This window comes from Paenibacillus polymyxa M1, from assembly GCF_000237325.1.
In the GTDB taxonomy this organism is placed as follows: Bacteria; Bacillota; Bacilli; order Paenibacillales; family Paenibacillaceae; genus Paenibacillus; species Paenibacillus polymyxa_C.
In genome coordinates, this window is record NC_017542.1 from 3,548,259 (window position 1) to 3,605,929 (window position 57,671).

Annotated in this window: 56 protein-coding genes and 4 pseudogenes (2 of these 60 cut by a window edge); 20 read left to right on the top strand and 40 right to left on the bottom strand. The window is 42.3% G+C overall.

Annotated features, from left to right (window positions below; all coding sequences use genetic code 11):
* The 5 genes from PPM_RS16005 to PPM_RS16025 all read right to left on the bottom strand — a co-directional run.
* Positions 1 to 608: the 5' portion of an alpha-N-arabinofuranosidase gene (locus tag PPM_RS16005; RefSeq protein WP_014599997.1), read on the bottom strand. The gene continues 877 nt to the left of window position 1, outside the view; the window shows 608 of its 1,485 coding nt (coding positions 1–608); it begins with the start codon at positions 606 to 608; its stop codon lies off the left edge, out of view.
* Positions 609 to 932: 324 nt separating this feature from the next.
* The gene (locus PPM_RS30525) at positions 933 to 1,211 is read right to left on the bottom strand and encodes a hypothetical protein (protein ID WP_013371818.1); all 279 of its coding nucleotides are present in this window, start codon (positions 1,209 to 1,211) and stop codon (positions 933 to 935) included.
* Between the two features lie 99 nt (positions 1,212 to 1,310).
* Complete coding sequence (locus PPM_RS16015; protein WP_013371819.1) at positions 1,311 to 1,631, bottom strand: hypothetical protein; 321 nt, start codon at positions 1,629 to 1,631, stop codon at positions 1,311 to 1,313.
* Between the two features lie 55 nt (positions 1,632 to 1,686).
* Positions 1,687 to 2,631: a Gfo/Idh/MocA family protein gene (locus tag PPM_RS16020; protein WP_013371820.1), complete on the bottom strand. Its 945-nt coding sequence runs from the start codon at positions 2,629 to 2,631 to the stop codon at positions 1,687 to 1,689.
* A 161-nt stretch (positions 2,632 to 2,792) separates the two neighbouring features.
* Positions 2,793 to 3,482 carry a TerC family protein gene (locus tag PPM_RS16025; protein ID WP_013371821.1) on the bottom strand — a complete coding sequence of 230 codons (690 nt, stop codon included), beginning with the start codon at positions 3,480 to 3,482 and terminating at the stop codon, positions 2,793 to 2,795.
* 351 nt (positions 3,483 to 3,833) lie between these two features.
* Here PPM_RS16025 and PPM_RS16030 point away from each other — a divergent pair, with 351 nt between their 5' ends.
* Both PPM_RS16030 and msrA read left to right on the top strand, forming a co-directional pair.
* Positions 3,834 to 4,451, top strand: coding sequence for a TVP38/TMEM64 family protein (locus PPM_RS16030; protein ID WP_013371822.1), 618 nt, complete (start codon positions 3,834 to 3,836; stop codon positions 4,449 to 4,451).
* A 181-nt stretch (positions 4,452 to 4,632) separates the two neighbouring features.
* Positions 4,633 to 5,604, top strand: a complete 972-nt coding sequence (gene msrA / locus PPM_RS16035) for a peptide-methionine (S)-S-oxide reductase MsrA (RefSeq protein WP_013371823.1) — start codon at positions 4,633 to 4,635, stop codon at positions 5,602 to 5,604.
* Between the two features lie 93 nt (positions 5,605 to 5,697).
* On the opposite strand, the gene PPM_RS16040 is transcribed toward msrA, so the two are convergent.
* Entirely contained in the window at positions 5,698 to 6,501 is an 804-nt protein-coding gene (locus PPM_RS16040; RefSeq protein ID WP_014599999.1) for a lipid II flippase Amj family protein, read from the bottom strand.
* A 152-nt stretch (positions 6,502 to 6,653) separates the two neighbouring features.
* Between PPM_RS16040 and PPM_RS16045 the strand changes: the two genes are divergently transcribed.
* Entirely contained in the window at positions 6,654 to 6,851 is a 198-nt protein-coding gene (locus PPM_RS16045) for a hypothetical protein (protein ID WP_013371825.1), read from the top strand.
* A gap of 210 nt (positions 6,852 to 7,061) precedes the next feature.
* Here the strand turns inward: PPM_RS16045 and PPM_RS16050 are convergent, their stop codons facing one another.
* Both PPM_RS16050 and PPM_RS16055 read right to left on the bottom strand, forming a co-directional pair.
* On the bottom strand, positions 7,062 to 7,766 hold the full coding sequence (locus PPM_RS16050; RefSeq protein WP_013371826.1) for a YitT family protein: 705 nt from the start codon (positions 7,764 to 7,766) through the stop codon (positions 7,062 to 7,064).
* Positions 7,767 to 8,187: 421 nt separating this feature from the next.
* Positions 8,188 to 9,114, bottom strand: a complete 927-nt coding sequence (locus PPM_RS16055) for a DMT family transporter (protein WP_013371827.1) — start codon at positions 9,112 to 9,114, stop codon at positions 8,188 to 8,190.
* A 304-nt stretch (positions 9,115 to 9,418) separates the two neighbouring features.
* On the opposite strand from PPM_RS16055, the gene PPM_RS16060 reads away from it, so the two are divergent.
* Entirely contained in the window at positions 9,419 to 9,832 is a 414-nt protein-coding gene (locus tag PPM_RS16060) for a hypothetical protein (protein WP_013371828.1), read from the top strand.
* 175 nt (positions 9,833 to 10,007) lie between these two features.
* Here PPM_RS16060 and PPM_RS16065 read toward each other — a convergent pair whose 3' ends face one another.
* A complete protein-coding gene (locus tag PPM_RS16065) occupies positions 10,008 to 12,533 on the bottom strand; it encodes a transglycosylase domain-containing protein (RefSeq protein ID WP_014600001.1) in 2,526 nt (841 codons plus the stop codon).
* 180 nt (positions 12,534 to 12,713) lie between these two features.
* On the opposite strand from PPM_RS16065, the pseudogene polYB (PPM_RS16070) reads away from it, so the two are divergent.
* Positions 12,714 to 13,220: pseudogene (gene polYB, locus PPM_RS16070) on the top strand (DNA polymerase IV); the annotation flags it as partial.
* A 272-nt stretch (positions 13,221 to 13,492) separates the two neighbouring features.
* On the opposite strand, the pseudogene PPM_RS16075 reads toward polYB (PPM_RS16070), so the two are convergent.
* Positions 13,493 to 14,305: pseudogene (locus PPM_RS16075) on the bottom strand (Tn3 family transposase); the annotation flags it as partial.
* Between the two features lie 224 nt (positions 14,306 to 14,529).
* Entirely contained in the window at positions 14,530 to 15,390 is an 861-nt protein-coding gene (locus tag PPM_RS16080) for a helix-turn-helix transcriptional regulator (protein ID WP_014600004.1), read from the bottom strand.
* A 106-nt stretch (positions 15,391 to 15,496) separates the two neighbouring features.
* Between PPM_RS16080 and PPM_RS16085 the strand changes: the two genes are divergently transcribed.
* From PPM_RS16085 to PPM_RS16095, 3 genes are read left to right on the top strand one after another with little or no spacing between them, the layout of a single operon-like run.
* A complete protein-coding gene (locus PPM_RS16085; protein WP_014600005.1) occupies positions 15,497 to 16,726 on the top strand; it encodes an MFS transporter in 1,230 nt (409 codons plus the stop codon).
* Entirely contained in the window at positions 16,726 to 17,127 is a 402-nt protein-coding gene (locus PPM_RS16090) for a carboxymuconolactone decarboxylase family protein (RefSeq protein WP_014600006.1), read from the top strand. The genes PPM_RS16085 and PPM_RS16090 overlap by 1 nt, the downstream gene beginning before the upstream one ends.
* A 17-nt stretch (positions 17,128 to 17,144) precedes the next feature.
* Complete coding sequence (locus PPM_RS16095; protein ID WP_014600007.1) at positions 17,145 to 17,930, top strand: amidohydrolase family protein; 786 nt, start codon at positions 17,145 to 17,147, stop codon at positions 17,928 to 17,930.
* Positions 17,931 to 18,897: 967 nt separating this feature from the next.
* Here PPM_RS16095 and PPM_RS16100 read toward each other — a convergent pair.
* From PPM_RS16100 to PPM_RS16120, 5 genes are all read right to left on the bottom strand, one after another.
* On the bottom strand, positions 18,898 to 20,166 hold the full coding sequence (locus PPM_RS16100) for a DNA polymerase IV (protein ID WP_014600008.1): 1,269 nt from the start codon (positions 20,164 to 20,166) through the stop codon (positions 18,898 to 18,900).
* A 242-nt stretch (positions 20,167 to 20,408) separates the two neighbouring features.
* A complete protein-coding gene (locus PPM_RS16105; RefSeq protein ID WP_014600009.1) occupies positions 20,409 to 20,846 on the bottom strand; it encodes a protein-tyrosine phosphatase family protein in 438 nt (145 codons plus the stop codon).
* A gap of 31 nt (positions 20,847 to 20,877) precedes the next feature.
* Positions 20,878 to 21,297, bottom strand: coding sequence for an arsenate reductase (thioredoxin) (gene arsC, locus PPM_RS16110; protein WP_014600010.1), 420 nt, complete (start codon positions 21,295 to 21,297; stop codon positions 20,878 to 20,880).
* Positions 21,298 to 21,322: 25 nt separating this feature from the next.
* Positions 21,323 to 22,612 carry an arsenical efflux pump membrane protein ArsB gene (locus tag PPM_RS16115; RefSeq protein WP_014600011.1) on the bottom strand — a complete coding sequence of 430 codons (1,290 nt, stop codon included), beginning with the start codon at positions 22,610 to 22,612 and terminating at the stop codon, positions 21,323 to 21,325.
* Positions 22,613 to 22,758: 146 nt separating this feature from the next.
* Positions 22,759 to 23,109, bottom strand: coding sequence for an ArsR/SmtB family transcription factor (locus PPM_RS16120; RefSeq protein WP_014600012.1), 351 nt, complete (start codon positions 23,107 to 23,109; stop codon positions 22,759 to 22,761).
* A 131-nt stretch (positions 23,110 to 23,240) separates the two neighbouring features.
* Between PPM_RS16120 and PPM_RS16125 the strand changes: the two genes are divergently transcribed.
* The 4 genes from PPM_RS16125 to PPM_RS16140 all read left to right on the top strand — a co-directional run bounded on the left by PPM_RS16125 (position 23,241) and on the right by PPM_RS16140 (position 25,303).
* The gene (locus PPM_RS16125) at positions 23,241 to 23,690 is read left to right on the top strand and encodes a MarR family winged helix-turn-helix transcriptional regulator (protein ID WP_014600013.1); all 450 of its coding nucleotides are present in this window, start codon (positions 23,241 to 23,243) and stop codon (positions 23,688 to 23,690) included.
* A gap of 61 nt (positions 23,691 to 23,751) precedes the next feature.
* Positions 23,752 to 23,931: a hypothetical protein gene (locus tag PPM_RS16130; protein WP_043921425.1), complete on the top strand. Its 180-nt coding sequence runs from the start codon at positions 23,752 to 23,754 to the stop codon at positions 23,929 to 23,931.
* Between the two features lie 61 nt (positions 23,932 to 23,992).
* Positions 23,993 to 24,784, top strand: coding sequence for an arsenite methyltransferase (locus PPM_RS16135; protein ID WP_014600014.1), 792 nt, complete (start codon positions 23,993 to 23,995; stop codon positions 24,782 to 24,784).
* Between the two features lie 24 nt (positions 24,785 to 24,808).
* Entirely contained in the window at positions 24,809 to 25,303 is a 495-nt protein-coding gene (locus tag PPM_RS16140) for an arsinothricin resistance N-acetyltransferase ArsN1 family A (protein ID WP_014600015.1), read from the top strand.
* 98 nt (positions 25,304 to 25,401) lie between these two features.
* Here PPM_RS16140 and PPM_RS16145 read toward each other — a convergent pair whose 3' ends face one another.
* Positions 25,402 to 26,400, bottom strand: a complete 999-nt coding sequence (locus PPM_RS16145) for a DGQHR domain-containing protein (protein WP_014600016.1) — start codon at positions 26,398 to 26,400, stop codon at positions 25,402 to 25,404.
* A 151-nt stretch (positions 26,401 to 26,551) separates the two neighbouring features.
* On the opposite strand from PPM_RS16145, the gene PPM_RS16150 reads away from it, so the two are divergent.
* Positions 26,552 to 26,923 carry a helix-turn-helix domain-containing protein gene (locus tag PPM_RS16150; protein WP_014600017.1) on the top strand — a complete coding sequence of 124 codons (372 nt, stop codon included), beginning with the start codon at positions 26,552 to 26,554 and terminating at the stop codon, positions 26,921 to 26,923.
* Positions 26,924 to 27,224: 301 nt separating this feature from the next.
* Here the strand turns inward: PPM_RS16150 and PPM_RS16155 are convergent, their stop codons facing one another.
* From PPM_RS16155 to PPM_RS16165, 3 genes are read right to left on the bottom strand one after another with little or no spacing between them, the layout of a single operon-like run.
* Positions 27,225 to 27,935 carry a metal-dependent hydrolase gene (locus PPM_RS16155; protein ID WP_014600018.1) on the bottom strand — a complete coding sequence of 237 codons (711 nt, stop codon included), beginning with the start codon at positions 27,933 to 27,935 and terminating at the stop codon, positions 27,225 to 27,227.
* A gap of 16 nt (positions 27,936 to 27,951) precedes the next feature.
* The gene (locus PPM_RS16160; protein WP_014600019.1) at positions 27,952 to 28,329 is read right to left on the bottom strand and encodes a carboxymuconolactone decarboxylase family protein; all 378 of its coding nucleotides are present in this window, start codon (positions 28,327 to 28,329) and stop codon (positions 27,952 to 27,954) included.
* Complete coding sequence (locus PPM_RS16165; RefSeq protein ID WP_014600020.1) at positions 28,310 to 28,741, bottom strand: MerR family transcriptional regulator; 432 nt, start codon at positions 28,739 to 28,741, stop codon at positions 28,310 to 28,312. Before PPM_RS16165 ends, PPM_RS16160 begins: the two co-directional genes overlap by 20 nt.
* 291 nt (positions 28,742 to 29,032) lie before the next feature.
* Between PPM_RS16165 and PPM_RS30660 the strand changes: the two genes are divergently transcribed.
* The 4 genes and pseudogenes from PPM_RS30660 (at position 29,033) to PPM_RS30180 (ending at position 30,617) form a co-directional block, all read left to right on the top strand.
* Complete coding sequence (locus tag PPM_RS30660; protein WP_148266405.1) at positions 29,033 to 29,236, top strand: DUF4158 domain-containing protein; 204 nt, start codon at positions 29,033 to 29,035, stop codon at positions 29,234 to 29,236.
* 41 nt (positions 29,237 to 29,277) lie between these two features.
* Positions 29,278 to 29,955: pseudogene (locus PPM_RS16175) on the top strand (Tn3 family transposase); the annotation flags it as partial.
* Positions 29,924 to 30,235 (top strand): tyrosine recombinase XerC, encoded by a 312-nt coding sequence (locus PPM_RS30175; RefSeq protein ID WP_014600023.1) that lies wholly within the window; start codon positions 29,924 to 29,926, stop codon positions 30,233 to 30,235. The pseudogene PPM_RS16175 and the gene PPM_RS30175, both read left to right, overlap by 32 nt.
* On the top strand, positions 30,219 to 30,617 hold the full coding sequence (locus PPM_RS30180) for a tyrosine-type recombinase/integrase (protein WP_014600024.1): 399 nt from the start codon (positions 30,219 to 30,221) through the stop codon (positions 30,615 to 30,617). Before PPM_RS30175 ends, PPM_RS30180 begins: the two co-directional genes overlap by 17 nt.
* 248 nt (positions 30,618 to 30,865) lie before the next feature.
* Here the strand turns inward: PPM_RS30180 and PPM_RS16185 are convergent, their stop codons facing one another.
* Genes PPM_RS16185 through PPM_RS16200 form a run of 4 tightly spaced genes read right to left on the bottom strand, consistent with a single transcriptional unit; the run spans position 30,866 to position 36,923 of the window.
* Positions 30,866 to 31,474: a hypothetical protein gene (locus tag PPM_RS16185; RefSeq protein WP_014600025.1), complete on the bottom strand. Its 609-nt coding sequence runs from the start codon at positions 31,472 to 31,474 to the stop codon at positions 30,866 to 30,868.
* Positions 31,461 to 33,149 carry a phage integrase gene (locus PPM_RS16190; RefSeq protein WP_014600026.1) on the bottom strand — a complete coding sequence of 563 codons (1,689 nt, stop codon included), beginning with the start codon at positions 33,147 to 33,149 and terminating at the stop codon, positions 31,461 to 31,463. The genes PPM_RS16185 and PPM_RS16190 overlap by 14 nt, the downstream gene beginning before the upstream one ends.
* Before the next feature lie 20 nt (positions 33,150 to 33,169).
* Positions 33,170 to 35,704 carry a hypothetical protein gene (locus tag PPM_RS16195; RefSeq protein ID WP_014600027.1) on the bottom strand — a complete coding sequence of 845 codons (2,535 nt, stop codon included), beginning with the start codon at positions 35,702 to 35,704 and terminating at the stop codon, positions 33,170 to 33,172.
* Between the two features lie 13 nt (positions 35,705 to 35,717).
* Positions 35,718 to 36,923: a site-specific integrase gene (locus PPM_RS16200; protein ID WP_014600028.1), complete on the bottom strand. Its 1,206-nt coding sequence runs from the start codon at positions 36,921 to 36,923 to the stop codon at positions 35,718 to 35,720.
* Between the two features lie 186 nt (positions 36,924 to 37,109).
* Between PPM_RS16200 and polYB (PPM_RS16205) the strand changes: the two are divergent.
* A pseudogene (gene polYB, locus PPM_RS16205) lies at positions 37,110 to 37,907 on the top strand (DNA polymerase IV); the annotation flags it as partial.
* A gap of 127 nt (positions 37,908 to 38,034) precedes the next feature.
* On the opposite strand, the gene PPM_RS16210 reads toward polYB (PPM_RS16205), so the two are convergent.
* Both PPM_RS16210 and PPM_RS16215 read right to left on the bottom strand, forming a co-directional pair.
* Positions 38,035 to 38,892, bottom strand: coding sequence for a GRP family sugar transporter (locus PPM_RS16210; RefSeq protein ID WP_013371831.1), 858 nt, complete (start codon positions 38,890 to 38,892; stop codon positions 38,035 to 38,037).
* 136 nt (positions 38,893 to 39,028) lie between these two features.
* A complete protein-coding gene (locus PPM_RS16215; protein ID WP_013371832.1) occupies positions 39,029 to 39,868 on the bottom strand; it encodes an AraC family transcriptional regulator in 840 nt (279 codons plus the stop codon).
* A 280-nt stretch (positions 39,869 to 40,148) separates the two neighbouring features.
* On the opposite strand from PPM_RS16215, the gene PPM_RS16220 reads away from it, so the two are divergent.
* A complete protein-coding gene (locus PPM_RS16220) occupies positions 40,149 to 41,513 on the top strand; it encodes a glycoside-pentoside-hexuronide (GPH):cation symporter (protein ID WP_013371833.1) in 1,365 nt (454 codons plus the stop codon).
* Between the two features lie 433 nt (positions 41,514 to 41,946).
* On the opposite strand, the gene PPM_RS16225 is transcribed toward PPM_RS16220, so the two are convergent.
* From PPM_RS16225 to PPM_RS16240, 4 genes are all read right to left on the bottom strand, one after another.
* Positions 41,947 to 42,234: a stage VI sporulation protein F gene (locus PPM_RS16225; protein ID WP_013371835.1), complete on the bottom strand. Its 288-nt coding sequence runs from the start codon at positions 42,232 to 42,234 to the stop codon at positions 41,947 to 41,949.
* A gap of 111 nt (positions 42,235 to 42,345) precedes the next feature.
* Positions 42,346 to 44,394, bottom strand: coding sequence for an ATP-dependent DNA helicase RecG (gene recG, locus PPM_RS16230; RefSeq protein WP_013371836.1), 2,049 nt, complete (start codon positions 44,392 to 44,394; stop codon positions 42,346 to 42,348).
* A gap of 1 nt (position 44,395) precedes the next feature.
* Positions 44,396 to 45,262, bottom strand: a complete 867-nt coding sequence (locus tag PPM_RS16235) for a DegV family protein (RefSeq protein ID WP_013371837.1) — start codon at positions 45,260 to 45,262, stop codon at positions 44,396 to 44,398.
* 48 nt (positions 45,263 to 45,310) lie between these two features.
* On the bottom strand, positions 45,311 to 47,095 hold the full coding sequence (locus PPM_RS16240; RefSeq protein ID WP_013371838.1) for a DAK2 domain-containing protein: 1,785 nt from the start codon (positions 47,093 to 47,095) through the stop codon (positions 45,311 to 45,313).
* Positions 47,096 to 47,593: 498 nt separating this feature from the next.
* Between PPM_RS16240 and rpmB the strand changes: the two genes are divergently transcribed.
* Positions 47,594 to 47,782, top strand: coding sequence for a 50S ribosomal protein L28 (gene rpmB, locus PPM_RS16245; RefSeq protein ID WP_013310881.1), 189 nt, complete (start codon positions 47,594 to 47,596; stop codon positions 47,780 to 47,782).
* Between the two features lie 223 nt (positions 47,783 to 48,005).
* Here rpmB and spoVM read toward each other — a convergent pair whose 3' ends face one another.
* From spoVM to priA, 10 genes are all read right to left on the bottom strand, one after another.
* A complete protein-coding gene (spoVM, locus tag PPM_RS16250; RefSeq protein WP_010345573.1) occupies positions 48,006 to 48,086 on the bottom strand; it encodes a stage V sporulation protein SpoVM in 81 nt (26 codons plus the stop codon).
* Positions 48,087 to 48,477: 391 nt separating this feature from the next.
* On the bottom strand, positions 48,478 to 49,146 hold the full coding sequence (gene rpe, locus PPM_RS16255) for a ribulose-phosphate 3-epimerase (protein WP_013371840.1): 669 nt from the start codon (positions 49,144 to 49,146) through the stop codon (positions 48,478 to 48,480).
* 4 nt (positions 49,147 to 49,150) lie between these two features.
* Entirely contained in the window at positions 49,151 to 50,068 is a 918-nt protein-coding gene (rsgA, locus tag PPM_RS16260; RefSeq protein WP_013371841.1) for a ribosome small subunit-dependent GTPase A, read from the bottom strand.
* Between the two features lie 73 nt (positions 50,069 to 50,141).
* The gene (gene pknB / locus PPM_RS16265) at positions 50,142 to 52,415 is read right to left on the bottom strand and encodes a Stk1 family PASTA domain-containing Ser/Thr kinase (protein WP_013371842.1); all 2,274 of its coding nucleotides are present in this window, start codon (positions 52,413 to 52,415) and stop codon (positions 50,142 to 50,144) included.
* Positions 52,412 to 53,188, bottom strand: coding sequence for a Stp1/IreP family PP2C-type Ser/Thr phosphatase (locus PPM_RS16270; protein ID WP_013371843.1), 777 nt, complete (start codon positions 53,186 to 53,188; stop codon positions 52,412 to 52,414). Before PPM_RS16270 ends, pknB begins: the two co-directional genes overlap by 4 nt.
* Positions 53,189 to 53,194: 6 nt before the next feature.
* Positions 53,195 to 54,235 (bottom strand): 23S rRNA (adenine(2503)-C(2))-methyltransferase RlmN, encoded by a 1,041-nt coding sequence (gene rlmN / locus PPM_RS16275; RefSeq protein WP_014600031.1) that lies wholly within the window; start codon positions 54,233 to 54,235, stop codon positions 53,195 to 53,197.
* A gap of 188 nt (positions 54,236 to 54,423) precedes the next feature.
* Positions 54,424 to 55,839 carry a 16S rRNA (cytosine(967)-C(5))-methyltransferase RsmB gene (rsmB, locus tag PPM_RS16280; RefSeq protein WP_013371845.1) on the bottom strand — a complete coding sequence of 472 codons (1,416 nt, stop codon included), beginning with the start codon at positions 55,837 to 55,839 and terminating at the stop codon, positions 54,424 to 54,426.
* On the bottom strand, positions 55,836 to 56,795 hold the full coding sequence (gene fmt / locus PPM_RS16285) for a methionyl-tRNA formyltransferase (protein WP_013371846.1): 960 nt from the start codon (positions 56,793 to 56,795) through the stop codon (positions 55,836 to 55,838). The genes rsmB and fmt overlap by 4 nt, the downstream gene beginning before the upstream one ends.
* Before the next feature lie 6 nt (positions 56,796 to 56,801).
* Positions 56,802 to 57,299 carry a peptide deformylase gene (gene def / locus PPM_RS16290; RefSeq protein WP_014600032.1) on the bottom strand — a complete coding sequence of 166 codons (498 nt, stop codon included), beginning with the start codon at positions 57,297 to 57,299 and terminating at the stop codon, positions 56,802 to 56,804.
* A gap of 132 nt (positions 57,300 to 57,431) precedes the next feature.
* Positions 57,432 to 57,671: the end of a primosomal protein N' gene (gene priA, locus PPM_RS16295; protein ID WP_013371848.1), read on the bottom strand. It continues 2,337 nt past the right edge of the window; 240 of the gene's 2,577 nt are visible here — the last part of the coding sequence; the start codon falls outside the window, past its right edge; its stop codon occupies positions 57,432 to 57,434.

Below are 57,671 nucleotides of genomic sequence, written 5' to 3' on the forward strand. Positions count from 1 at the left end.
TCTCCATAATTACGGACATATGTCTGATAGCGGCGATACAGGTCAGCATAATATTCCGGGCGCATGTTACCGCCACAACCCCAGTTTTCGTTACCAACTCCAAAATATTTGAGCTTCCATGGTTTCTCACGACCGTTTTCCTGACGCCATGCAGCCATAGGGGACTCCCCGTCAAAGGTCATGTACTCTACCCACTCCGACATTTCCTGCACTGTACCACTGCCTACATTCCCACAGATATACGGCTCTGCATTCAATAGCTCACACAATTGGAAAAACTCATGTGTACCAAAATGGTTATTTTCAACCACACCGCCCCAGTGCGTATTTACCATTCTTTTGCGGTTTTCTTTCGGTCCGATCCCATCTTTCCAATGATATTCATCGGCAAAACAGCCCCCTGGCCAACGCAGCACAGGAATGTTCAGCTGTTTGAGCGCTTCCACCACATCATTTCGAATTCCGTCAGTGTTAGGGATTGGAGAGTCCTGTCCCACCCATAAACCTTCATAAATGCATCGTCCAAGATGCTCGGCAAATTGCCCATAAATATTTTTATTAATAACGCCCTGTTCCCAATCGGTATTTACAATAATAGAACCCTTCACCACAAAACCTCCCAAACATTAAAATTGTTGAAGCATCACAAAAATGATTACGCTTTCATAATCGCATAAATTGCACTCACACTACCGTTCTCTTTTCGAACTCTAATATTACACATTGTCACACCTAACAATCCTTTTATTAATATAAATATTAATAATTAAACAAAAACATTTTACGTGTTTAATATATTTTATTGTCTACAATTTGTCAATTGCTAACAACAAAGTCCAAGCAAACCAAAAAGGTCTGCCATTAAGGCAGACCAGGGGATGACTACTTTAGCCTGTAATCTCAGATTTAATTGAGTCTGGGCTTTGCATTTTTCAAGCTGATCCTTGCCAACGTGAACCATGGTAGCTGGGACAATTTTGAGTTACTGCCAAGGCACGTATACGAACAATACTTCCACTAATGCCACATGTGTGACCGGACATTAACTCATCGCATTGTGCACAGGCCAACAGTCTGGCTTTGTATACTTCATCGTTTACACAATCCATTTTGGGTCTCATATTGTTAAGAATTCTGGTAATTTGCTCTTCCGATAAAGCGATATCTCTTTCACAGCCTTTACAAGTACTTGGCACAGGTATATCTTCCATCGTCAGCTTACCCTCCCCGATCAACAATATCCTCAGTAAAAACAGTTTATTTCCACGATGCCACGAATGACTTTGCCAGATGCTTTATTATAGGTGGACTTATTTCCGTTCCGACGGGAGCTGGGCGGCCGCCTCGGATACGACCATCGCCAAGTCCTCATTTCCGAACATGGACAGCACCCCTAATACCGTATCCAGCGGAATATCACCTGCTTCTTCGCGCGATACAGTCAGCTTGCGTATTCGCAGCAGACGCTCGTTGCTATCCTGCTGCGGATACGCTGCACGATATAATTCCTCTGGCTCCAAGTCGTTATTGATGCACCATTGAGCAAACACAAGGATCATCATATCTTCTTCTTGCTTATAATTTTCAATGATGGCTTCTTCTACCTGTTTACCGCGGTTGTTTTCTTCCATTGATACATTTCTCCTTCAACCTAATTCTTGATGTCTGGATCATCATGGTTCGATATTAATCACTCAAACCACTAATCAGTTCTTCCGCTAGCATATGGCTTTCCAACACTTTTCCAGCTTGTATAGCACACTCCTCCGGACGATGAATATGCTCCAGAAAATGATTCACCACCCCGGTGAATCCCCGTCTTTCCAATATTGTCTCCCAGCTTCCAAAAGTTTGCGTTCGTGATAAATTATTTTTTTGCATGAAAATAGCCTGTTCCATATTCGTGACTTCAACAGACCGTCCTGCCCCGTGAAGCTCCAGCTTCTCTATGTCAGCTCCTGCCTGTCTGCTCATACTGTATGTACCGGCAGCATTCCCCAAACGCAAAGTCCCGAACGCAGCGTCCATATACCCTTCACTTGTTGTATCCAGACTACTATGTAGTAGCTCATAATTATCGCCACCCAGCCACAGTAGCAAATCAAGCATATGAATTAAATCATCATAAACCGTCTGTGTCGCCGGTCTACGATCATATCCAGTTCGGTGTTTAATCGCCGCACATTGACTGAAACCGCCCACTTCCTCTAGCCAAGCTTTTGCAGCCACATAGTGCGGAGCAAAACGTCGATTAAAACCTACCGCCAGCAGTACAGCCTGTGCTTCCGCGAAAGCAGTCATTTCCAAATTCTGACGAACATCATAGGACAATGGTTTATCTACGTACACCGCTATCCCTTTTTCAATACACGCCATAACTAGGTCAAAATGAGCTTCGGTGGCCGCATGTATAAATACAGCTTCCGGCTCCCATGCCAGCATTTCCTTCACGTCCGTCGTTCCTCTTGGTAGTCTATACTGCTCCATAGTAGAACTGACCGGCTCCTGTGAACGGTTCATCACTCCTACAATGTCTACGCCTTGGTGTGCAGCCAGTAACGGCAGATACACTTTACGAGCGATTCCACCTAATCCTGCAATAGCTACTCTTGTCTTGATTTGCTTGTCCATATCGTTCCACCTCTAATCACTCATTTCATCTGTTGTCTAGTTTACATGGAAGTCCGCTGACAAGCAAAGAAAAGAGACTGCTCCTGATCCAGATGGATCTGAGGAACAGCCTCTAAGACTTGAGTATCCAGCTCAGCCAGATTACTTCAATATAAGTTAGCTTATGCGTGCAACGCTTCTTTTTTTGTTTTCTCACTTTTTACTTTTTTAACACGCATCCCGATGGCTACAACCAGAACTACAATCAAGGCTTCAAAACCGTATTTAACGACTCCATTTGCGAACCAGTGTGCAATTAATGGCTCGGCCACCACCATTTTAGCAGCGGTATACGCTAATACTGCGGCTCCAATCGTGATCACTACTGGGTAACGTTCTGTCAATTTCAGAATAATCGTGCTTCCCCACACCATGATCGGAACGGAGATTGCCAGACCTAGAATAACCAGTAGCATATTTCCATGAGCGGCTCCCGCAACAGCAAGCACATTATCGAGTCCCATCATTGTATCCGCAATAATAATGGTACGAATCGCTGCCCACATCTGATTTGTAGCTGAAATTTCATGTTTTTTCTCTTCGACCAACAACTTATAGGCGATATAGATAAGGGCCAGACCCCCAACCAAACGCAATCCATATATTTGCAGTAAGTATGTGACCAGCACTGTAGCAATCACACGAATGATGACTGCTCCGACCGTTCCCCAGATAATGACCTTCTTTTGATTGGCCTTATCAACATTCCGCGCCGCCAAGCCGATTACGATCGCATTGTCACCAGCTAGCACCAGATCAATAATAATAATGGACAATAATGCGGTTAAAAACTCAATTGACAAAAAATCCATACGTTTCTCCCACCTTCTTTGTTTATTTGTTATACTGTACATAGTTCAGCGCTTTATACTAAAAAAGCGCCATTTCGCGGAATCCGGAAACGGCGCTTGACCCAATTTTGGCATCAAAAAAAGACCATTTACCCGGATTCCTAAAATCCTGGCAAAGGTCTCGCTTACAACATTACGTTGCCAATAAAGCCGGGGATTAAGAATCCCGTAATGACGACTTTACTCGCTGAGCTACTCCCCTTTGGGAACTATTCTGTTAGTGGCAGTATAGCATACATTTTTGGGAATGTGAACCCTATTTTTTTCTGTATAAGCAATAAGCCGAACAGGGATATTGAAAGAGGTATATAAATGAAAAAATGGTTACTCCCCGCGGCTTATGTTTCGCTGCTCTGCATCGCGTTTATCTACAGATATGATTGGCTCGCCTGGGCAAACAAGCAAACCTCCTTTCCGGTTCTGCTATTGCTCGCATTTTTATTCGCGTTAATTCCGTTTATCCCTTACAAGCTGATTATCGCTTCCATTGCTTATGCAGCAGGAGCCTGGCAAGGTGCTTTGATTTGCTGGCTTGGCACTACTTTGGCTGCGTTGGTCGTTTACAGTGCTGTACGTACCCTGTTCCGTGACAAAGGACGTGCATATTTGGAGCGTGTTCCCGCACTGGAGCGCTTCAATCAGGTCATGGAGAAAGATCCTTTTACTGCTGTGCTACTGGCTCGCCTGATTCCAGTCATTCCTCAGGCAGCTGTAAATGTATATGCCGGAGTAGCAGGGTTTCCATTTTGGAGCTTTATGCTAGGTACAGCGATCGGCAAACTTCCCGCAATTGCAGTGTATGCTTATGCAGGCGGTACCTTTGCGGAACACCCAATCACGGGTTTGCTTATTTTGCTGCTATATACTGCACTGGTAGGTGGAGGGTTTGTACTTTACAGAAAAAGAGTTAGGCGCGTCAACAAAATATAACACTAATGAGTTTGTGCCGCTTCTGTAGAATGTTTCATTGCAGTTTTTGGGACACACTACAGCTACGCAACTGAGTACTTTCTGGTGTTTCGTTGGATTTTGCAAAAATCCCGTATATAATTTAATTGTAAGCTATTTAAATAACAACTAATTAAACATTCTCAGATTGGAGTGATAAAATATGAGCACCAACAATCCAAATACGGTAGAAAAAGCAACTTTTGCGGGTGGCTGCTTCTGGTGCATGGTCTCCCCTTTTGAGGAAATGCCCGGTATTTTGAAGGTTAGATCTGGATATACAGGGGGACATACCGAAAATCCTACCTATGAAGAGGTATGCTCTGAAACAACGGGACATGTGGAAGCCGTACAAATTACATTCGACCCTCAAGTGTTCCCATATGAAAAACTGTTGGAGCTATTTTGGCAACAGATTGATCCAACGGATGAAGGTGGACAGTTCCACGATAGAGGTTCATCCTACCAAACGGCTATTTTCTATCATAATGATGAACAACGGATCAAGGCAGAGGCTTCCAAAGAAGCTCTCGCTCAAAGTGGCCGTTTTGACAAGCCCATTGCTACATCTATCCTGCCTGCGGCAACTTTTTATGAAGCAGAAGAGTATCATCAGGACTATCATAAGAAGAACCCCGCTCACTACAAACGCTATCGCAAAGGCTCAGGACGTGAAGATTTTATTGAGCAAAATTGGTCTGCCAAGATTGATAAATCCGATCTTAAAGACCGGCTGACGCCTATTCAATACGAAGTAACACAAAAAAACGCAACCGAGCGCCCATTTCAAAATGAGTTTTGGGATCATGAAGCTGAAGGCATTTACGTGGATATCGTATCAGGAGAACCTTTGTTTAGTTCACTGGACAAATATGATGCGGGTTGCGGCTGGCCTAGCTTTACCCGTCCGTTGCGCAGTTACAATGTCAAAGAAAAGACCGATCTCAGCCATTTCATGATTCGTACCGAGGTCCGAAGTCGCGAAGCAGATTCCCATTTAGGGCACGTATTCGATGATGGTCCAGGTCCAGAGGGTTTGCGTTATTGCATCAATTCTGCCGCGCTCCGCTTTGTGCCTCAGGAAGACTTGGAGCGTGAAGGATATGGAGCCTATAAGTCATTATTTGAAAAGTAAGTAGCCGTAAAAATAACGAGGCTGACCCGGAATCTATCTGTATTCGATGATCACGGGTCAGCCTTTTTTTGATATGGTAGCGCATCTACTGATCTAGCTCATCACCCACCCAAGCCAAATGGCTAGCGGTACCAGCAATAGCTGAGCTAATAAAGTTCCTGCCAAACGCGAGATGATCATCCATCCGTACACGCTGTTCATTCGGATTAGGGGCAGCTCCCCTCGTAGGGTTTTTTCTGACAACACCGCCAATCTTGGATCAATTAACAAGGTCAACAATACCGTCGCGACACCATTGATTAAGCCTGACGACATTGACATTGCCGTACCTTGAGCGGGCCATAGGAATGACGCATACAAGGCAGATACCACTCCGGTTGTATAAATTGCGGTAACGGCAATATTTAAAATAATTAGACGCTTGGGGATCACTCCACTGATTAGGGAGGTAAACATGGACCAGCTAGGGCGCTTTATGTAGTAGCCTGCATGCTTCCAGCGATTTCGCCTCATTAAATGACGTATTAAAGCCGGGATAGATCCAGTATGCTCCAAATGTACAATCCATCTGGCTGACATGCGTACTACTGTTGGATACAGTAATATAGCAAGCATAGTCCCAACGGTGGCGGCCAGCAGTACCCCGTGCATATACAGTTCCAGTCTCATATCCGTTCCGCCCAATTGTGCTGCCTCTTTAGCCTGATCGACCATCCCTCCAAGTAAAGGTCCCTGTGCCATATTGGAGGTACGTGAAACCAACAGCAGCATTCCGGCCACGGTTAATGCCAATCCAATCCGACGTGCTCGCAAACCACCAAGCCGAAGAGCATAGGACAAGCTATCGGTAGTATGAATGATGATGGTTAGTAAAAAAACGAAACCCCAGGCAAGCAAATGTTTCACTCCTTTTTCTGGTATTCTGCTCACCATTATACGCTTTTTCTTAAGATAAATTTTACAATATATTCATTACTCTAATTTTTGTTAGTCTAAGCCGACAACGGGTAATACATAATACATCATCTGCTAAAAAGGAGTGTGCAACCATGCCTTGGAACAAACATGATTACCCGCCATCCATGAAAAATCTAGAACCCCGTGTACGAGAAAAAGCCGTTGATATCGCTAACGCTCTACTCCGCGAAGGCTATGAAGAAGGGCGTGCGATTGCGATTGCCACTGCACAAGCTGAGGAATGGAACGATAATCATCCAGCCGCACGAGAATCGCCGAGCAATCAATGAAGAGAGAGACGAACAGCCCATGTCAACCTTTAAATACAAAAATGAATCGGTGGACGAAGCTCAAAGATTTGTAGAATAGCAATAGATTTCTGCAAATATTCATGAACAAAACGGACGTATCCATTCTACTTTAAAGCCTTTCTGATGAAGCTAAATACAGCGAAAGGGTGTCACGTAAGAAGATTTCTCTCCTGACGTAACACCCTTTCCTTATTGACGAAGGCTGTGGACGACCGGCACTGTTTTGGCAACTACCTTTTTAGCGGGAATAGCCGCTGGCAGTACCTTTTTCACAGGTCGGTGCAATTGGAACGTGGTCGTCCATGTAATTATTTTTCCGGCAAGCCACACAGCCAGTATTGTAAACATTGTTTCCTTCACAGGCAGATACAACAGCGATAATCCCAGTACGATGATGTCACTGACGATAAACACATTGCCGATTTTCCATCCGCGCCACTCGCTGATTAGCAGAGACAAAATATCATCGCCCCCGGTTGCTCCACCGAATCGCAGTACGATTCCGGCTCCTAAACCTGTGAGCACCCCACAAAGTAGAGCTGCTATTAGCAGATTTCCATGCAGGTCTATAACCAGAGTCGAATATTTCTCAAATCCTGCATAAAACAGTGAAAAGGCGACGGCTCCGATTAATGCTAGCATCATAAATCTTTTGCCCTTCAGTACCCATGCTAGCAATATGACGGGAACATCAAGCATCAGCATACTCCATGCTGGAGATATGCCAAACGCATAATGACCCAGCAAAGCTAAGCCTGCAAATCCGCCCTCTGATAAATGATTCTGGGCATTAATGTGATAGTACGTAAAAGCTAAAATGCATGTTCCGAGCAACATGACAGCAATCTGTCTCAGTGCTCCATTGTTCACGATAGATTCGTAAGTTTTCCTCATACAGGCTCCCTCGGTTTCTCGTAAGTTTGATGTGGATGAACCCACTCTTACGGAAGCAACCTGGTAAGATGTGCCTGGAGGACTTGGTCCTTCGCATGTACAATCCCCTCTTCCGCAGAGTTGGCTTTCGCAACTTGACGTTACTCCGCGGAAAAGCTAAGTATAAGACAGATCAAATCGTTTCCAAATCGTCCTTTGGGGAAGTATCCTTCGGGGACACATGGTATCCTGATCCTTTCTTTTGTGGAATAAAACTCCGACATTTCTGTGGTGCATATAATTCTATAATTTATTATACCACACCTTGTCACCTGCTAAACAGCTTGCTTTTTTTGCTGCACCATATTTTATTTTATGTGCGAGCATGCTTTATTGTATGTGCGAGTTGACGCATTATACCAAAGGTTTGGCGAATACACACTTAATGACCTGAGTGTGTTTTATTTTCACTTGGAGCTATTACCCTTAGTTTGGCTGTTCTGCGCTGATTGGCCATAAATACGCCCCCGAGTATAAGAAGCAGCCCGGTCAGCACGTTCCAGCCGATATGCTCATTCAGAAGTAAAAAGCCCCATACGATGGCGCTCACGGGTACAAAATACGTTACCGAAGAAGCGAATTCCGCACTCCCGCGCAAAATCATATAGTTGAACAAGATATATGCTACCCCTGATCCCAAAACTCCTAGCCCTATGAGGGAACCCAATACTCCTGGAACAGAAACGATCGACAAATCCGGTCTCTCTACAATTGCCATCATAATACCACCCCCTGCTGCCGCACCAAACAGTGTCGCAAAGGTAGCCTGATACATGGAAAGATTGGAGAGAAAACGTTTGGAGAGCTGTGTTCCAAATCCGTAGCAGAGAGTCGCAAGCAGCATACATCCAAAACCTACAGGATCAACAGAAATAATAGAGGCAGGATTAATACCCAATAAAATAATAATTCCTATAAAAGCGAGCCCCATTCCTAACCACTGCAGGCGATGAAATATAGCTCCGAAGAAGACAAGGCCCACCAACATAGTCCATATTGGCGTGGTCGCATTCAATACAGAAGCCATGCTGCTAGCTATTCTGGTCTCACTAAAACCAATCAATGTCCATGGTAAAACCATGTTTACACATGCTACCAGAATAACCGATTTCCACGGAATGCTTTTGATTTTAAACGGCTTACGCATAAGAAGCATTAATAAGACGATAAAAATAAGACCAAAGCTGGAGCGCAGAAATACAATGGTCCACGGTCCTACTTGATGTAGCAATAACACCTTAATAAACATAAAGGAACCGCCCCAAATAAGGCTCAACAATAATAAAGCTACATATAACGAACGTGACAATATGTAAACCTTCTTTCTCTACTTTCTTAAGTTAAATAGTAAAAATGACCGCTAGCAGAACACTATCCCCTTCTATGTAAGGTTTTTTATCCATCAGCTTAACACAAACTCTGTTTGACTGTCATCGGTCATATACGAAAGAACCTTTAGGCAATGGCACATGGAAGTAGGGCTCCCTGCCCCTTTTCCAATAATTGATGATTGCTTTGGCAATAGAAAAATCTCTATGATGAGGTATATACAGAACGTGTGTTCTATATACTTATTATATATTGTAATTTTACTCCAAGTAAAGGAGATATTTATGACAAACAAAAAGGTACTTGATAACAAGCATAAAGCTCCTTTGCCTTCTGAAGAAGACGCAGGACTGATCAAGATGTGTGTACTTCTAACTCTTGTGCTAGATGTGTTGGAACGAGACATTCGTATTATGAATATCTCTCCTCTAAAAATGCCCGATTTGTATATTCGTAGCCTGACTGAAGTACAACAGCGCATAACTGTTCAATTAGCAGAAACAAAAGCGCGAATGAAAAGACAGGGAGTGAAAATATACAGCGAAATCCGAAATCATGAAGGCGTAGAGGTTTTGTATGTATGCCGCGGTTACCAAAGGCGATTTTTCATGCTTTCATCCTTTGCCCGCAGTGAGGTTCGGCGTAAACTCGGATACTACCTGGGAATTGATCTGACCCAAGACTATGCCCCCTTATAATCTCGCCTTGCCTACTTGCCTAAACAAAGAGAAGATTTTAAAGCCCATTGGTTACATAGCAAATAATTTGGCTCGTATTTTCAAAAAGGAGAAATCTAAAATATGAAAAAAAAGAGCAGAGCCGCATAAAATGCTGGCTCTACTCATAATTACAACAGACTGATCGCCGTGTTGCTTAGTTGTTGGATTGATCAACCGTTGGTTCAGGATAGATAACCTCGTCAGGCTGAGTTTTTGGAGCACCACTCTGGTTCTCTGATTCAGAAGGTGTCTCCGGTTCGTTTTCAATAGAAGGTTGCGATGTATCTGTTGATGGCACATCGTTATTCTCATCAAGCGGTTCGATCTCTGCATCTGTGTCAGGAACAGCAGGAGCTGTTTCCTCTGGTGGAACCTCCTCTTGATCTGTTGCAGGCACCTTAACCTCAGGGACATCTTCTTTCTTGACCTCTGGTTTGGACGGAACTACTGGTCTAGCAGAACGTGGAAGCTGTTCTCTTCCGACTTCGGTCGGCACGTACTTTTGGTTAAACCAGTCCGTCACGAGATGACCTGATTGGCGGGAATAACGCCCTGGCAGCTTACCTGTAAGACTAGATACCGTAACTTTCACAACGCCTTCCGGCTGTATAAAATGCTTATGCTTAAAAAGCTCAGGCTGGTCCTTGACCGCCTCATTCATGATCAGCGCCCACACCGACTGTGCTCTGGTGTGACCTTCTTGAGATAATGTATTAACCTGTTGGCGATAACCAGCCCAGACGCCTAGCGTAACGTCAGGTGTGTATCCCATAAACCACACATCACCAAAGTTCTGTGTCGTACCCGTTTTACCCGCGATATCAATGGTACCGTAGCTTTTAAAAGCTTTTTGCAGACGTTTGCCAGTTCCTCTCGGGTCTGATATAACGGTTCTGAGCATATCCGTCATCAAAAATGCGGTTTGCTGCGAATATACACGCTTTGTCTGTGGTTTAAATTCATATACAATCTTACCGTTGGCATCTGTAATTTTACTGATCAAGTGAGGGGCATTATACACGCCCATATTGGGAATTGTCCCATATGCTGCGGTCAGTTCTTCGACGGATACCCCCTTACTAAGTCCACCTAGAACTCCTGTTTGAGCATGTTCATCCTGTGGTTGAATCGTTGTAATTCCAAGAGAACGCACAAAATTCCAAGCGTTTGGAATTTTAACTTCATATAAAAACAGCCTCAGTGCAGGGATGTTGATTGACCGATTGAGTGCTTCACGGGCTGTCATAAGCCCCTCATACCTTCTGTTATAATTTTTAGGAATATGATAACCCTTACGTCCGTCTTTCAATATGATTTGTGAATCATCAATAAGACCGGCGGGCTGAGTGTAGCCCTTCTCCAAAGCAGGTAAGTAAGCAGCAATAGGCTTCATGGCAGAACCGGGCTGACGTGTCATTTGAGTTGCATAGTTCATTTGCTCGGTATTAAAATCCCGGCCCTCGATCATACCGAGGATAGCCCCTGTCTTATGATCAATCATGATTGCTGCAATCTGTTCTAGCCCCTTCTTCTTACTGTATGGAGAAAAATTTTGTGGATTGGCTGCAATCTGCCGCATATTGCTATAAATTTTTTTATTTATTGTTGTATAAATTCGATAGCCGGATCGTTGCAACTCTTCTCGCGTATTTTGAAGAAGTTCAGCATGCTCAGGCTTAGAAATCTCGGCTGCTGTGAGATTCGGATTTTGCTGGAGTGCTAACAACTGTGCGGCCTCCCGCTCTGTTTCCAGCATCAAATAAGGGAATGTATTATAGCTTTTTTCGCGATGTGGGGCAAGGGTCGCTCTCACATCAAATTGAAGCGCCTCGTTATATTCGGACAGCGTGAGCTTGCCTGTTGCCAGCATTCTTTCCAACACAACGCGTTGGCGCTCCATCGCTTTATTGAAACCTTCTTCATCAAAATTCCCTTTACCATCAAAAGCGGAATAAACAGATGGCAGCTGTGGAAGACCTGCCAAATAAGCCGCTTGAGCAATATGAAGCTTATGTAGGTCGCTTACATTGAAAATCCCTAACGAAGCAGACTTGATTCCATACAAATTGTAACCAGCGGAACCATTACCAAAAGGCATTTTATTTAAGTAAGCCGTTAATATTTTGTCTTTGCCCATAAAACGCTCCATACGTAGTGCCAGCAGCATTTCCTTCACCTTTCGGCTGTCCGTTTTATCCAGACTCAGGAAAACTCTTCGGGCTACCTGCTGTGTCAGTGTACTGCCGCCAGTTTGGCGGTTTTCATTCAAAAGCTTCTGCTTGACAGCACGAGCCGTCCCCTTTAAATCTACACCATGGTGCTCATAAAATTGGCTGTCTTCCGTTGAAATGAGGGCATCCACAATGGACTGAGGAACATCCTTCAGGTCAACGAGCTGTCGGTCCTCCTCCATGCGCATTCTTCCAACCGGAGTTACCTGATCATTAAAAAATACAAAGCTGGTCAGAGCATTCTCATTTACCTTTTCATATATCAATTGACGTGATCGTACAGGTTCATCATGAACCAGTGCCGCCACATAACCGGATATAAGACCTCCGGCAAACAACACTCCAAGTACACCCGCAAGCGAGAACCACTTGATATTAATCAGCAAAACTCTGCCAAAAATGCGCCACCTACTGCGTTTTTGAGATGATGGTCGACGTTTTGGGTTCATAAAAATGGTTTTCTCCCCTCAATATTCATTCATTTCCACTTGTTTTTGTTCAAGATAATATGATACGCCATGCTAGGTTTCCCGTAAACTGTAATGTTCCAAAAAATACATTTGTATTAGGAACGCTTGTTCTGTATATAATACTACTATAAGAGTATACGTTCAAGAATATTTTGGAATATGATCAATTACATATCAGGGGAGGAGGTCAACATTTTGAAGGAGCGTAGAAGTAGAACCATATTTCTAGCGGACTGTCAAAGCTTTTATACCAGCGTCGAAAAAGCGGATAATCCCACCTACCAACATAAGCCGCTCGTTGTGGCCGGTGACCCTGCACTTCGTTCAGGCATTATTTTAGCTGCGTGTCCGCTGGCAAAAAAACTTGGTATATCCACTGCAGAACGTCTGGGGGAAGCTGTAAAAAAATGTCCTGACCTTATCATTGTACGCCCGCGCATGCAGCATTATATCGATGTCTCATTAAAAATAACAGAAATTTATAATGAATATACGGATTTGGTTGAGGTTTTCAGCATTGATGAACAATTTCTAGATATGAGCGGAAGTCTCTCCCTGTTCGGAGATCCGATGAGCATTGCAAGTGAAATTCAGCAGAAAGTGCTCGCACAAACAGGAGTATGGATTCGAATTGGTATCGGTCCCAATAAAATGCTGGCTAAAACGATTATAAGACAAACTAAATTACTTGTACATAATTATAAAATCCTGTAGGAACAAGATATTTAACGACTAAAGTAATGTACATTATTCAATTGCTTTGTTTATTGCTTTCGAAAAAATTTTTAGATTAAAAATTTAGTTGTAGATGTCCAAGTATTTCTTATTGCTTAGACTAAGATAAGGCTTCTTTTAGAGCACTACGGGGTACCGCCAACAAAGTGCGGATTTTGTACGCTAAGCCTTGATTGTCGAAAAAAACGCCGGAATCTTGTACGCTAAGGATTACCGGCTTCGATTCTTCCTTGAATAAGTGGTAACAATGCGTTTAAACTGGCATTTCGTTTTTGATCGAATGTGTACTCACCAAGAAAGTTGATATGTTCCCAACCTAAAGGCGAAATGTGGCTTAATAGATTTTCATGAAGCGATCCTTTTTGCTTCAAGACCTTCGTTGCTTCTGTAAGATGAACCGTATTCCAGACACTAATTGCGTTGATGAGAATATTCAATGCGCTGGCCCATTGTAGCTGATTTAGCAAGGCACGCTCGCGTAATTCTCCGCGTTTTCCAAAAAAAAGTGCTCTGGCAAGAGCGTTCATTGCCTCGCCTTTATTTAGACCGCGCTGGATGCGACGACGCATCGATTCGCTAGAGATGTAATCCAAAATGAAGATTGTCTTTTCTATCCGTCCCATTTCCCGTAGAGCTGTAGCTAAACTATTTTGTCTAGCATAAGATCCAAGCTTCTCCATGATAAGAGATCCTGAAACTTTCCCTTCCCGAATAGAGTGGGCTAAACGTAAAACGTCATTATAGTTCTCCTGTATGATCTTCGTATTGATACGACCGCGAAGTAGGTTTTCTATCTTTGGAAATTCGCCTGTCTTATCAAACGAATATAACCTGGAATCAGATAAATCGCGAAGCCGTGGAGCAAATCGGAATCCGAGCAAATGACTTAAACCAAAGACTTGATCAGTGTAGCCGGCGGTATCCGTATAATGTTCTTCAATAGACAACTCAGATTCATGATGCAAAAGGCCATCGATGACATGCACCGCGTCACGAGCGTTCGTATTGATGACTTTGTCCAAACCGGTCAAGTTGGTACCAGAAGAAATGGGGTACCGCCAGCAAATCGGAAAAAAACTACGTTAAGCAAATTTCGACAAAGAAAAGACCGATTTTGACCACGTTAAGGCTAAATCGGCTGTTTCATTTCAAACTTAGTTGTGTGGAATTTATTCATGTAAAATGTTCCTACTCTTATATTAGAGACAAACGATTTCCCCTTAATACGTTCGTGTTTATATCACTCTTTTATTGTAGGTCTACTTACCAGTTGTAACAAGCGCTTCATTTTCTGTTCTGTTTCTCCCTCTTGGCGAGGTTGGTAAATGGTTAATTTTAGTTCAGGTGCATCGTACACCTGAAGAGTAATATGATCCATAATCATTTCTCCAACTAAAGGATGCAGAAGTGTTTTTTTGCCACAAGGAGTACCTAGAACTTCATGCTTGGGCCACCAATTACGAAACTCAGGGCTCTTATTAGTAAGTTCTTTAATGATATCTTTAAACCACTCATCACCGACAAAACGTGTATATGCTAAACGAAATTGAGCAATCAAGCGTTGCGCATGATCTTCCCAATTAAGAAATAGCTCTCGGTATTCTTTAGATGCAAAGCAACGCCAGACTGCATTACGATCTCGATCATTCATTTTATTAAAGTCACCAAAAACCACGGTAGCAGCTTTATTCCAGCTTACTATGTTCAATTTTTCGTCTGTTACATAGGTAGGACAGTATTTTAATTGACTCAATAAATTTTTCAAGACGCTATTTACACTTTCAACGAGAGGTCTTCCCACCTTAGATAGCAATGGCTGATTTGCTAATAAAAATAGATGCTCTTTTTCCTCTTCATTTAGCCTGAATACACGCGAAATAGCCTCCAATACTTCTGAAGATACTTGTATATCACGCCCTTGCTCTAACCATGTATACCAAGTTATTCCTATCCCTGCCAGCTGAGCTACTTCTTCTCGGCGCAGTCCCTCTGTTTTTCTACGTGGCCCAATAGGTAAACCAAAATCTTGAGGAGATAACCGTGCCCGTCGTGTCTTTAAAAAATCCCCTAGTTCTTTCCTTCTTTCTTTATCACTTAACATTTAACCTCTCCCCTTATATAAGTAGTAGTTTTAATAATAGTATAAACACACTCCTATTCCCATTATAAACCTTTATCTATTCTAATACATGAAGGAGGTGAGTTTAATGGTTTTCAAAAAAAGGGCTGAGGCTTTTCCTATACTTACGAAAGGATTAGTTCTCCTAATGGCTGCAGCATGTGGTTTTACAGTAGCTAATGTCTATTTAAATCAAACGCTCTTAGTCAGTATGGCAAATACTTTTCACATTTCTGAAACCAATATAGGAATTGTAGCAACTTTAACTCAAGTGGGATATGCTTTGGGAAATCTTTTATTGGTACCATTAGGTGACATTTTTGAACGAAGAAAATTGATCCTAAGTTTATTATCTATTGTATGTATTATTTTAGCTGCAACTGCTTTATCAATGAATGTAACATGGCTGATTGCAGCAAACTTAATTCTTGGATTTGTTACCATTGTCCCTCAAATTATTGTTCCTCTTGCTGCTAATTTAGCTTCAGAAGATAACAGAGGAAAAGTGTTAGGGAACGTTGCCATTGGCTTAGTGTGTGGGATTTTAGGTGCTCGATTAATCAGTGGTTTTGTAGATTCACATTTTGGATGGAGATCTATGTATTGGGCTTCTTTTGCTGGCACAATTATAATGATCATTTTAATTGTAATGTATCTTCCAAAAAGCAAAGGAAATCATGCAATACAGTATAAAAAATTACTTACATCTTTAGGCCCGTTATTTTTAAAGGAAAAAGTGTTGCAAAAAGCTTGCCTTAGTCAAGGAATGATGTTTGGTTCCTTTAGTGCCTTCTGGACAACACTTGTTTTTTTATTAAATACTTCTCCGTATTCTTATGGGAGTACCGTGGCAGGGTTAATAGGTTTAGTGGGAATAGCTGGAGCCTTTGCAACTCCTATTATTGGCCGGGTGATTGATAAAAAAGGGCCAAAATTTGCTAATACTTTATGTATGTTTATTTCTTTAATCGCTTTTCTAATCTTAATATTCTTAGGATATTGGCTACTAGGATTAATTCTTGGTGCACTATTAGTAACAGTTGGTACGCAAGCAAATCAAGTTGCTTGTCAAGCTACTATCTTTCAACTATCTCCCGAAAAGAGAAGCAGATTAAATGGATTATACATGGTATCTACATTCTTAGGTGGATCTTTAGGATCATATTTAGGTGTACTTGCTTGGAGCAAATGGCATTGGTATGGAGTATGTACAGTTGGGATACTCATGATAGGTATTGCTTTTAGTTCCTTATTTAGCTTTCCTAAACAAGAAAAAACAGTAAAAAATAGAGAATTCGAGAAAGGAAGTCATGTCTAATGTCTGCAAATACAGAAAACTATAAAAAAGGATTGGAAGTATTATCAAAAATAGATCCGGACAACTATCAAAATATCGTGAATAGTTTTAAAGATTCAGTAGCACCTGACTTAGGAACTTTGGCCGTGGAATTTAATTACGGTCAAATTTTTTCTAGACCAGGATTAGATTTAAAATCTCGCCTTCTTGCAACAGTTGCTGGTCTAACTGCTTTAGGAAATACGGAACAATTAAAGTTTTATATTAACGGAGCTTTAAATGTTGGATGGACCGAAGAAGAAATTGTGGAAGCTATGATGCAAATGTTAATTTATGCAGGCTTTCCTGTCGCATTAAATACCATTTTAACAATAGCTACCGAAGTATTTTCTAAAAGACGAAATCAGCTGTCAGCCAATTAATGGAGGGAGAGTGAAAAATGATTATCGATAGTCATGCCCACGTAGTTCTACCTATAGAAAAACAAATTAAAATGATGGATTCAAGTGGGATAGATAAAACTATTTTATTCTCTACGCTTGTTCATCCAGAAAAAAGTGAAAGCTACGATGAATTTATTCAGGAAATGGATGTACTGAATCAAATTTTAAATAACGAGATAAATCCCCTAGAAGCACGATTAAAAGCTCTAGAAGAATTAAGGGATGCTATCGCAAAATATCCTGATCGTTTTACTGGATTTGGTTCGGTTCCCCTTTTAAGTTCCTCTGGAGAACTGCACGATTGGATTGAGAAGATTGTAAAAGATTATAAAATGAAGGGACTTGGAGAGTTTACCCTTGGTTCAGGCCAAATTAAAATGCTTGAACCTGCATTCCAGGCAGCTAGTGATTATAATTCCTTTCCGATTTGGGTGCATACATTCCATCCACTCAATTTAAATGATATTCAGGAATTGTTCGCTTTAACTCGTAAATATCCCAATGTACCTGTAATTTATGGCCATTTGGGAGGAGTTCATTGGCTGCAAGTTATTGCATTAACAAAAGAAACAAAGAACGCCTACCTAGATATCTCTGCATTTTATACAACCTATGCATTATCTTTGGCTATAAAAGAACTCCCAGAGAAAACTTTATTTAGCTCTGATTTTCCTTATGGTGATCCGTTCTTAAATAGGTTGGCAGTTGAACGTCATGCTTCAAGTGAAGAAGTCGTACAACGAGTACTAGGTGGAAATATTGCTAACCTTTTAAATATTTAACTTATTTTTATATCAATTTAAGACATAAAAGCAATCCTTACTTCTCCTTATCATTGGGAAAACTAGGATTGCTTTTATGTCTTAGTGTAAGGTGATACTCCTCTTTAGAATTATAAACTGTAACATTTTAAATAAAAATAAACAAAGAAAAAGCTTTATGTCATTCATACAACACAATAATAATTGTGTTGTATCGATAAGGGTAAATCTTGCTCTTTTCAGATCCTTACGCAACACAATTTAGCCCCAAGATGATGTTTCTCAATGCAACACAATCGTTAACGTGGTTTTTTCGCGTTTTGTTAGTGCTACTTCTCAAATCACTTTGGAGGAATAATTATGGATAAGGATTTTCTTGCTCCTATTGGTCTAATCACAGGGTTGCTGCTCTAGACCGCAAAGTAGCAGATAAGTGTAAATTATTGAAAAGGCAGAAAGTGGTGAAGATTTAAGTGATGAAGAACTAGCCACTTTGAAAGCTTTGCTAGTCGAACAGGATGCCGAAATTGCGCGGCTCAACGGGGTAACTACCCTTTTGAGCGGAGACGACATAGTGATGGTGGATGATCAAGACGACGAAGAAGACGAGTAACATTTACAGTTGAAAACTAGGATTCTAGGAGCGGAAACGCTCCCTATTTTTGTGCCTTCGGAACAATAATAAAAGCAACTGGATATTTCTGTTTGTTTGGTGCGAATCCGTCACCGCCCTTTAATCCGCGAAGCCATTTACGTCCTTAGCGTACAAAATCCGCATTATGTTGGCGGTCGCCCACTACATGCTACCCGCGTATTTCTTTAATTAATAATTTAAATGGAATATAATGATGAGGACGTGACCCAAGCAAAGGTGCGGAAGCACCCTTTTTATTGAACTAACGGATAGCTTGGTTCCAATAATCAGGAATTTACACTGTACTAATAGTGAAAGATCGAATTTACTGGATGTATTAGTTTTAATACCTGTTTATTTATAATGCCCCCCGATTTTTAGGGATCTCTCTAGTGCCTGACCAGCTTGGGTCAAAGAGGACGCTCTTATGATAGCTGCGCTACCATAGCGTTCTTTAATTTTATCTGTTGCTTCTTCCAGGGAGCGGATACGCTCATGATCCTCAAAGAAGGAAAGTTGATAAGTTTGGTCGTCAACCAACCCACTTAAAGTGACACCTAAGCGTCGTATCGGCATACCGTTCCAAAAATTATAAAATATTTTTTTTGCTGCGTTGTACACTTTATTCGTATTGTTAGTCGAATCTGTTAGCTTCATTTGCCTGGAAAATCCGGTGGGAGCCTCATATGGACTGCATGTACAACTAACGGTCACGACAGAGCCCATGTACCCCTTACGACGACTGTCTCGACAAACTTCTTCCGAGAGTTCAAGCAGGATGGTCTCTACTTCATTTGGTTCCAAATAATCCTGGGGTAGGGTCATCATATGGCTTACCGACTTTTGTGGAGAACTGAGGGTATACGGAGCTACAGGACTCTCATCTAGACCATTGGCTGTTTTCCACATGACCTCCGCCTGTATATCCGACTGTTTTCCAAAACGAACGCGGAATTTAGACTTAAGGTCTGGTAGAGACGTTCTAGCGATATCACCAATGGTTGTCATACCAAGCCGCTCAAAATGGGACGACATCCGCGAACCTACCCCAAACATTTTATTAACTGGCTGTGGCCAGAGTAGCTGCTCTAATTCTGTCTTGGGCAACGTGAATATACCGCTTTTAATTTTTTTAGCCCAAATATCAGTTGCGCTTTTGGCAAGAACCTTATTGGAACTGATTCCTATTCGTACCCAAACCCCGGTTTGTAAAAGAACCTTCTTTTGAATTTCTCTTGCAACGGTTAAAGAATCTCCAAAAATTTTAAAACTACCCGAAATGTCCAGAAACTGCTCATCGATACTAAACACCTCTACTAGATCGGTGTATTCCTTGTATATATCCGTAATTGCTAAAGAGACATCAATATAATGTTTCATACGGGGACGGACGATCACAAGCTCAGGACATTTGTTGAGGGCTTCACCGAGCCGTTCTGCTGTAGACACCCCGAAACTTTTGGCCATAGGGCATGCTGCTAAAATAATTCCAGACCTGCGTGCAGGATCGCCTGCTACCGCAAGCGGTTTATTTTTGTACTCTGGGTAAGAAGCTTTTTCTACACTCGCATAAAAACTCTGACAATCCGCCAAAAGAATTGTCCGCTCAGTTGTTTTAGTCATGCTGTACCCTCCAAAACCGATTACTTATATACGAACATGCGTTCTTTATTATTATAATGCCAAACACGAGTTCTGTATTCAGGTAATTTATAGGGCTTGTATAATTTGCAAGTAAAAAGATTGGGGAGTTTAAATGATTTTCTCCATAGGTAATGAAGTCAAAGAAACTTGCTCCTTGTTGTCAAAAAGCTAAAGAGGGACTATTCCCCAATGGAAATAGTCCCTTTGCCATATCGATTTAATTACTTGGATGGATAAAATCCCTTCAACACATCACGCATTTCTTGCTTGATATTGATATCTGGACGTTTTTCTTTGGCCAAGGCTTCCGCCTCTTCCACTGTGGTAGCTAAACCCAACTCAAGTAACACTCCAGTTGCTACGGTTCCTGTACGATTCCGTCCGCCGGCGCAATGGAAATACACGGTCTTCCCGCTGTTCACCGCTTCTTTAACCGCCTGAATAGCGGCATGCACAGAATCCTCCTGCCCAGTCTCATGTTCCACAATCGGATAATGATGACGCGTAACATTTGCCGGAAATCCTTCTGCCTCAGTACCGTTATCTCGCAGATCAAAAACATCTGTGATCTCTTGCTCCCGAAGAACTTGAAGCAATGCACTCTCTCCGCCAATATATACTTTGTTCTCAACAAGCGCGTGATAATTCACCTTAATCATTCCCCCTCTATCAAATTCATAGCAGGAACTGCTATTCTCCGGTTTCTGCAAATTGTTTAATGCGTTCTCCTACCTGGTCACGAACTCGCTGAAAGACGCCCCATTTCTCTTCTTCCGATCCTTCAGCTTTGGCCGGATCATCAAATCCCCAATGCTCACGGCGAACTTGTGGAGGAGTGATAGGGCATTTATCAGCCGCGTCCCCGCACAACGTCACAACCAGATCGGCGCTGTTCAGCAAGACAGGATCAATAATATCCGAAGTTTGATCAGAAATATCGATACCTACTTCACTCATCGCTTGCACCGCTTTAGGATTAAGGCCGTGCGCCTCAATGCCTGCACTATATACGTTCCAATTGTCTCCTAGATATTTCTTAGCCCATCCTTCTGCCATTTGACTCCGGCAAGAATTACCAGTACACAAAAAGTAAATTGTCTTTCTCTCCATGGGAAGCGCCTCCTTTAATGTTCAATTATGAAATGACTAACCACAGATACAGGCCTAATAGCGTAATAAAAAGAGTAGGGATCGTTAAAACAATGCCTGTTTTAAAATAAGTTCCCCAAGAAATTTTCACACCTTTAGAGCTAAGCACATGTAGCCATAGCAATGTGGCCAATGAACCAATCGGGGTTATTTTCGGACCCAAATCCGATCCAATTACATTAGCGTAAATCAGTGCTTCTTTGACCATTCCAGTCGTATGGGTGGCATTAATGGCAAGCGCATCAATCATGACTGTAGGCATGTTATTCATCAACGATGAGATAACCGCCGCGATAAAACCCATGCCCATGGTGCCTACAAACATACCTTGATCGGCAGCTGCTTGAATCACATGAGCCAGAAGATCCGTCAAACCGGCATTACGCAGACCATACACCACTACATACATGCCGATAGAGAAAAATACGATAGCCCATGGAGCACCCTTGATGACTTCTTTCAACGGTACCGCAGGACTTTTTCTCGCCAGCAGCAAGAAAAAGATGGCTATGATACCGGCTACGACTGAGACAGGAATACTAAAAAATTCGCATGCAAAGTAGCCAATCAACAGCACCACAAGAACAATCCAGGACATAAGGAACATTTTTGGATCTTTAATCGCTTCTGTAGGTGCCATTAATTGTGCATCATCAAACGTTTTTGGAATCCTTTTGCGGAAAAAGAGATACAGAACTACAATACTAGCCAATAAGGAAAATAAATTAGGTACAACCATACGACCCGCATATTCCATAAACGTGATGCCAAAAAAATCGGCTGATACAATGTTCACCAGGTTGCTGACCACAAGCGGAAGCGAAGTCGTATCTGCAATAAAACCACTCGCTATGATGAACGGAAAAACCATTTTCTCATCCAGTTTAAGTGCTCGAACCATCGCTAGAACAATGGGTGTCAGAATTAAGGCCGCACCATCATTCGCAAAAAAAGCAGCGACAACAGCTCCAAGAATGGTCACATACACGAACATCCGAGTTCCGCTTCCCCGTGCAGCTCGTGCCATGTGAAGCGCCGCCCATTCGAAAAATCCGATTTTATCAAGCACCAACGAAATCAGAATGATGGCCACAAAAGCCAGGGTTGCATTCCAGACAATTTGAGTCACTTCCCAAACATCATGCAAATCGACGACACCTACCAGTAGAGCAAGTACAGCTCCTCCGCAGGCAGACCAGCCAATAGACAAATTTTTAGGCTGCCAGATCACCAACACTAAAGTGGCTAAAAATATAATGCATGCCAACCAAACCAATGTTCAAAACCTCCATTACCCAAGATATCCGTAGTCCTCATCTTCTCGTTTTTCTGATTCCTCCTCTTTGTAATCCATAATCTTATAACCATATACTTATATTGAAGGCAACATTTATCCCCGCAAGCAGATAAACTGAACAACCTTTAGGAAGAGCAGCCTGAGGAATCCGGTCCACAAGTTGCTATGGGTCCCTCTTTATTCAGCCATTTTAAAATCCGCTTTGAATCCGGCATACACTCAAGAACAGCTTGAATATGTGGTTTGTCGTCTACGTTTAAGGAATAGTATACCCACTGACTTCGTCTTTCTTCTTTAACCATCCCTTGCGACTTTAATTTTCTCAAATGCTGGCTAATGGCAGGCTGCGACATATCAAAGATATCTACAAATTCGCAGACGCACCATTCTTTTTCTCTCAATAGAGAAAGCATTGCCAGCCGGGTTTTATCCCCCAATAGCTTTAAATGATCGGCTATATAACCAAGTTGCTCCAATGCGTAGCCTCCTTCCATATATATAACTGTATGCTTATATGCTAATTCAAATTCATTTTGAAATCAACAAAGAATATTACTTGCAATTTGCAAATTAATAATATATAACTAAGGCAAGAGGTGAAACATACATGGAAAATACACGAGAGTTATTTCAAAACATGACCCGTCGTTTAGGCTTACTGAACAAAAACTGTTGTACGGTTGGTGGGCACGACATTTCTCCGGTTCAAAGCCATATTCTTTATGAAATTGATCGCCAGCACAAACCTTCCATGCAGCAAATTGCTGAAACCCTTGGAACCGATATCACCACATTTAGTAGACAGGTTCAGAGCTTAACCAAGATGAATCTGGTTGAGAAAACGCCGGACCCTAGTGATCGTAGAGTCTATACCTTGTCCCTCACCGTGGAAGGTAAATATGTAGCGACCACCATTGACACACAAATGAATGACTACTTAAACGAAGTTTTTTCGTATTTGACCGACTTTGAACGAGAAACGGTGATACGGTCCGTAAAACTCTTTAATGATGCTATGGCTCGATCCAGCAAATGCTATTTTCCGGTGAAAGGATAATAATCGCTTCAAATACTTGTAAATTACAATTATCAAATTCATATCGTTGGAGGCTTTAAAAATGAATGAAAACATCTATGTTGCAGAATACCTGATGAAAGCTCATGAACTGGAAAAGCAGCACCGATCTCAATCCGTTTGGAAATGGTCAAATGCAAATTCCAAAAAAAAACGGTTGTCTTTTGACTTTTTTCTTCCTAAACCAGTGCAAACCTCCATCTGCTGCGCGCCTTGCTGCTAACTAAAACATAATAGCTGTTAAAATTCTGTTCCATCTATCCAATTTAAAGGAGTGTTTTGCGTTGAATAAACCTACGAATGATGAAATCCGCCAAAATGTACGGAAGCATTACCAACAAATTGCCGTTAAGGAAGTCAATCCCCCCGCAGCAGGTAGCTGCTGTGGGGCCCCGCCTGATGTGGATGCCCTCTCATCACAAATGGGTTATTCCACAGAGGAGTTAACAGCTGTTCCCCAAGGAGCAAATCTCGGGCTTGGCTGTGGTAACCCGCAAGCTATTGCTGAATTAAAGACTGGTGAAATCGTCTTGGATTTGGGCAGCGGCGGTGGATTTGACTGCTTTTTGGCCTCACGACAAGTAGGAGAGGACGGTAAAGTCATCGGTGTCGATATGACCCCAGATATGGTCAGCCGGTCCCGCAGTAACGCAGCTAAGGGGAATTTCACAAACACTGATTTTCGTCTAGGAGAAATCGAACATCTGCCCGTAGCAGATGACACAGTAGATGTGATTATCTCCAACTGTGTGATCAACCTTTCTCCGGATAAACAGCAGGTCTTCAACGAAGCCTTTCGTGTTCTGAAATCGGGCGGCAGACTAGCAATTTCCGATATTATTACTACTGCAGAGCTTCCTTCTGAAATAAAAAATGACCTGAGCGAGTTGTATTCCGGCTGTATTTCCGGCGCCTCTTCATTGGAAGAAGTGAAGTCCATGCTTCTGCAGAGTGGATTTACCAGTATTAGCATCGAGCCTAAAGATGAGTCCAAATCATTCATCAAAGATTGGTTACCTGGTGCAAACGTGGATAATTACATTGTTTCTGCGATCATAAAGGCCAAGAAAGCCTAATGTACTTATGGGTGGGGGATCAGCATGCCAATATTGAACGTTCGAACAGCAACCTCAGAAGACCTGGATCGTATTCTAGACATTTACAATCAGGGGATTGAAGATCGGATAGCTACACTAGAGACGGAAGCCAAAGACTTCGACTATATGGTTAACTGGTTTAGAGAACATCAAAACCGCTACACCGTTTTGGTCGCAGAGTCGGACGGGATTGTGGTTGGCTGGGCTTCTTTGAATCGTTATTCTCATCGTTGTGCTTATGATGGTGTAGCAGACCTATCGATTTACGTAGACCGAACCTTCCGAAGTAAAGGGGTTGGCAGCGCACTTCATGCGGAGTTAGAGAAAGAAGCTCGGAAAAGCAATTTTTATAAAATTGTCCTGTTTACCTTCCCCTTTAATGAAAATGGCCAAAGGCTTTATCGAAAAATGGGTTACCGTAAAGTCGGTATCTTTGAAAAACAAGGGGTTATAGATGGCCAATATGTAGACGTAATGATTATGGAAAAATTGATATAGTTCATGAAAGAGCAAGCCCCATCAAAGGGGATTGCTCTCGTTATCTAACCAACATAAAGCATGTTTAGTGTAAATATAGTATTTTCTTTGGACACTCATTAATTTGAAGACAACATCATCATATCAATTAAATCAATCGCCAAAGATTTAGATCCACTAATACCTTTAACATATTTTAAAGGACCTTCTGAGGACCAGTTCATTGACACAAGTTTTTTTACATGCTTGTGCATCAGGTTATAATCTAATCTACCTCGTTCATTTATACTCTTGGTCAAAATCTTGCCACCGGCAATAGAAAGGGCATCAAGACAAACAATATGGGTAATACGATAGTCCCCATAATCTATCCATTCTTTCGAAAAAATATCTTTAATGTAACGATAATAATTTAAAGCAATTTGATATTTTTCTTCGTTGCTCATTGCTACCAGTTTTTGTTCTTTAAATAGATACTGGAGTGTTCGATACAGATTTTGAAGAGTAATATGGCGACCACGTGTACGTTTACCAACAATGCTGCCGATGTTATGAAAGGGACTCTCAGGACGTGTGATTAGCTCTGTTGCAATCCAGCTATATTCATCGGAATTTCGACGTAAATATTTACTTAAAGAAGTCCCAATACCTTTAGCTTTAGTATTAATAGTATCAAATAATTGTATTTCCTCATCTTCATCGAGATAATGGAAAGCTAGAAAAGGGATATTTAATTCAGCATTAGTTTCTTGAATATAACGCTCAATACCACCAAGACGATGCTGTCCATCCATAAGGGATGCTTTCCCTTTGCATACAAGTCTTCCATAATTTATTCTTATATTATCGTAAGCTGAAAATTCCCAATTCCCAGCACCATTTAACAAAACAGGTGTAAATAAAGCATCGTCACCTTTAGATAAGTATATTGCAAAATCAGTACTTCTTTTAGAATCTATAGGCCGTTGATAGCCTTTACCAGCAGGATGATCGTAATGCTTAACATAAGTAACATTTAGTGCAGTTGAAGCAGGTAAGTAACTTTGGTAGGCTACTTTACCGCGCATTTTATATTGAAGAACATTTTCAATAACAATGGGCTTTGGCAAGCTATTCATAGAAGTTTAATCACCTTTTCTTTCTAATCTCTTTGTGGTTGCTCATAAACAATATAGATCTTAAATTGTATAATTTCAAATAACAATATATAACATGAATATCTGTAATCCTGACTGAAACTTACCTAATCTGTAAAGAGAGGTGGTTACTGTGGGGATTCATATTACTGATTATGTAGGAGAGCGAATAAGAGCTATCCGAAAAAGCAAAAATTTCACCCAGGAGCAGCTGGGTGAAAAAGTCGGCTTGCCTCAGCCCTATATTGGAGGAATAGAACGAGGTGAAAGGAATATTTCCTTAGAAACATTGGAAAGAATCTTAGAAGCTCTCGAATCCACTCCTGACGAGTTTTTTAGATTCTACAATGATAAGTACTTCTCTGAAGATGAAAGAGCAAAAGAAGAGGTTATAGACAGCTTAAACGACTTGTTATCGAGGAGATCTATTTATGATATTCAATTGATTCAACAATTGGCATACAATATTTTAGTTACAATAGATTCTCATATAGAAAAAAGATAGCCTACAAGACAAAAGTCTAGATAGGCTATTTTTTTATCATTTTTTAGTTTTATTAACTCATCATAGAAAGCGTCTAATTTGGGGTAGTACCAGCGAAGCTGATACCACCCGCAAAGTTGATGGAATGTTATTCAATTTTATTAGTAGTCAGCTGTTACCAAAGGCAACGTATTTAATTTCTTTTCTTACAACTATAAAAAAAGCAGTCCAAAACTAAAATAAGTTTTGACTGCTCACTTTGTTATTTAATTATAGTTTCTATCTTCCAGCACCGGGGAAATTTCGTTCACAAACCTGTTTTTTACTGAATAGTATCACCAGGACATATATCATAAACCATTAAATCTTCAATATCAGAGAGCAGAGCAGAAAGTTCGCTTGGTCGACCGGTTAAAAAATCAAATACGCCAAAATGTGTCGGGATTACATTTTTTATATTTAGAAGGCGGACTGCCTTAGCCGCCTCTCGAGGGGACATCGTATAAGCATCACCAATTGGCAATAGTGCCAGCTCTGGCTCGTATAATTCCGCAATTAGAGCCATATCGCCAAATACGTTTGTATCCCCAGCGTGATAGACCGTGTATCCATTTTCGAATTTGATTACGTACCCCATTGGCTCCCCACCATAGATAATCTGATCATCATCAACGAAAGCTGAGGAATGGTCTGCATGTACAGCAGTAACCGCAATGTCTCCTAATTTTCGAGTTCCACCTTTATTTATCGCAACAACATTTTGGACACCTTTTTTCTGAAGAATAAATGCCAATTCCCAACCTGCCAATACCATGGCACCTGTCGTTTGCGCAAGCCAAACGGCATCTTCAGCATGATCTCGATGTGCATGTGTGAATAAAATGTAATCTACTTTTTCAATGTTTTTAATCGTTTCGGGGCAGGAGGGATTGTTTTTAATCCATGGATCAATAAGTATTTCTTTATTTCCGGGTGTCTTTATATAAAATCCGCCAAAACCAAGCCAAGTAAAAGAAATATTCCGGTTTAACATGTTGATGCTCCCCCTTTTATAAATTTCTAGTTGTAAAAACTTCCTTAGCCGCATTTAGTCCATTTAAAGCGGCGGGGAAACCAGCATAAACTGCCATTTGCATCATTATCTCTAAAATCTCTTCTTTTGTGCATCCAACATTTAAGGCACCATTAATATGAACTTTCACTTGAGGAATTGCGTAACCAAGAGCGGTTAAAGCAGCGATCGTCGCAATTTCACGAGATTTCAGATCCAATCCCGGTCGGCTATAGATGTCACCAAATGGAAATTCAACTAAGAAACGTTCAAAATCAGGGGCAACTCCTTTCAAAAAATCACGAGTATGACCTCCAAATTCTCCGACAACCTCATTCATTAATTGTAAACCGACTTCATATCTTTTTTCCATCATCTTCAAAATCCTCCGTTTCTTTTTTACCCGTGCCCTCAATGTACTTTTCGTAGAATGAAATTTTTTGAGCTACGGCATTAATAAGTAATTCAATATTTTGTTGTTGTTCAAGTAACTTATTCTGATGGTCCATAAGAATTGAAAGTCGATTGCTAACTGGCTCTTTGGGCATCTCTCCGGATTCCAAACGTTCCAGTATGCAGCCTTCTTTTGTAAACTCCGAAATATCTTCAAGGGACATCCCTGTTTTTTTGAGAGTTACCATAAACATAAGAAAGTTTACTTCAGAATCCGTAAATTCTCGTATTCCGCTATCGTTTCTCTTTATTTTTGGAATCAACCCACTTCTTTCATAAAATCGAATGGTATGTGCAGAAAGTCCGGTTCTTTCCGCAACTTCTTTAATATTCATTTCAAGGAACTCCTTTTGTTGTCGACTTGGACCATCTTACACCTTTAAGTTTACTCTAAGTCAAGCTATCTCTTTTGGAAATTTGTAGACTTTCAAAACTTATCTGGCACCGATTATTACGGAGAAGTTCCGTTTTTGTTTTTGTAAATAGAATATCGCACTTTTCGAGATACATATTGTCCATAAAATATAGCTTCGATTACTGATTTTAACTGCATTATTCCGATACTCACCATTTTAGGAACTTCGTTTGGAGGGGATTACATGAAGCGTAACTGAGAGTTGGACGAGTTGATTGAACACTTTACATTTATGCCCAACGAGATGCAACAAATCGGGAACAAGTCGGGCGAAATAAGATTAGGCTTTGCGGTTCTATTCAAATTTTTTCAATACGAAGCGCGTTTTCCCTTTCATAAATTTGAAGTTCCTAAAGCGGTTATCCAATATATTGCGAAGCAGATTGAAATGCGGCCGGAACTATACACAGTATGATTGGTCCGGAAGATCTATCACATACCACCGAACCCAGATCAGGGTACCAGCTCATGCCGCGCCTTAAAGCTATTCATTCACAAAAGCTGTACAGACCTGAACCAGGTATGACCGATGCTTATCAGAATTTACAGCCGGTACTGACTCGTCCGATCAATTGGGAGCTGATTCGGCAGCAGTACGACCAAATGATGAAGTATGCCACTGCTTTGCGCCTTGGTACCGCTGAAACGGAAGCGATCCTGAAGCGATTTACACGCAATAACTTAAAACATCCCACGTATCAAGCTTTGGGCGAACTGGGTAAAGCAGTCAAGACGATATTCCTGTGCGATTATCTTCACTCAGAGGAGCTGCGCAGGGAGATCAATTCAGGGTTGAATGTCGTGGAGAACTGGAACTCGGCAAACAGTTTCATTTTTTACGGAAAAGGCGAAGAAATAGCTACCAACCGTTTAGAGGATCAAGAGATTGCCGTACTGTCACTCCACCTCCTGCAGAACTGCTTGGTCTACATAATAAATACCATCATGTTACAAAACATCCTGTCTGACCGAAGATGGTACGATATGATGACGCCGGAAGACTTACGGGCACTTACGCCCCTGGTTTATACGCATGTGAACCCGTACGGAACGTTCAAGTTGAATATGAGTGAACGTTCCCCCTGGAAGGGAGTGTGCTTGCATGAACGAAAAGCGTACATCTCCAAAACGTAAAGCGAAAGAACTGGCCAAGTATATCCGCGGGGAACGACCAGACTATGCGTATCTCAAAAGCCTTTTTCAGCACCTTCGAGCAGAACTGGAAGTCGAGGTACCCAAAGCAGCGAAGAAGCTCCCCTATGTACCCACAGAAGAGGAGCTAAAGCGATATTATGATGCTGCCTGGCAGGCGAAGAATTTTCAAGACATGATGATCGTTAAGACACTTCTGTATACAGCCGTTCGGGTCAGTGAACTGATTAATATCAAGTTGGTCGATGTTGATTTCCGTTAGTGTCAGATGTGGCAAGGGGAAGAAGGATCGTATTGTACCATTCCCTCATTCGTTCAAGGAAATGTTGGCCATGCATGCTGATTCCATGAAAAAGAAGCAAGCGGTGTACCTTTTCGAATCATCATGGAAGAAGAAATATACTGATCGGGGAATCCGCAAAATCCTAGCCAAATATTCGGAAGTTGCCGGCATGACTCAGAATCTGTCTCCACACAAGCTGCGACATTTTCTCTTAACCTGGCTAAAAAAAGGCATTGATGATGCGCTCATACAACCGTATTCAGGTCATGAAAGCCGGAAGTCTTTAGAAGTCTATTCCAAGCTTGCAATTACTGATGCTCAGGAGGAATACAACGAGGTTATCAATAGATTCCCCATCTAATAACATCTACTTTGCGGATGGTGTCAGCTTCGCTGGTACTACCCCAATTTCTTGATCAACTTGGTTCTTAGAAGGTCTTACACTTACTTATAATATGCAAGTTTCTACTATCCTCTTCACAAATACTTATTCTCATAAAATTATCACTCGCGCTTATTTTTAACAGCTGGAACCCATTACTTTTTATCTCCATACATTAAGACATGAAAAAACAAAACTATAGGTTCCTATAAATTCATAACTTTTTTTCATTTTGGCCCAAACATATCAAATTGTTCGATTAAATCAGTCATAATTTTATCCTTATTCTTTTTATCCCCTTTTTTGAAGTCAAATACATTTTTTAATTCTGAATCGGGGTAAGAAGAAGTAACAGCAATATTACGATAGGCTTGGCTAAAATGCTCAACTTGTTCTCTCAATAATTTATTTTTATTTTTTTCCACATTAAGTTCTTCATTAATTTTTATTATCTTGTTATTCAAATCTTCAATCTCCTGCTCAAATATGTGAACACTTTTAGCTTTAACATATAGTTTCTGAATAATACTGTTTACTTGATTTAACGCTTGAATTAATTTCTGTTGATTACCAATATTATTTTTAACCAGTTCATCCATATTAGGAAGAGGAAGAGAAGATTCATTTCCTTTTTCTAATATGGATGGCGGGCGATTGAGATTTTCTATTTTTTCTTTCATATTTCGAGACCATGTATTGCGTCCTACTCCAGTAGTTCTCTCCAAATCGATATATGTAATTGTTGCTGAGGGATTATTTTCAACATATTTTAGTAGCAAACAATCTAACTGGTCTATTGAATATTGCTTTGGCTTACCAACTCTATTCTTCATCATGTAATGCTCCTTCTCTGAAAATTAAATTGAGCTTAGCGTCATTTTGAGCTTTTTGCTCTCTTAGTTTCTTAGAATTTGCTGCTAAGAAACTAAGCTCAGACTGCGCGATAGGATCGCTCTCAAATGTTCCAAAATTGTATGTCATGTTACACGTAATACTTTTCATAAGTTCCAATTGTTCTTTGATCAAGTTAGTAAGTCTAATTGATTCATCGTTTAACCAATAAATTAATTGAGAATTAAACTGATCTGCTGGAATATATAAATGAGAACAGTGTCTACAGTCACCTACTGGACATTTTTCCGGATTAAAAGTGCAGTAACCAAATTCCATAGAGAAAAAATTTTTTATTTCATCTTCTGTATATCTTTTTAACAAGGATTTAGCCTTAATAATCTTTTCTTCAGATCTTAGTGAACTTTGATCGGGTAAAGAACTAAATTTGTTGTGTTGTTCTGCTAAAAATTGAATCGAGGATTGACTTAAATTTTCGAGATGACTAAAATAATGCATTTGAGCATTAAGCGTTTTATGTCCGCCTATCCGAGCTATGGTTAACATATTAAAACCTTGTAGCATCATATTACAAAAAGCATAATGGCGGGTATCTAGAAGTTTTATTTTTTCTAATGTAAAATTGTACTTTTTTTCAACAATTTCTTCATAGAAGTATACTAATAATGAAGATAGTTGCTGGGTTCCAAACATATCAATATTATTCTTGCGAAGTTGTCTCCCGTTGCTTTTCTTCACTCTCAGAGATTCACAGTAGGCATCATAAGATAACAAATAGGGGGTTTTATTGAAATCCTGAGTTGTTTCCTTATACTCTAAAATTAAATTAAACAAATCTTCATTAATTTCAAGAACATCGGCAATATTTATCTCGTTTTGTTTTTTAGCGCGTACTTTTTTCCTAGGAATTTTTAATAGAAATCGATTAGAAGAATCTACAGTAATACAATCGTTTGCAAGTGAACAGAATTCAATTACTCTCATAGGAATAACAAGAGTAACACGCCACCACAAGATAATTGGGAAAAAAATCAGTTTTTCGTAATCGGTCCATGTCTTCTGGAAATCCGTAATAATATGATCAAATATCAAGGTATCTTTAAAATTAGGCAGAGTTCGCACACCATCAACAAATATACAAATTTGATTTGATATTTCTAAAAGTTCTTTTTTTAAAATGGGATTATAAAAGTTTAAAAATTGATTGAGAATTGGTCCTAATTTAGAAAGTAAAGGTTTGGTTTTTGAGAGAAGCCAGCTTTCAAATGCTATGACATTTTTTTCAGACTCTGCTTGATAGCCAAAACATTGCAGTAAACATTCATTTAAATATTTAATACGTAATTGCGTATATGCATTAACATGTCCTTCAATGATCCCTAATATAGTAAAACATTTAAGTAACAGCTTCATTTCAGTGGATAATTTAGTATTAAATCTAATTAAAGATTTTGATTCGTTTTTTTGTGCATTCAAAATCCATTCATCATCTTTAAAGTTAGTATTTATTATTCTTCCACTGGATCTTATTTCTATAAATTTATCAATGTAAATTTGTAAATCTTCCAATTTAAAAGTTATGTTTTCGAAAGAATTCACAAACTTTTCATTGCCTAAATCTGTGACATACTCTTCTTTAATATACCCATGAACATTCAACAAACATCACCCTATAATTATTATTTTAATAAGCCATGTTGATTATGGTAAGCTTCTGCAATATCTAATAGTAAGTTTTCATAATCAACAAATGTCTTGGTGTACTCTATACCAAACGTGTTAGTTGCTTCTTGTAAAAGTATTAACAACTTGTTTATCCAAGCTCTCTCCCGACAAGCAATTGAGGACTTAACCGTATACTTAAGTATTCCAACCCGCCGTTTCAACTCATTTGAAACACTTATCAACAAATAATTTTTGGGGATCATATTAGGACATCCAACACAAGTTATTGCAGTTGGATGAATACAATTAGGATGTACAAAACATTGAGTATGCTCCGTATGACCAGGCATTTTATCTTCATATACTTTATTCAGTATTTCACTGGCTTCGTCTGTTGTCATTAGAGATACTCTTATAGCGAGAGATTCTCTTTCTTCAAATTGTTCTTTTAATAATTCACCGAATTTTTCCAATTCATATGGAGTACTAAAAATTGATTTGAATTCTTGAATTTTAAGGGATCTTTCATTTAGCGAATCATTAATTTCTTTTTTTGCAAGCATATAAGATCTTTCAATTAGCAAATTATAAAGGTAACCAAAATGTCCTCTGTTACACAAATTAACTGTTATATTTGATATGTTTCCATCCTTATTTACAGATTGAACATACAGAGCAGTAGAATCATTTCTCTTATGACGGCGACTATTTTGTACTAAATCTAGAGCAATTCCTTGTGTAAATGTATTTCCTGTTGCTTTATAAAATAAATACGTCATAAAGGAACGATTCATTTTCATACTTCCAAACTGAAGTGGATAGGGTAGAAAAGTGGGAAGGCTTCCTTTAATTAATGTACTAATGCTTCTTCCTGATGTAAGGAGATGTCGGGCATTCTTTTTTCTTCGATGAAGCTCACAAATAACAATCATTGTCGCAATCGGGATAAGCATTTCGAAATTTATAAGAAAACGATTGAGAGCACCGGTTTTAGAAACTTTTAAACGAGTATAGGCATATTGGTTTACAATTCTTTGAGACTGCTCAGACGACAGGCGATTACCTTCGTAAAACCATTTGAAATCATTAATACCGATTAATGAAATATCTACAGTAGGTAACCTCAAAAAATCTGAAGACCTCCAAGCATTAGTTAAATGCAAAGAAATGTAAAGCCAGGTAGCCGCATAATTCCTACTCCTCAATGCATGCCCAATATGATGTTCTATGTCTTTTGAATATTGCTGAATACTAATGAATTCATCATAAGAATAAATATCTTTTTCTTTAGGTTTCAATTGTTTTTCTGAAATTCTGTATTTCTCCACAAAAACTGTCGAAGTTTGTTCTTGTAAATACAATAAAAAACCAATTAAATTTCTTTTTAAATTTGTATTTACGGTTGTACGCAATAGCCATTTAAGTTCAGAATCTGTGAAGTAAGAAAGTTCTTTTTCAAGCTTCATTAGGTATTGAAGTAGAAAACCATATTCTCTTGCCTTCATTCTTTGCGAATCTTTACTAGCTTTCGAAGTATTTTGCTTCAAATTAACAAATTCAAAATATAAACTCTTAGTTTGGGTAAGATAGGTAGGAACTTCTATCATCAAAGCAACGTTTAAAAAAATCAAATGTGGATCTGTCATTTTTTCCAATCTATATTTATCAAACTTTTCAAAAAAAGCTTCAAAATCAGACTTTAAAATAACTCTTTCGATTTGTTGGACAAGTACAACCCATTTAGTTTGCTCATGCAAATTTTCATTAAGACACTTGTTTACAAAACAGCGATGGAGATTAAACTTCTTTATAATTTGTTTAACTGTATAGTATTTGTAAGGTATTTCATTTATAAAATCATTAAACTGATGGACATCACTTTTTAATAAGAAATAAGAGTTTTTCCGCATATTTTTTATTCCAGTGAGCTCAACTTTCGGACTTCTTATCATTGTACGTACGGAATCAGGAGAATAATTTAATATTTCAGCTGCCTGGCCAATAGAATAATACTCATCTAAATCACTAATATTTTTTAAATACTTATTTTTATATTCTTCAACAGATCCCCTCGGTGCGTAAAAATGACCTTTAACTGTAAAGCCACCAGCAATTTCGTTTTTATGGAGGGCATCAAGGACAGTAGATCTATGTATTTTTAACTCAGCCGCAATCTCTTTGGTATTCATACAATCACTTATGTCAAAACTAAGATTTCGAAGAGGTTTAATATCATCCTTATATATATAATTGGTACCCCCTATCTTCTTAATCCTGATCTCTTTGCGATTATGATTAACCCAATTCTCTAATACACCACGCTCCCATCCCAGATCAGCAGCAGCTTCTGCAACTGTTATGTAAAAACTCAGGAAATTTTCATAAGCTTCAATTATTGTCTCCTTGATTAGTAATCTCCCATTAATTTTCTCAATTTTCGTACCAGAGATTACTTCTAATGGATTATACCTATTGTAGAACCACCATCCTAGCTTCTTCTTTTCAATCTTCAGCCTTTCTGAAGCTTGTTCAATAGTGTAATACTTCATGCTCTCACCTTCACTATTCTTTGTATATACTATCGATAAGATCCTCCAAGATTAGTTTCATTTCCTCACTGTTACTCATATAAGTTAATGAGGAGGAAATATTTTTATCACCTCTAGGCAAAGCAATATCGTAAGGATTTAAAGCCGCTTTAGCCAAAAGATTAGTAAAAGTTCCTCTACCTATATGAAAAGACCATTTCGTTGATTGCAGGTTTATAGCAGTAATCATATCATTTGGATTTTCTGACGAACTGAGGTTCTTAAGAAAAGCCTCCTTCACTTTACCAAACCAATCTCGTAAGCTTTTCCCTGTTAAAGCTTTTCCATAAGCATTAACAAAGAGAGGAGAACTTCCACTAAATTCACTACCTAGTTTTCTTTGCAAATTATTTAAGTGGAGCTTATACAAAACAGAAAGCATATTTTTTACAGAATAAACAAATTGCTTTCTATCTCTTTTTACTCTAGAACTTCCTGAAGTATCTTTAATGTCCGTTCTCAGATTTTGCGTTTTTAGAAGAATCAGCAGTCCTCCTTTTCCATACTCATCACCATAGGATCTCAGATCATTCACCCTAATGTTAACGATTTCGCCTGCACGAAGTCCCCCAAAAATAGAAAGATATATCGCAAATGCAATAGACGGAGATATCGATAAAGCAGTCCTCAAAAAAAAGAATATATATTTATTGGGCAGCGTATGTTCGATTGCTAATTTCCCCCTCTCCATATCATAAGCAAACTCTTTTGAATACATTGGATTAAATGGATGAAGAGCAATATCATGAATTAAACAATCTTTCTCAGCTAAGAAGTTATAAAAACACCTTAATGTACGCTCCACATTTTTAACACTGACATTTGCATTCCCCTTGCTTAGTAGATAATTCAAGAAGTCAGTCCCATGATTATTTGTTAGTTCAGACAAAGATTTCAATTCATATTTTCTTTTTTTCTTGATAAGTACGTAATTTAAGAATTGAGACAGATGAACACCATGCAATCTTTGAGTATTGTACTCCTTATATTTCCATCTCCATTGAATAAAGGCTGTTAGAGGATGTACAATCATTTTCCCATCAAGCTTATTTTTCAGTACAATAACGGCATGTTTTCTAGTAGCTCTCTCTTTTTTTATCCAATACTCTGCAAATGCTACATCCACACCAAAAGAAAAATTTCCATATTCTAATTCTTCGATTTTATCGTGCAATTTCAATAGTATTTCCCCCTACTAAAACAGCTCTCTTTCAATATACAATCTCCAGATTTTGTACACAACTAGGAAATTGCTCGAAGAATAATGTACATCAATTTAAGACTAAAACTCTCTAAGCCATCTTTCTGTAGAGAAAAAAGCATTAATTATGTACAAACTAATTACGTACATAATTAGTTTGTCTACGCAACAGATATATGGGCTAAAAAAAATGACAGCGGCATTTTCTTGTTGCCTGCGTCTGACATTGCAACTTTGCTGTGGCCCCAACCAGTACGTCTTATGTTCGGTATCGGTTCGCGTATGGAACGGCATTTGGAGAGGCTTGGACTGTACACCATTGGGGAAATCGCCCGTACTCCCTTGCCCCGACTTCAGGACAAATTCCGCTCTCATTTCGGCAAACAATCCAACATACAGGCAGAGGTGATATGGCGAACTGCTAACGGGATCGATCATAGCCCGGTTAAGCCGGAAACATTTGAGACACCTCCTAAATCCATCGGTCATATGATGACTCTTCCCCGAGACTATCTCCAGCCTGCGGAAGTGGAAACCGTTCTGCTCGAGCTCACCGAGGAAGTATGTCAGGACAGCCGGCGCAAAGGGTATATGGGGTATGTCGTTACTGTCAGTTGCATGTGCAGCCCGTTTGAGTCGCCCACCGGGTTTTCGCGCCAGATGAAGCTGCCCGATCCGACTAACAACACGAATAAAATTTACAAAGCCGCCAAGGAAATTTTCTATAAATTTTGGGACCGCATGCCGGTAAGGCGACTGGGCGTTAGCCTAAGCAGTCTAATGGATGCGGAAACGTACCAGGTTTCCTTTTTTGAGGATGAGAAACGGGCACGCTCCCTAGAGAAAGCCACCGACAGCATTAAGGAGCGCTACGGCAGTACGGCGATCGTAAGAGCTTCCTCCCTCACTCATGTCGGCCAGGCCCTGGAAAGATCCAGGAAGATTGGGGGGCATTATAAGTAAGACATTAAATAGATTTACTGTACAACCTGAAAGGATTCTGGATCACACAAATCTATTTAATCATCGACTCATATACCCTAACCATCTGTAGCCGTACTGCATGTACAGTTCTTAATTCTGAATATTCTCAGAGCTTGACTAGGCTAATCAATCCCACTCCGACCATGATTACCGTAATGCCGGCCAATAGACGAAGCCATTCCCCCGGGCTCTTCTTTTCCCTGAAAATCAGAATACTGCCAACGCAGGAGATGGCGATACTCGCCTGAGAGATGGGAAAACTGGCAGCGACCCCAATAAGCCCATTTGAAATAAATAGCGCCAAATTCGCTACGCTCCACGACAAACCCGTAGACAAATTGCGCAGCACCTGAACCAGATGGAGCTTCTGCCCTCCCTTACAGTTCATTAAAAGCGCTGAACACAACATGCCAAGTGATTGCGGTAAGATGACCGACAGACCGGAGACATGAAAGATTTGATTAATAATAACATACAAGGTTAAGGCTATACCTGAACAAACCAACATGACAAGAATTTGAAGGGGCAAGGGCTTGGACAAACCACTTGATCTCCCCTGATAGCTCGTCAGCAAGATGCCAGACAAAATAAATATAAGCGCTGCTGATCCAATACCAATTTGGTACCCGGTCGTCCATTCGCCCAAGATTAGTGCTGCAAAAAGCGTCGTTCCCATGAGTTGCAGCCCGCAAATAATAGGAATGGCCGTTGAAACGCTTACTTTCTGGAAAGCTTGAAATTGAAGCAACTGTCCTACGGACCAAAACACACCAGAGACAAAGCTCACAATAAATGGTGTGACTTGAAAGTTAACAGGTGAGTACGAATACAGGCACAGTGCGAACAATACAGCACCGATGACCGTCCCCGTCAGTTGCTCGCGAGGACTGGCTTTTGTCAGTTGCGCCAGTATTGGCATGAATCCCCAGCCTATGGCTGGAATAAAGGCAATGAGTGTATCCACATGCAGTTCCCCTCTCGTAAAGTGAGTTCTTCCGTGCAATCCTTTAAAATACCATGCAGGAAAAACCAACAGCTTTACGATATCAAAACAACCCTACCTCAAGCACCAGTATTTTTAGAAGATATATATAGTAAAATCAAAGAATTTTCTCACGATAAGCGCTGGGGGAAATGCCCATCATATTTTTAAATGCCCGCGAAAAGGTCAGTTGATCCGAGTAACCGACAGAATTGGAGATTACTTGAATAGAGTAACTGGTATCCTGTAACAGCTCGCATGCCTTTTTAATCCGAATGTTCATTAAATACTGCTTCGGTGTTTCACCTATCTCCTGCTTAAAAACAGAGGTCAAGTAATTGGGGTGAAGTCCGAGATACTCTGCCACCTCACTGATTTGAATGCCACCATTGTAGTTTTTCTCCATATAGTTAATAGCTTGAACTGAATAGGGAAGCTCTTCTTTCACAGGCATCGTTTCACCTGATTCATGCACCAACTTGGCGAGAATATGGCATAAATAGCCCTGAATAGCCAAGGATGAAGAAAGTGTATTATTCCCTATACGAAGCATTTCAAGAATAGTCGAATGAAAAAAAGTGATGTCTCCGATACTTACCACATACGGATTATCCTGAACAAGAGAGATATTCTGCAAGTACATTTCGGACTTGATCCCCATAAACCCTACCCAGCTGTACTCCCATGGCTCGTACTCATCAGCTTGATAATAAGCGGCCTTATTGGCAGGGATTAAAAAAGCCTGTCCCTTCTCTATGTTATATGTTTCCTTATCTAATACCAGCTTGCCTCTACCCTTTAATACAAAGTGAATAAGATTGAAATCCCTGGCGATAGGTCCGAAATCCTGGTTGGGAGAACAAGGCTCCGAGCCACAATTATACAGAATTAAATCTGTAATATTTTTATGCTTTGAACTGGTACGTGTATCTACAAATTGAATCATATTGTCACCCATCCCTAACCTCCATGCTTCAGAATTTTATAGTTAACCAAAGGGCGGTGTCCTCGTAACAAATATAGCATAAATTAAGAAGCATATCCTAAGACCTAAAATGAAACCTTAATCCGTAAATGTATGCAATAATCTTTGTTTTTACTATCTTCTACTTTAGAAAAATCATGTACTCCTTCCACAGCTTTTGTTATTCTGTATCTCAAGATAACGCTTACAAGTTCTCATAACAAAATATCATAACAGGCTGTTATGATCGTCAATTTTTGAAAGGGGTTAAAATATGCTTACTTCTGCAGCTGCAAAAAATAACGACAAAGTCAGTTTAAAAACACTTATCTCTTACTCACTGAGTAGTTATGGGATGAATGTTATTTACAATTTAACCGCCGTTTATCTCATGTTCTTCTATACTGACAGCTTCGGATTAAATGCGCTTGCAGTCGGAACATTGCTGATGGTGGCACGGGTGATTGACGCGGTCGTTGACATCTTTATTGGCATTGCAGTCGACAACACGAATACGCGTTGGGGGAAATTTAGACCTTACATGTTCATCGGGGCTTTCTTGGTAACACTCACCACCTTGGCGCTTTTCCTCAGTCCGGACCTTTCTTCCGCCGGGAAGCTGGTTTATGCCTATGTTACCTATATCGCTTGGAGCATTAGCTATTCCATATTGGACATTCCGTATTGGTCACTGTCCGCCGCCATAACCAAAGATGCTGCAGAACGAACCAAAGTCGTGACTGTCCCTCGTACGGTTGCAAGTGCCGGTTTATGGACGGTCAATGTCGTAGCGCTTCCCCTCGTCCATTTCTTCAACGGATGGGCTGGAGCCGTTGCTGTACTTTGTGGTCTGTTTTTCGTCTGCATGATGTTTACGGTGTTTGGCGTAAAAGAAAAACACGTAGTGCCTCGACATGAAAAACAAACGTTAAAAGGAGTACTCCGCCTTTTCTTCGTTGAAAACCGACCTTTGCGGCTGTTGATCATCTCGTTTTTTATTATCGAAATGACTGCCAACATCCGTAATGCGTTTACTCTGTATTATTTTAAATACAACCTAGGTGCCGAAGCATTCATTCCACTGTTTATGGGACTAACCGTGGGCTTTCAAATCGCAGGCAACGTCGCAGTTCCGTTCATTGCCAAGTGGATCGGCAAAAAAGGCACTAGCATAGCAGGGGTGCTAATCACCTCCATATCCATGATAACCCTTTTCTTCTGCGGAAACTCTATTTTACTTGTCTTTATTCTCAGCTGTATCATTTCTTTTGGCGTGGGGCTGAACTATGTTGTCATGTCCACAATGCTAGCAGATTGCGTCGATTATGGAGAGTGGAAAACAGGAAACAGATCAGAGGGGATGGTTTTCTCAGCTAACGTTTTTCGGGCCAAATTGGCGGCCGCAATCGGCAGCGCCGTGGGTGGTTATGCGCTAGCGTTGGCGGGTTACCAGCCCAATATAGTCCAAACAAATACAACTCTTATTTGGCTCACACTACTATTTACGATTATTCCGGGGGTTCTGACATTTCTCTCCGTATTTCCAATGAAAAATTATGAGCTGACGGAAACAATGAACAGAAAAATTGTCCAGGAGGTTCGGGCAAGACGGGAACAAGGTGAACCATCCGTACAGTAACCGGATTCTGATCCTTCAGGTAAGGTTGAGGGTCGAACAAACCTTTTCATAAACACATCATTAAAGGAGTCTTCCATATGAACTTATCCAAGTCTGAACAGAAGCTGAACTGCATACCTAGACCAATTTGACCGTTTTATCGAACGCAGCTACCGCCCCGTGCGGCGAATTCAATTGTCAGGCACCTGGGGCAGGGAGCACTTTCAACACCGAACAACGGTACGTCCAGATGTACAGGCCATGCAACAGTCTATCAAGATTGGCGGTCATTACAAATAGAATTTCACACTAAGACCACTACCTATTGCCCGGGGAATGAAATACAAAAGCCTAAAATAAAGCCAAAAAGGATCGCCTAACATCAGGCAATCCTTTTTTTCTATGCTTCACATAAAACATAGAAAGTGCTTTGAAGCACCCCTTCGAACAGCAATCAACGGAACATCCCCCATAGCTTGATCAGATGGAACGTATTGGACGGATCAATTTTTTGTGCCAATACGAAGGCGGTCAGTTGCTCCTCCTGTGTAGCCGTCAATCGCTCGTTTAAAATAGCAGAAGTGGTCTTCACAAGATGGCGCACCTTAGCTTTGTTTTGCAGATCTGCTTTGGTCACGCCCTCAATCTGCTGCTTAACCCGCTCCTTGAGCACACGATTTTTCATTTTCAACTTAATCCGCTCCACCAGTTGCGGACTAATTCCATATTGCTGATAGCTCAATGTTGCCACACCTCCCATATCATTCGGTCATTCCCAAATATATGACGGCCAGCCTGTCCATTGTGCCTATCTGTTAAAAACGTTTAGAGCATCCTCATCATTCATCATGGGTCAGTCGATAAGATCCCCTTGGAAAATCTGCTCTTTTTGCAAATAACCGCGAAGTGCTTCATACTGCGGAGATGTCCAAAAAGAGGAGTCTTTGATCAGATCCGTTGCATCCTCACGTGCCTTTTCCAGCACCTCAAAGTCCGCTACCATATCTGCTAACCGAAACTCGGGCAACCCGCTCTGCTTGGTGCCAAAAAAGTCCCCCGGCCCTCTCAAATCCAGATCGCGTCTAGCAACCTCAAAACCATCGTCCGTATCGGTCATAACCTTCATCCGTTCCTGACCAACCTCCGACTTAGGATCAGCGATCAGTACACAGTATGAGGCATGTGCGCCTCTTCCAACACGTCCACGTAACTGATGCAACTGGGACAATCCAAAGCGATCTGCATCCATAATGATCATTAGCGTCGCATTGGGTACATCTACCCCCACCTCTACAACCGTGGTTGAAACAAGTAGCTGAACCTCATTTGCATAGAAGGAACGCATAACTTCTTCCTTTTCTGCAGGAGTCATTCGTCCGTGCAACAGCCCAACGCGATAATGTGGAAAAGCCTGCTGCATTTGGATATGCAGATCGATAGCATTCTGTACGTCCAGCTTCTCTGACTCTTCAATCAACGGGCAAATCAGATAAGCCTGCCGTCCCTGATCTACCTCACGAGAAATAAAACCGAGCACTCGATCCATCAGTTCGTGCTTCACCCAATACGTAGAAATTGGAATACGTCCCTTGGGCCGCTCTGATATCGTAGAAACATCCATATCACCAAAAGCAGTAATCGCCAGCGTACGCGGGATCGGTGTGGCCGTCATGGTCAGCACATCGGGATTGTAGCCCTTACGGCGCAGTACACTACGCTGGTTGACTCCGAACCTGTGCTGCTCATCCGTCACAACTAGTCCAAGCTGGCGGAAATACACATCCTCCTGAATAAGGGCATGCGTGCCCACCACAATATCCAGCAGACCCATTTGAAGAGCGGCAAGCAACTCCTTACGCTTCTTCCCAGTTGTACTTCCTGTCAGTAATCCCACGCTGATTCCAAAGGGTTCAAACAGCTTGTGAAGCGATCGCATATGCTGCTCGGCCAATATTTCGGTTGGCACCATCAGTGCTCCCTGAAAACCAGAACGTACTGTTGCAAATAAACCGATGGCAGCAACCACTGTTTTCCCCGACCCAACATCCCCTTGAAGCAGACGGTTCATACAATAAGGTGAGCGTAGATCATGCAGTATTTCAAGCTCAACCTTCTTCTGTGCATCCGTTAATTCAAAAGGCAAAGCCCTCACAAATTCACGGATCGTGGCGTTATCCACCGTATGCACCACCCCGTCCGCTCGACCACGATTTAACGCCCGGAATGCCTGCATTTTCAGCTGGAATAAAAATAGCTCCTCATACACCATTCGTCGCCGAGCCTCTTGTCCCTCTCGATTGTCCTGAGGTTGGTGAATACCTGCAATGGCCTGCTTGCGTGGCATCATACTATACTTGCGTACCAGCAGATCTGGCAATATCTCGGGAATCATTTCACCAAACTGCTGGAGCGTCTGATTCATTGTTTTTCGCATCCAGCTCTGCGTAATCTTTCCACCTATAGAGTACACCGGTTGAATTGTCCCTGAACGGGCCACTCCTTTATCAGGGAACTCAGAGTCTGCAACAGTCATCTGCATGCGCTTGAGATCCCATTTACCAGTCACCACAATTTCACGACCTGATGTTAGCTGATCCTTCAAAAAATGCCGATTAAACCATGTCGCAGTAAACATCCAATCCTCAGCCATCAATTTACAAGTCAATCTTGATTTGCGTCCGTAACGCTGAAGCACCGGAATGCCCATAATTTTCGCCTGTACTGTAATCTTATCTCCGTCCTTCACTTCGCTTAGCGAGCGCAGCCGGTAATCTTCATACCGAAACGGATAATATTCCAACATATCTTGCACGTTAGAAATGCCAAAAGCGTGAAGCTCTCCCTCTTTGAGAGCACTCACGCCGTGTATTTGTTTTAATGGTATTTGATCCAATTGCAGCATATTACCTCTCATCTCCGGCCGGCCATGCAAAAATACCAATCGTTCCTGGTCCCACATGAGTTCCGATCACAGCGCCAAGTTCAGTATATATTTGATCGCCCAGCTCAAAATGCTCTGCCAGCTGAGCCACGAACGCTTCTGCCGCCGAGCGATCTGCCGTATGACCCACAGCAATATTAATTTTTTGGCCTTTTAAATCCCGCTCCAGCAGTTCAATAATTCGTGCTGTCGCTTTTTTATTCCCTCTCGCCTTATCAGCCGAATAAATAATACCTTCTTTGTCAATCGAAAGAATTGGCTTAATGTTAAGCAACGTACCAACCATAGCCGCAGCCTTGCCAATACGTCCGCCTTTTTGCAAGTATTCCAGTGTATCCACCAGGAAATACAAACAACGGCGTTCCCCAAGACGTTCCACACCCTGAATAATTTCAGTCGGGGATTGCCCGGCGGCCGCCAGCTCTGCAGCATAAACCACGAGCATACCGTATCCGTATGAGGCCGACTTGGAATCCATAACGGTCACTCTATCTTCATGCTTCTCCAACATGGATTTGCCCAGCAGAGCGGACTGGTACGTTCCGCTCACACCGGAGGATAAATGGATGGAGATAATCTGGCTCTCGGGGTATTGCTCCAACAGCTCCGTATACGTCTCCAAAAAACGGGCTGGTGATGGCTGTGACGTTGTAGGCAGTTCATCAGCCCGTACCAGTTCACTGTAAAACTGTGCAGCTGACATCTCAATACCATCCAGGTAAGCTGTGCTGCCGAACATCACTGTCAATGGTACAATGACTATGCCGAGACGATCTGCTATTTCCTGTGGAATATCAGCCGTGCTATCCGTCAAAATGATAGTTCTCATCAGTCAGACCTCCTTTGTAGTGGACTACCATGGGCGTGCTAAAGCACATCAGGTTTCCACTGAGAACAGATAAGGATAAATCGGCTGACCACCTTCATGAACTTCCACTTCAACATCCGAATAATTTTCCTCAAGCCACGCAACAAGCTGATCTGTCTCTTCTTGTTTTGCATCCGAACCTGTAAGAATCGTAACAATTTCATCGCCATTCACCAGCATTTTCGCCAGCAAAAGACGGGATGTTGCCATTAATTGCTCCTCAGTCGCCACAATTTTAGAATCCTGAATACCAATGTAGTGGCCCGCTGTAATATGCAGATCATCAAGTGTCGTATCCCGTACCGCATAGGTCACTTGTCCAGACTTCACACGGGTAACTGCGTCCCGCATATTATCTTGATTTACCTCAAAGGCTTCTTCCTCTTGGTAAGCAAATGCTGCTGCAATGCCCTGAGGAATTGTTTTGCTCGGAATAACCGACACCAACCGTTCCACCTCTAGCAATTCACGCGCTTGTTCAGCCGCCAAGATTATATTGGAATTATTCGGCAGAATAAAAATATGTTGAGCCGCAATCGAGCGAGCCGCATTAACGAAGTCCTCTGTGCTCGGATTCATTGTCTGACCACCCGAAAGGACAACATCAACACCCAAGCTTCTAAAAATATCAGCAATCCCTTCACCAGAAGCCACAGCTATAAAGCCAAAGGGTGCCAGCTCATGAGCTGGGGGCTCAGATGGCTCCTCCTCACGTGCAGGCTCTGTTGGTATTTCAGCAAACCACTCAGGCTCAGGAGCACCATCCATACCTGCAGACAGCAAATCACGATGCTGTTCGCGCATATTCAAAATTCGAATCTGTGTAATTTCCCCATAACGCAGCGCAAGATTCAAGACTTCACCTGGAGCCTTAGAATGCACATGAACCTTGATGACATCATCATCCGAAATAACGATAATTGAATCACCATCTACTGACAACGCTTTCCGGAAAGCTTCCTCATCAAAATTTGTACCTTGCGCTTCGCCCAATTGTCGATTAATAAAAAACTCCATATCATACAAAAATTCAATATTCTCCGTTTCGAGCTTCGCCTGCGCAGAAATCGGCGCATCTGGGGACGGAGCAACAGGCGCAGAAGTAGGTCTCTCCGATACATAAGGAGCAAAAACCGGATGTACATTATCGCCTTTTGAAGTTGGAGATGTCACCAATCCGCTTCCAAGATGCTGCATAAACCCTTCATAAATATACACAAGCCCTTGTCCGCCCGAGTCTACAACCCCTACTTGCTTCAGTACAGGGAGCATGTCCTGCGTCATGGCAAGTGTTTCCTTTGCTTTGGCAAGCACTTCTTCCATCAGTTCTGTGATGTCGTTCGTCCGGCGCGAGAAAAACACAGCATGTCTGGCCGCTTCCTTCGCTACGGTAAGAATTGTACCCTCCACCGGCTTAACCACCGCCTTGTAGGCCGCATCCACCCCGCTCTGCAATGCCGATGCGAACTGAAGGGTATTCAATTCCTCGTATGGGGCAGCGTAACGGCTGAAGCCACGGAACAACTGAGACAGGATAACCCCTGAATTGCCGCGGGCCCCCATCAGCAAGCCTTTGGATAAGATGCCGGACATGACACCGATGGAGGAAGAATCTCCTCTCTTCAATTCCGTTACGCCCGCGCTCATCGTCAGATTCATATTGGTTCCCGTATCACCATCTGGCACCGGGAATACATTTAGTGAATTGACATGCTCCGCATGCTGCTGTAATTGTTCCGCCCCGGCTAAAACCATCGCGGTAAAGTCTGTTCCATTCAAAGAACGATTACTCAAGAGAATTCCCCTTCCTAGCTTAATACAATTGTTTTACAATCCATCTTCACAACACTTGTTCAAGGTTTAATTGAATTATACTAAAGCCAGACGACGAATACGAATGTCACCCTTTCGTAAGCTTCCGTAACCATCCTCTGGTTTCTTTCTACAGCTCATATAATATGAAAAACCAGTCAACTACCCAACAAAAAATCATTGGCCGGAATAATGATTATGGTCCCGCCTCTGAACTGCCCGGCATGACTGGAATAAGAATTCACATTCCATTAAAAAACAAAATAGTCGCAGCAATAGCTATCCCATATTGTACTATAATGCGAAAGAGAAATAAATAAAGTTTTTGAATCAGTTGACGGAGCTTTTTTGACTATGATATTATATTTAAGTATTGTTTTGTTCAGGTTAGTGACTTATAAAGTCCGGCTGACCCAGTCGGCCTGAAGAGCGACCCATTCCATATGGAGTTTGGTTATTTTCAGAATAGGAGGTGGAATCATGTCTCGTAAATGTTCTGTAACAGGCAAAAAGCCTGGCAGCGGTAACCACGTATCTCACGCTAACAACCGTAATCGCCGTACTTGGGGCGTCAACGTACAAAAAGTTCGCATTCTCGTTAACGGTAAACCGAAACGCGTTTATGTCAGCACTCGTGCATTGAAAGCCGGTAAAGTGACTCGCGTGTAGTCGTAAAAAAATATCGTTATAAACAAAAGGCACCTCGTTTTAAACGGGTGCTTTTTTGATTATTCGAATAATATCCCACTGATTCAAGAGGACAAAATGTCAGGCACCTTCCCGCGCGTTTCTGTCGTTTACTGCCGAGCTATCAATCTGCTGTGCCCGGGAAGCGTGCCTCCTGTGTACCTTTAGCCTTCATCCTACATCCTGTGTTAACGTTACTTTGATTTCAGTTCTTCTGGAATGTATTCAAAATGGCTTTGACGAATCCACCCAGAAATTTTGGCAGCTTGATTGTGTAAAACTTCATGCCTCACCCTCCCCATCATCCTCCTGCATCCGTTCTCTGTAGTTTATGCAACCTGTCAAGGGTTGTTGCCCCACAAAAAAAAGGCTACATGAGAATCCCGCTCATGTAACCATATTTATGCACAACCATCCCAGGCTATACCATCAGACAAGTCCGTGAACATAGAGATATGCTGAGAGTATAAAAATAAACAAGATATAATAAAGCACACTACACACCACAAAACCGATGCGCAAACCACGCCGTTCATTTTTACGAAAATAAAACAGGACAATAAGAACAGCCAAAAGTGAAAGAATGGCATTCCAAGGTGTCTTCACTAGCGAGAAACAACTGAGGGTCAAACCGGTCATCATACTCGCTAAGGTCATCCACAGTGCTTCAGTTAGCTTCACTTGGACAAATGAGCGACACTATCCCGAATAGCAGTAATAGCCGCTGCACGGTCCGCTCTGCCGTATACTGCACTACCTGCCACTAATACGTCAGCACCTGCTTCAAATACGGCTGGTGCCGTCTCTTCCGCAATACCTCCGTCCACCTCGATATGTACGTCTGGACGACCCAATTCGTTCAACCAAGCACGGATTTGTCTGATTTTATTCAACGTCTCTGGAATGAAGGACTGGCCTCCAAAACCAGGGTTAACCGTCATTACAAGAATCATATCCACATTGGGCAGCACTTCTTTGATCGCGTATGGTGATGTCCCCGGATTGAGAGCCACTCCCGCCAGAGCGCCTTGCTGCTTGATCAAGTGAATGACACCATGCAAATGAACACAGGCCTCCGCATGAACCGTGATGATATTGGCTCCTGCCTTTACGAAATCACCGATATAACGTTCAGGCTGCTCAATCATCAGATGAACGTCCAGTGGGAGAGTTGTATGCGGCCGAATAGCCTGAACGATAGGGGGGCCCAGTGTAATATTGGATACAAAATGACCATCCATAACATCAACATGAATCCAGTCTGCCCCCGCTGCTTGGACTTCCGCGACTTCACTGCCCAAACGAGCAAAATCAGCGGATAAAATCGACGGTGCTATTTTTAACATATGCTCAATACCTCCGCTTTTTTTCTTTTAATTCCTGATAAAATTGCAGATAGCTATCATATCGTCCTTGTGAAATATGTCCCTCTTCCAAGGCCTCTCTTACTTTACAGCCAGGTTCGTGAATATGCGTACAACCTCGAAATTTGCATCCTTCTGCATATTGTTGGAATTCTCGAAAACAAGGCGATAACTCATCCACACCCAGCTCCAAAAAATCCAGTTGGCTAAACCCTGGTGTATCTGCTACAAACCCACCGTTGTCTAATGGAATCAGCTCCACATGACGAGTCGTATGTCTTCCTCGTCCCAGCTTATTGCTGATGGCGCTCGTCTCCAGCGTTAACCCGGGCTCCAAAGCATTTAGCATGGAGGACTTTCCTACACCTGACTGACCGGAAAACACGCTGATTTGGCCGGCCAACAGCTTCTTGAGCTCAGCCGTCCCCTCTCCGGTACGGGTGCTGGTTACCAGCACCTCGTAACCGATCTTCCGGTACATTTCCTGAACCTTCAGCACCGTATCATCCTCTGAAGGGCTGCCTTCATACAAATCGCGCTTGGTCAGACAGATAATCGTATCCAGCCCGGCGTGCTCAATATGGACTAAAAATTTGTCCAGTAAAGGCAGGTTTAAATCCGGCTCACGCAGGGAAAACAGCAACACAGCCAGCGTGGTATTAGCCACAGGAGGGCGAATTAGCTCCGTCGTACGCTTTCTAATCTCCTTGACCATACCTTCCCCGTTTTCAGTCAGTTCGTAAACGACCCGATCACCGACAAGGGGCGTAATCTCTTTTTTCTTGAAAAGGCCACGTGCTCTGCATTGTACCGTAGCTTCGCCGGATACCGGACGCCCATCCTGATCCAGGCTGGAGACATAATAATATCCGCTAAGCGCCTTGACGATCAGACCTTCAGGCATGTGTAAGATGTCCTCCTTCATAATGTTCAAGTTTCATTGTGTGGAACAGGTTAAGCTTCTTTCTCTAGTAAGTTTACTGATGCTGCACAGCCTCGATCACTTTGTCCTTCTTTTTGTAGGAACCGTGACCAGGATTGTTCTTTTTGCTAACCGCTAACTCACTGCGCGTAACTCCTGCGGAATCGGTTCCTGGGGCAAAAGCAGAAGGGTCACCATCACCTTCTGTTCCCTCCTGATTGTTAGAGTCGCCTCCACCATTACCGTTATCATTAGAAGATTCCCCGCTGTTTCCTTCCTCACCGTTTCCATTCTGCGAGAAAGTACCACCAGATGAATCAGTCGGTGATGTTCCTGCAGGTGGAGCAATTTGAGGCATCGTCACCGTTCCATTTTTTGCATCAATATAAGAAACAGGATACGTGTCAACAAAAGCACCATCTCTAAATACGGAGACGACACTGTCTTTGTTAGGGGCCATCAGCAGGTTGATCGTAAACGTCTGTGTCGTATTAATCGTACGGCTGCCCCACTCCTGATTTTCTCCACGTGCATCTGTATAAGTGATACGAATTTTACTGTTCTTGCCCTCTTCCTTCGGTGCAACAGGCACATTAAATGGCAGCGTAATCGCTTCTGGCGGGTAACCAGTGCTTACATAAAACGTAATTTCCGTATTTGGTGGCAACTCACTGCCTGCCTCGGATGGCCATTGTTTGGTTACTCTTCCTTTTTCCTGCTCATAGCTAAATTCTTCTTTAATCGAGCCAACCTTCAGCCCTGCCTTTTTGACCTCATTTTCCGCTTGGTTCTGCGTTTTCCCTACGAGACTTGGCATTTTTACAGTGTCAGCGCCCTTGCTGACTGTGAGCACAACTTGGACTGAATCCTTATCAAATGGCTCATTTGCAGCGGGTGTCTGACTAAGGACGGTTCCTTCAGCCTGATCACTGAACTGCTCATTTTGCTGAATCTGCGTTTCCTTAATTTGCTGGGCGGTCAGTAGCTTGACAGCATTCTCGTAGCTTTGCCCTTTGACATCTGGCATCGGGGTAAGCGGCTTGGCAATTCCGACTTTCAGACTAATCTCCGTTCCTTCCTTGACTAAAGATCCTTCAGGGTAGCTTTGATAAAAAACAACTCCTGGTGCAATCCCCTCTTTATATTCATGCTGGATTGGATCGTCAATGACTAGTCCTGCTTTACTTAGAGTGACCTTCGCTTGGTCTTCTGTTTGTGTCAGTACACTTGGTACTTTCACATCAGCCACGACAAGCACACTTTGCACATAGTACACCACGCCGCCCATGCACAAAAGTAGCACCAACACTAGTGTTACCCAGAAGATCGTTTTTTTTCTATTTTTCTTGGACGATTGCTTGCTCGGAAGCTGTTCAGACTCACGAGGTTGGACAGGCACATCGTCACCACTGGAAGACACACCTAGTTGTTGAGGCTTAATAGCTGGGATAACCCGCGTTTGGTCCTCATCATCCAAATGTGTAAACTCCAGCTTAGATTCATTGCGCCGCCCCGGTAGCAGACAGGTTTCCAAATCTCTTAGCATTTCGTCTGCCGATTGATAACGTTCCTCCGGATTTTTGCGCATCGATTTTAAAATAACATTTTCTACACTTTGTGGAATCAACGGGTTAATTTTACGCGGTTCCTCAAATTCCTCTTGCAAATGCTTGAGTGCCACACTAATTGGGCTTTCTCCCAGAAAAGGAAGCTGTGCCGTTAGCATTTGATATAAGACAATACCTAAAGAATATAAGTCCGATTTTTCACCGGTAATGACACCCTTTGCATGCTCAGGTGAAAAATAATGAACAGAACCCACAACAGAACCTGTCTGGGTAATTGTCGTTGACGTAACAGCTCGAGCAATCCCAAAATCGGTTACCTTAACCCGTCCATTACGTCCAATTAAGATATTATGAGGCTTAATGTCTCGGTGAATAATCTGATTTTGGTGAGCATGTTCCAGAGCATCACAAATCTGGGAAGCAATCCGTACTGCTTCATCCACTTGTAATGGCGCACGTTCTTTAATAATCTCATTCAAATTTTTGCCTTCAACGCATTCCATTACAATATAATGGATTTCATCCTCTTGGCCGACATCATAAATACTGACCACGTTCGAATGAGAAAGTGAGGCTGCTGACTGTGCCTCGCGCCGAAACCGGCGAATAAATTCCTCATCATGAACAAATTGCTGACGCAACACTTTAACCGCGACATTGCGATTCAGCAAAATGTCTTGAGCCTTATACACCAGCGCCATACCGCCGCCACCGATGCGCTCAATAATTTCGTATCTTCCCCCAAGCAGGTGCCCGATCATGCTTCACACCCCTTTTCACTCAATGAAACCGTGTTGTCGGGCAATTCAAACAAAGCTACAGTAATATTATCGTCTCCACCGGCAAGCAACGCCAGGTGTAGCAGACGATCCGCACGTTCCTCCAAAGGATTTTCTGCGGCACCTACTACCTTACGGATCTGTTCTTCTGTTACCAAATTGCTTAATCCGTCACTGCAAAGTAATAGCACATCGCCTTTTTCCAGCGTAATGGTGTCAATGTCCACCTTCACCTCGGAATCAGTGCCCAATGCCCGTGTCAGAACATTGCGACGAGGATGGTTCTCCCGCTCTTCCTTACTGATCTGACCGTTTTTGAACAACTCATTAACCAAAGTATGGTCTTCTGTAAGCTGACGGACCGTGCCTTTGGATATGACATAGGCGCGACTGTCACCGATATGTCCGATAATTCCAGATGCATCGTTGAGCAAAACGGCAACAACCGTCGTTCCCATATTATGATACTGGTCATCGCGCGCAGCCGTTTGGAAGATGACTTCATTGGCATGCAAAATAGCGTCGCTGAGCGCCGCCGTCAAAGAATGTGCGGATAACCCGCTCTCCAGTGTCGCCAAATCAGCGGCAAGTGTCTCTACCGCAAGGCGGCTGGCCGTATCACCGGCCAGATGCCCCCCCATACCATCGGCAACAATTCCAAGAATATAGCCTTGCTCCAAGTGCCTGATCCAGGCAGAATCCTCATTTACCGAACGCACACGTCCGACATGGCTGACATGAACTGTTTTGATCAAATGGTTTCACCCCAACTCCATATGCTTTGCACGCAACTGACCGCAAGCAGCGGCAATATCGTGACCCTGTTCACGCCGGATCGTCACATTGACGCCTTTTTCGGCAAGAATACGTTGAAAATTAAAAATATCACTGCGCGATGTGCGCACATACTTGCGCTCAGGCACATGGTTGACCGGAATCAAATTGACGTGACACAGCATGTCCTTCAACACATCCGCAAGCTCTTCAGCATGTTCTGCCTGGTCGTTCACTCCACCGATCAAGGCATATTCGAATGAAATTCTCCGCCCCGTCTTAGCAAGATAATAACGAAGAGAATCCATAACATCCTTAAAAGGATAACGCCGATTTACAGGCATTAGCTTCGAACGTAGCGCATCATTAGGCGCATGAATGGATATTGCCAGATTAATTTGTGTATCCTCGTCAGCAAATTTATAAATATTGGGCACAATGCCGCTGGTTGAAACCGTAATATGACGTTGACCAATATTCAGGCCTTTTTCATGAATCATTGTACGTAAAAACGTCATTGTCGCTTCATAGTTCTCAAAAGGCTCACCCGAGCCCATAATTACGATACTGCTCACTCGTTCATTCGTTTTATCCAGAATTTTCTGAGCCTGCACCACCTGTGCAGTAATTTCGCCAGCCGTCAGGTTTCTTTTGAGACCCCCAAGCGTCGAAGCACAAAAAGTACAGCCAATCCGGCAACCTACTTGAGTCGTTACACAAATACTGTTTCCGTAATTGTGTCTCATGATAACCGTCTCAATAGCATGGTCATCATGTAAACCAAACAGAAATTTAACAGTACCATCTTTCGATTCCAACTTTGTAATTTCGTGAAGCGTCACAAAACTGAATTGCTCCTCCAGCTTTTCTCTCAGCGCCTTGGACAAATTCGTCATCTCGCTGAAATTATTGATCCGCTTTACATACAGCCAGTCAAAAATTTGTCCTCCCCGAAAGGCAGGCTCACCATTATTTTTGGCCCAGTCCTGAAGCTCTTCCAGTGTTAAATCGTATATAAAAGGTTTCATCAATATTTGCACCCGTTCCTTCTTCATTAAGTTCTGTTTAATCGCAGACAGTGTTTTTTCATTCTTCCTATTTTAGCACAAATCCCTGAGGGGGTAAAAATTTTTCATCTTCATGCAAAAAACCGCCGGAAGGTGTCCGGCGGATTGTGGAAATACTGGTGGGCAGCTACCTGGAATTCTCTTCCGTTCTACTTTACCCGGCGCAGACGCGCGATATAAAATCCGTCACTGTGAAAATGCTGCGGTAACAGCTGTACTGAGCCTTTCTGTATACCATCCATTTCGTGATTCACGTCTGGAAAAGAATGATCCTTTGCCAACTCATACTCTGGATGTTCGCTTAAAAACCGAGCCAATTGTCCTTCATTTTCATCAGGCTCAATCGTGCAAGTGCTGTATACCAGAATACCACCCGGCTTCAACAGTCCGGCCACACTATCCAGCAACTCGTGCTGCAGTTGAGTAATATCGCGAACATCCTCCGCAGTTTTGCTCCAACGCAGATCAGGTTTACGGCGAATTACCCCAAAACCGGAGCATGGTGCATCCAGCAAAATACGGTCAAAAGAAGCCGGAGCATATCGTTCCTTTAAGTCCAACGCATCACCGGTAACCGTCTCAACAGCATCCAGACCAAGCCGACTCGCTTGCTCACGGATTAATTGATGCTTATGGGCATGCAGATCATTCGCAACGATCCGGCCGCGATCCTTCATCAGCTCAGCCATATGAGCTGTTTTGCCGCCTGGAGCTGCGCAGCAATCCAGCACTGTCATGCCAGGCTCAGGAGCGACCGCTTCGGCAACAAGCATGGAGCTTTCATCCTGTACAGACAACAATCCGTCCGTATACCACGAGGTAAGCGCCATATTTCCGCCGCTACGAACAACAATCCCATAGGGGCTAACGGGCGAAGGAACGGCATCAATCCCTTTTGCAACCATCTCGTCCAGCAGCTGATCACGACTGGTCATCGTCGTATTCACTCGTACACTGACCGCAGGGGGCTCGTTATTAGCCTTGCAGATAGCCTCAGCTGTATCGACACCGTATTGCTTGATCCAGCGCTTAACTAGCCACTGTGGATGGGAATGTTCTAACGAAATCCGTTCCTCTGCTGACAAACCGTCAGGAATGCGCAGCTTGTCCGGCTCACGCAGCATGCTGCGAAGTACGCCATTGACCATACCGGAAATCCCCTGATGCCCGCGCCGTTTGGCAATGGTCACTGCTTCACTAACAACTGCATGATCCGGAACTCGATCCAGATACACCAGCTGATACACGCTCATCCGCAGCAATGAACGTACCCAAGGTTGAAGCTTGGCCGTTCCTTTTTGAACAAATTTATTCAAAAAATAATCCAGTGTATTTCGGCGTGCCACTGTACCGTATACAAGTTCCGTCGTCAAACCAACGTCACTTGCAGATAAACCTGCCTGCTGAAGCCGGCGATTGAGCTCAAAATTGCTATACGCGCCCTCTTGCTCCACACCGGTCAGCACATCAAGTGCAACTTCCCGCGCCGTCTGTTTGCGAGTCTTGCCGGGTCTGATCCCCACTCCCTTGCGTTGGTCTCCCTGACGGGAGTGTCCCCCGCTCATCCGAGCACCGTGCCGGGCTTCATCTGTCCACCGCGCGCAAAGGTTCCGGCTTCCATAACCTTCTTGCCTGCCGGTTGAACCTGGGTCAGCCAGAGGGTTCCTTTACCTGTCTGCACCTCAATGCCACGAGCGGTTAATTGAAGAACCGTGCCGGGTGCTGGAGCATTTGAGCCACTCGCTTCATTATTTATGGAAGGCTGCTCCGCAGCCCATATTTTAAAAACATTGTTCTCCCAAAGTGTAAACGCGCCAGAAAAAGGAACCAGACCGCGAATCCGGTTGTATATTTGCTGCGCATTATCACTCCATGTAATGCGCTCATCATCACGGTTCAGGTTAGGGGCATAGGTCGCCTCATCCTCATTTTGCGGCGTACGGTCTGATTGCCCTGCCAGCAACTTGGGCAGCTCGTCCTGCAAAAGTCTCGCTCCGACTACGCTTAGCTTCTCAAAAATTGTGCCAGACGTATCCTCTGGCTCTATAGCCACCTCAACCCGCGATATCATATCACCGGTGTCCAGCCCTTCCGCCATATACATTAGCGTTACACCCGTCACTGTTTCACCGTTAATAATCGCACGCTGGATCGGTGCACCTCCCCGATATCGGGGAAGTAACGAACCATGCACATTCAGACAGCCGAAACGAGGCAAGTCTAATACGGACTTAGGCAAAATTTGACCGTAAGCTGCGGTGACGATCAGGTCGGGACGCAACTCTGCCACCTGAGCCACTGCTTCCGGCTGCCGCAGGCGGGTCGGTTGCAGCACAGGTAATCCGCGCTTTTCAGCCGCTTCCTTGACTGGTGTAGGCGTCAATATTTTTTTCCGTCCCTGTGGTTTATCTGGCTGAGTAATTACGCCGACCACGTTATATCCGTTGTCCAGCAACATATTCAGCGATGGGACTGCAAATTCAGGTGTACCCATAAAGATAATACGAATGTCTTGACTCATCGAACCTCACTCCCCTGCCTGACGGTTCGGTCCTGGCTGTTCCAGAGCAACCTCATATACTTTTTCTGCAATATCCGTGAACAATACTCCATTTAGATGATCAATTTCGTGCTGAAAAGCACGAGAAAGCAATCCTGTCGCTGTAACGGTAATAGCCTTGCCCTCGCGATTCAGTCCCTTGACTGTAACCTTCTCGGCACGACGTACATCTCCGTTCAACCCTGGAATACTCAGGCAGCCTTCAGGTCCCAATTGTTCTCCTTCTTCGGCCACAATTTCTGGATTGATCATTTTAATCAAGCCATGCTCGTCTCCAGCATCTACAACGATGAGTCGCTTCAAAATACCTACTTGTGGAGCAGCAAGACCTACTCCTTCTGCTTCATACATCGTATCAGCCATATCGTCCAACAGCTTTTGCACATTAGGCGTAATTTTTGTAACTTCCTTTGCTACTTTATGCAATACGTCATCCGGCTCCAACACTATAATTCTAATTGACATGACAACAGAACACCTTCCTCTTTTTCCTTCATTTAGGCTTTACTGTATTCATCACAAAAGCGACTGCTACATTATCCTATGTACGGACGGCTTGTCCGCATTAATTGTACTAATAACTTTAGTGTTAACACTCTACATAAGCATTTGCGGATCAACATCCAAACTAATCAGCAACTTTTGTGCCTGTGCAGATTCGGCCATTTCATCAGCCACTTGCTGAGCCAAACCAATCGCGTCGATATTTCCACGCCATTTTATCATACATTGAAATCGGTATCTATTCTTGATTCTCGAAATGGGTGAAGCTACTGGCCCCAAGATGTCCAGCACATCCGATGTAAGCCGGTCCATATTCCCGAACCAGCCCCGTTG

What these genes read in the sequence shown, in the direction of transcription:
- PPM_RS30525 (WP_013371818.1), bottom strand. Translation starts at nt 1,211, where the DNA reads ATGGAAGATATACCTGTGCCAAGTACTTGTAAAGGCTGTGAAAGAGAT.
- PPM_RS16015 (WP_013371819.1), bottom strand. Translation starts at nt 1,631, where the DNA reads ATGGAAGAAAACAACCGCGGTAAACAGGTAGAAGAAGCCATCATTGAA.
- PPM_RS16020 (WP_013371820.1), bottom strand. Translation starts at nt 2,631, where the DNA reads ATGGACAAGCAAATCAAGACAAGAGTAGCTATTGCAGGATTAGGTGGA.
- PPM_RS16025 (WP_013371821.1), bottom strand. Translation starts at nt 3,482, where the DNA reads ATGGATTTTTTGTCAATTGAGTTTTTAACCGCATTATTGTCCATTATT.
- PPM_RS16030 (WP_013371822.1), top strand. Translation starts at nt 3,834, where the DNA reads ATGAAAAAATGGTTACTCCCCGCGGCTTATGTTTCGCTGCTCTGCATC.
- msrA (WP_013371823.1), top strand. Translation starts at nt 4,633, where the DNA reads ATGAGCACCAACAATCCAAATACGGTAGAAAAAGCAACTTTTGCGGGT.
- PPM_RS16045 (WP_013371825.1), top strand. Translation starts at nt 6,654, where the DNA reads ATGCCTTGGAACAAACATGATTACCCGCCATCCATGAAAAATCTAGAA.
- PPM_RS16050 (WP_013371826.1), bottom strand. Translation starts at nt 7,766, where the DNA reads ATGAGGAAAACTTACGAATCTATCGTGAACAATGGAGCACTGAGACAG.
- PPM_RS16060 (WP_013371828.1), top strand. Translation starts at nt 9,419, where the DNA reads ATGACAAACAAAAAGGTACTTGATAACAAGCATAAAGCTCCTTTGCCT.
- PPM_RS16065 (WP_014600001.1), bottom strand. Translation starts at nt 12,533, where the DNA reads ATGAACCCAAAACGTCGACCATCATCTCAAAAACGCAGTAGGTGGCGC.
- PPM_RS16080 (WP_014600004.1), bottom strand. Translation starts at nt 15,390, where the DNA reads ATGTTAAGTGATAAAGAAAGAAGGAAAGAACTAGGGGATTTTTTAAAG.
- PPM_RS16085 (WP_014600005.1), top strand. Translation starts at nt 15,497, where the DNA reads ATGGTTTTCAAAAAAAGGGCTGAGGCTTTTCCTATACTTACGAAAGGA.
- PPM_RS16090 (WP_014600006.1), top strand. Translation starts at nt 16,726, where the DNA reads ATGTCTGCAAATACAGAAAACTATAAAAAAGGATTGGAAGTATTATCA.
- PPM_RS16095 (WP_014600007.1), top strand. Translation starts at nt 17,145, where the DNA reads ATGATTATCGATAGTCATGCCCACGTAGTTCTACCTATAGAAAAACAA.
- PPM_RS16100 (WP_014600008.1), bottom strand. Translation starts at nt 20,166, where the DNA reads ATGACTAAAACAACTGAGCGGACAATTCTTTTGGCGGATTGTCAGAGT.
- PPM_RS16105 (WP_014600009.1), bottom strand. Translation starts at nt 20,846, where the DNA reads ATGATTAAGGTGAATTATCACGCGCTTGTTGAGAACAAAGTATATATT.
- arsC (WP_014600010.1), bottom strand. Translation starts at nt 21,297, where the DNA reads ATGGAGAGAAAGACAATTTACTTTTTGTGTACTGGTAATTCTTGCCGG.
- PPM_RS16125 (WP_014600013.1), top strand. Translation starts at nt 23,241, where the DNA reads ATGGAAAATACACGAGAGTTATTTCAAAACATGACCCGTCGTTTAGGC.
- PPM_RS16130 (WP_043921425.1), top strand. Translation starts at nt 23,752, where the DNA reads ATGAATGAAAACATCTATGTTGCAGAATACCTGATGAAAGCTCATGAA.
- PPM_RS16140 (WP_014600015.1), top strand. Translation starts at nt 24,809, where the DNA reads ATGCCAATATTGAACGTTCGAACAGCAACCTCAGAAGACCTGGATCGT.
- PPM_RS16145 (WP_014600016.1), bottom strand. Translation starts at nt 26,400, where the DNA reads ATGAATAGCTTGCCAAAGCCCATTGTTATTGAAAATGTTCTTCAATAT.
- PPM_RS16155 (WP_014600018.1), bottom strand. Translation starts at nt 27,935, where the DNA reads ATGTTAAACCGGAATATTTCTTTTACTTGGCTTGGTTTTGGCGGATTT.
- PPM_RS16160 (WP_014600019.1), bottom strand. Translation starts at nt 28,329, where the DNA reads ATGATGGAAAAAAGATATGAAGTCGGTTTACAATTAATGAATGAGGTT.
- PPM_RS16165 (WP_014600020.1), bottom strand. Translation starts at nt 28,741, where the DNA reads ATGAATATTAAAGAAGTTGCGGAAAGAACCGGACTTTCTGCACATACC.
- PPM_RS30175 (WP_014600023.1), top strand. Translation starts at nt 29,924, where the DNA reads ATGAACGAAAAGCGTACATCTCCAAAACGTAAAGCGAAAGAACTGGCC.
- PPM_RS30180 (WP_014600024.1), top strand. Translation starts at nt 30,219, where the DNA reads ATGTTGATTTCCGTTAGTGTCAGATGTGGCAAGGGGAAGAAGGATCGT.
- PPM_RS16185 (WP_014600025.1), bottom strand. Translation starts at nt 31,474, where the DNA reads ATGATGAAGAATAGAGTTGGTAAGCCAAAGCAATATTCAATAGACCAG.
- PPM_RS16195 (WP_014600027.1), bottom strand. Translation starts at nt 35,704, where the DNA reads ATGAAGTATTACACTATTGAACAAGCTTCAGAAAGGCTGAAGATTGAA.
- PPM_RS16215 (WP_013371832.1), bottom strand. Translation starts at nt 39,868, where the DNA reads ATGGGTGACAATATGATTCAATTTGTAGATACACGTACCAGTTCAAAG.
- PPM_RS16220 (WP_013371833.1), top strand. Translation starts at nt 40,149, where the DNA reads ATGCTTACTTCTGCAGCTGCAAAAAATAACGACAAAGTCAGTTTAAAA.
- recG (WP_013371836.1), bottom strand. Translation starts at nt 44,394, where the DNA reads ATGCTGCAATTGGATCAAATACCATTAAAACAAATACACGGCGTGAGT.
- PPM_RS16235 (WP_013371837.1), bottom strand. Translation starts at nt 45,262, where the DNA reads ATGAGAACTATCATTTTGACGGATAGCACGGCTGATATTCCACAGGAA.
- rpmB (WP_013310881.1), top strand. Translation starts at nt 47,594, where the DNA reads ATGTCTCGTAAATGTTCTGTAACAGGCAAAAAGCCTGGCAGCGGTAAC.
- spoVM (WP_010345573.1), bottom strand. Translation starts at nt 48,086, where the DNA reads ATGAAGTTTTACACAATCAAGCTGCCAAAATTTCTGGGTGGATTCGTC.
- rpe (WP_013371840.1), bottom strand. Translation starts at nt 49,146, where the DNA reads ATGTTAAAAATAGCACCGTCGATTTTATCCGCTGATTTTGCTCGTTTG.
- rsgA (WP_013371841.1), bottom strand. Translation starts at nt 50,068, where the DNA reads ATGCCTGAAGGTCTGATCGTCAAGGCGCTTAGCGGATATTATTATGTC.
- pknB (WP_013371842.1), bottom strand. Translation starts at nt 52,415, where the DNA reads ATGATCGGGCACCTGCTTGGGGGAAGATACGAAATTATTGAGCGCATC.
- rlmN (WP_014600031.1), bottom strand. Translation starts at nt 54,235, where the DNA reads ATGAAACCTTTTATATACGATTTAACACTGGAAGAGCTTCAGGACTGG.
- rsmB (WP_013371845.1), bottom strand. Translation starts at nt 55,839, where the DNA reads ATGAGCGGGGGACACTCCCGTCAGGGAGACCAACGCAAGGGAGTGGGG.
- fmt (WP_013371846.1), bottom strand. Translation starts at nt 56,795, where the DNA reads ATGAGTCAAGACATTCGTATTATCTTTATGGGTACACCTGAATTTGCA.
- def (WP_014600032.1), bottom strand. Translation starts at nt 57,299, where the DNA reads ATGTCAATTAGAATTATAGTGTTGGAGCCGGATGACGTATTGCATAAA.